Origin of the sequence: Kitasatospora sp. CMC57 (assembly GCF_045866025.2) — a bacterium.
Taxonomy (GTDB): Bacteria; Actinomycetota; Actinomycetes; order Streptomycetales; family Streptomycetaceae; genus Kitasatospora.
In genome coordinates this window covers 1,194,148-1,250,379 of record NZ_AP035881.2, presented here as the reverse complement: position 1 = coordinate 1,250,379, position 56,232 = coordinate 1,194,148, and the positions used below count along the sequence as shown (strand labels likewise).

The following is a 56,232-nucleotide window of genomic DNA, read 5'->3' as shown; positions in this document are numbered from 1 at the left end:
CTCCTCGGGGGTACGGGCGCCGAGGTCGAGGCCGATCGGGGAGCGCAGGCGCCCGATCTCGGTCTCGGTCAGACCGACCTCGCGGAGGCGGGCGTTGCGGTCGCGGTGGGTCTTGCGGGAGCCCATGGCACCGACGAAGGCGACCGGCAGCCGCAGTGCGCGTTCCAGCAGCGGGATGTCGAACTTGGCGTCGTGGGTCAGGACGCACAGGACGGTCCGGCCGTCGATCGCGGCGAGCTGGGAGTCCAGGTAACGGTGCGGCCAGTCGACCACGACCTCGTCCGCCTCGGGGAAGCGCCGCTCGGTGGCGAAGACCGGACGGGCGTCGCAGACGCTGACCCGGTAGCCGAGGAACTTGCCGATCCGCACCACCGCCGCCGCGAAGTCGATCGCGCCGAAGACCAGCATCCGGGGCGCGGGCACGTACGACTCGATGAAGAAGGTGACGGTGCCCTGGGCCTCATCGTCACAGGGGCGGCCGTCCAGGCCGAGCACCAGCTGCCCGGTGCGGCCCGCGTCCAGCATGGCCCGCGCCTCGGCGACGGCGGCGCGTTCCAGTGCGGCCGTGGTGGAGGGGGAGGGGGTGAGCGAGCCGTGGTGGGTGTCGGCGGTGACGGCGACGGTGGCGCCGAGCAGCGCGCCCGGGCCGGCCACGATCCGGGCCAGGGCGACCGGGGTGCCGGAGGCGATGTAGGTGATGCCCGCGTCGAGCGCGGCGTCGGCGCCGGGGACCATCGGCTGGACGAAGACGTCCAGCACGCCGCCGCAGGTGAGGCCGACCGCGAAGGCGTCCTCGTCGCTGTAGCCGAACCGCTCCAGGACAGGGGTGCCGGAGGCGATGGCGTCCCGGCAGAGCTCGTACACCGCGCCCTCGACGCAGCCGCCGGAGACCGAGCCGATCGCCTCGCCGGCCGCGTCCACCGCGAGCGCGGCACCCGGGTCGCGCGGCGCGCTGCCGGAGACGCCGACCACGGTGGCCACGGCGAAGGAGCGCCCGGAGGAGTGCCAGGCCAGCAGCTGCTCGGCGATGTCCTGCATGTCGGGGACTCCTCAACTGAAGCGAAGGGGAAGGACGGACAGCCGCCGTGCGAGGGCCGGGACCCCCGCACAGCGGCTCTGGTACTAGTGAACTCCCAGCCAGGCCTTGATCGGGGTGAGCGCGAAGTAGACCAGGAAGACACCGGTGAGGACCCACATCAGCGGACCGGGCTCACGCCACTTGCCGCGGCCCGCCTTGATCACGCAGTAGGTGATGACACCGGCCGCGACACCGGCGGTGATGCTGTAGGTGAACGGCATCAGGACGCAGGTGAGGAAGGCCGGGATGGCGACCTCGCGGTCGGCCCAGTCGATGTGCCTGGCCTGGCTCATCATCATGGAGCCGATCACCACCAGGGCGGCCGAGGCCACCTGGACCGGCACGATGCCGGCGAGCGGGGTGAAGAAGAGCATCAGCGTGAAGACGCCACCGGTGACCACGGAGGCCAGACCGGTCCTGGCACCCTCGCCGACGCCGGTCGCGGACTCGACGAAGACGGTCTGCCCGGAGGCACCCGCCACACCGCCGATGGCGCCGCCGGCACCGTCCACGAAGAGCGCCTTGCTCAGGCCGGGCATCCGGCCCTGCTTGTCGGCCAGACCGGCCTCGGTGCCGACGCCGATGATGGTGGCCATCGCGTCGAAGAAGCCGGCCAGCACCAGGGTGAAGACGGCGACCGAGGCGGAGATGGCGCCCATGCCCTGGCTGCCGAAGGCGCCGAACAGGTCGACGTGGCCGAACAGGCCGAAGTCGGGGCTGTCCACCGGGCCGCCGGTGGGCCACTTCGGCACCTGGAGGCCCCAGACCTTGTCGTCCAGACCGGCGGCCGCGTTCACGATGAAGGCGATCACGGTGCCGGCCGCGAGGCCGATCAGGATCGCGCCCCGGGTGTTGCGGACCAGCAGCACGAAGATGGTGAGCAGGGTGACCGCGAAGATCAGCACCGGCCAGCCGGAGAGTTCGCCGGTGGGGCCGAGCGAGAGCAGCGGGCCCTTGCCCTGGAAGACGAAGCCCGCCTTGTTCAGACCGATCAGGGCGATGAACAGGCCGATGCCTATGGTGATCGCATGCTTGATCGGCAGCGGGATGCCGTTCATGATCTTCTCGCGCAGGCCGGAGACGACCAGCAGCACGATGGCCGCGCCGTAGATCACGCAGAGGCCGAAGGCCTGTTCCCACGTGGTGTGCGGGACGACGATCGCCGAGATCGCGCCGGAGACCGAGAGCCCGGCGGCGGCGGCCAGCGGTACGTTGCCGACCACGCCGAGCAGGATCGTGGTCACGGCGGCGGCGAGCGCGGTGGCCGTGGTGAGCTGCGCGTGGTCCAGGTGCACCCCGTTCTTGTCGGCGCCGCCGAGCAGGATCGGGTTGAGCAGCAGGATGTAGGCCATCGCCATGAAGGTGGTGAGGCCACCGCGGAGCTCGTTGCCGAAGGTCGAGCCGCGCGCCGAGATCTTGAAGTAGGCGTCCAGCGCGTTCTTCGGCGGGTTCGCCTCGGACGGCGTGAGGGAGTCGTCCGTGGCGGGTCTGTCGTCAGTGGTGCCGGGCTCCGTGGAGATCCGGGTCATGTCCACTCCCAAGGTTCAAAGGGGGTTGGGGTGGGCGAGCCGACCTGATTTGCCGGTTGGAGGAGGCACAGGGGGACTGTTCGACTCACGAGGTACGCACTCAAGCGGTGCGGGGTGGTACGCACTGCTGCAGAACCCCGGCGTGGGAGAGGCGGCAGCGATGGTGCTTGATGGCGTGTCAACTGTTGTGCTGCTGTGCGGTGGTGCTGTGGTGCGCCCCGGGGCGGCGGGGAAGACGGTCGCCGCCCCGGGGAGGCTGGGTGGCTAGAGCGTCCCGGTGAGGTGCTCCGGCCGGACCGGGATCCGGTTCAGGGCGATCCCCGTGGCGGCCCGGATCGCGGCGACGATCGAGGGCGTGGCGGAGACGGTGGGGGCCTCGCCGACGCCGCGCAGTCCGTACGGGGCGTTCGGGTCGGGGAGTTCGAGGATCTCCACCGGGATCGGCGGGGTGTCCAGGATGGTGGGGATCAGGTAGTCGGTGAAGGAGGCGTTGCGCACCTTCCCGTCCTTGACCACGATCTCCTCCATCACGGCCAGGCCGAGCGCCTGGGTGACGCCGCCCTGGATCTGGCCGACCACGGAGAGCGGGTTGAGCGCCTTGCCGACGTCCTGGACGGCGGTCAGCTCGACCACCTTGACCAGGCCCAGGTCGACGTCCACGTCCACCACCGCGCGGTTGGCGCAGAAGGTGTACTGGACGTGGCCGAAGCCCTGCCCGGTCTCCTTGTCGAACGGGACGGTCGGGCGGTGATGGTGCTCGCGGGTGAGGTCGATGGCCTCGTCGCCGAGCAGGTCCACCATCGACACCAGCACGCCGCCGGTCTCGGAGACCACCTTGCCGCCGACCAGGTCGATGTCCTTGTGGGTCCAGCCGTAGCGTCGGCGGCCCTTGGTGATCAGCGCCTGCTTGACCGCCTCGGCGGCCAGCTTCACCGCACCACCGGTCATGTAGGTCTGCCGCGATGCGGAGGTCGAACCGGCCGACCCCACCTCGGTGTTGGCCGGGTGGATGGTGACCTGCTCGACCCCTAGCTCGGTCCTGGCGATCTGGGCGTGCACGGTGACGCCGCCCTGGCCGACCTCGGCCATCGCGGTGTGCACCATGGCGACCGGCTCGCCGCCGATGACCTCCAGGCGGACCCGGGCGGTGGAGTAGTCGTCGAAGCCCTCGGAGAAGCCCACGTTCTTGATGCCGACCGAGTACCCGACGCCGCGCACGATGCCCTCGCCGTGCGAGGTGTTGGACAGCGCGCCCGGGACCTGGCGGATGTCCAGGTTGTCCAGGTCGAGCGGCGGCGGCAGCGGCATGTCCTTGACCCGCTGGAGCAGCTCGGCGACCGGGGCCGGCGAGTCGATCCGCTGTCCGGTGGGCATGTGGTCGCCCTCGGCCATCGCGTTCAGCTGCCGCAGCTCGACCGGGTCCATGCCCAGTTCGGCCGCCAGCTTGTCCATCTGCGACTCGTAGCCGAAGGCCGCCTGCACCGCGCCGAAGCCGCGCATCGCGCCGCAGGACGGGTTGTTGCTGTAGAGCGCGATCGCGTGCATCCGCACGTTCGGGATCACGTACGGGCCGTGGCCCAGCGAGGCGGCGTTGCCGACCACGGCGGGGGAGGCGGAGGCGTACGCGCCGCCGTCCAGCACGATCCGGGCGTCGGCGTAGACCAGCTTGCCGTCGCGGGTGGCGCCGTGCTCGTAGTACATCTTGGCCGGGTGGCGGTGCACGTGGCCGAAGAAGGACTCGTCCCGGGCGTAGACGATCTTGACCGGCTTGCCGGTGTGCATCGCCAGCAGCGAGGCGTGGATCTGCATCGAGAGGTCCTCGCGGCCGCCGAAGGCACCGCCGACACCCGCCAGGGTGAGCCGGACCTTCTCCTCGGGCAGGCCCAGGACGGGCGCCATCTGCTCGCGGTCCACGTGCAGCCACTGCGTGGCCACGTAGAGGTCGATGCCGCCGTCCTCGGCGGGCACCGCGAGGCCGGACTCCGGGCCCAGGAAGGCCTGGTCCTGCATGCCGACCTCGTAGTGGCCGCTGACCACCACCTCGGCCAGCGCGCGGACCTCGTCGGTCACGCCGAGGCCGGAGACCAGCTTCTGCTCGTGGCAGATGTTGTCGTACCCGTGCGACTTGTACTCGTGCGGCTCGTGCACGTAGCCGTGGGTCTGCGGGTCGAGGCACTGCTCCTCGGTGACGATCGGGGTGAGCACCTCGTACTCGACCTTGATCTTCTTCACCGCGCGGCGGGCGGTCTCCGGGTGGTCGGCCGCGACCAGCGCGATCGCCTCACCGTGGTAGCGGACCTTGTCGATGGCCAGGGCCGGCTGGTCCTGGATCTCCAGGCCGTAGTACTTCGAGCCGGGGATGTCCTGGTGGGTCAGCACCGCGTAGACGCCGGGCACCTTGAGCGCCTCGGAGATGTCCACGCTCAGCAGGTTGGCCCGCGGGTGCGGCGAACGCAGCGCCATGCCCCAGAGCATGTCCTCGTGCCACATGTCGGAGGAGTACGCGAACTCGCCCCTGACCTTCAGGTTGCCGTCGGGGCGCAGCGGCGAGCCGCCGATGCCGTCGGGGCTCGACGTGCGGATGTTCTGCAGGTTCTTCTGGCCCTGGATGGTGCGAGTGCTCATTCGGAGGCCGCCTTCGCGCACTTGCGGGCGGAAGCCAGCCGCACCGCGTCCATGATCTTCTCGTAACCGGTGCAGCGGCACAGGTTGCCCGACAGCGCCTCGCGGATGTCGTTGTCGCTGGGCTGCGGCTCGCTGTCGAGCAGCGCGTCGGTCTGCACCAGCAGGCCGGGGGTGCAGAAACCGCACTGGACGGCGCCGGCGTCGATGAACGCCTGCTGGACCAGGCCCAGCTCGCCGTTCTCCTCGGCCAGGCCCTCGACGGTGCGGACCTCGCGGTCCTGCACCTGACCGGCCGCGACCAGACAGGAACAGACCGGGGTGCCGTCCAGGTAGACCGTGCAGGAGCCGCACTCGCCCTGCTCGCAGGCGTTCTTCGAGCCCGGCAGGCCGACCCGCTCGCGCAGGACGTAGAGCAGGCTCTCGCCCTCCCAGACGTCGTCGGCCTCGACCGGCTTGCCGTTGGCGGTGAATGTGACCCTCATGCCGCGCTCCTGATCTGCTTGCTGTAGTCGTTCCAGGTCCAGGTCAGCGTGCGGCGGGCCATCACGGCCAGCGAGTGCCGCCGGTAGTCGGCGGTGCCCCGGACGTCGTCGATCGGCGAGGCGGCGGCCTTCACCAGCTCGCCGAACCGCTGGATCACCTCGGCGCCCAGCAGGTCGCCCGACTCCCACAGGCCGCGCTCGGCGAGCACGCCCTGCAGGTACTCCTCGGCCTCCACGGCGCGGCGCGGCGTGGGGGCAGCCGAACCGATCCCGGTACCGACCGTCCCGTTCTTCGGGTGCAGCGCGAAGCCGAACGCGCAGACCGCGATGACCATCGCGTTCCGGGTGCCGATCTTCGAGAACTGCTGCGGCCCGTCCGCGACCGGGATGTGGACGGCGCGGATCAGCTCGTCCTGCTCCAGGCTGTTGCGCTTCACCCCGACGTAGAACTCGTCGATCGGGATCATCCGGGTGCCGCGCACCGAGGCCGCCTCGACGAAGACGTCTCGTCCGGCGGCGAGCAGCGCGGGGTGCGCGTCACCGGCGGGCGAGGCGCCGCCGAGGTTGCCGCCGACGCCACCGCGGTTGCGGATCTGCGGCGAACCGACGGTGTGCGAGGCGAGCGCGAGACCGGGGAGGGGCCCGGACAGCTCATCGATGATCCGGGTGTAGGGCACGGAGGCGCCGAGCCTGACGACGTCGCCGTCGTTCGACCACTCGGTCAACTCGGTGATGCGGTTCAGGTCGAGAATCGCGGATGGCCGGTGCACGTCGAAGTTCATCTCGACCATGACGTCCGTACCGCCCGAGATCGGCAGCGCGGTCGGGTACTCAGCCTTCGCCGCGAGCGCCTCGTCCCAGGTGGCGGGCCGAAGGAACTCCATGCGGGTCTCTCCTCAAGTCGATGCCGGCCGGACAGTGGGCACAGTGCCCGGTATTCGGTGTATCGGACCTTGCTACCGCCTCGTTGCCTCGGCGTTGAGTCCTGGTCACCGGGGTGTGTCCGGCGGCGTGTTGCCAGTGAACCGCCGACGGCTCTCCCGGAGGCAGTCACCGATGGCATGAAGCCTTCGCCTCGGTGTCGCCCGGCATCCTGTACGTTCCTCTAAGGCGGACAATTGCCCTGTCCAGCGAAGTACGCGCCCCAGTTACGACCGTAATCCGGCCGTGATTCGGAAGCTACGGGGCCGTGACCCGGTGCAGGGTTGATACGTAACACCGATGGCTCGGACTCGGGCACACTGTCCCCCCGAAACCCCCTGTTCAGACGAAGGAGCCCGCGGATGCGCGTCCGAGACCTGCTCGCCCCCGGGGCCCCGCGGCTGCGGCTGCTCGCCGCCGAGGACGAGCTCGACCGGCAGGTCAGCGGCGTGATGACGACCGACCTGCACGACCCGGGCCGCTACCTGCACGGCGGCGAACTGGTGCTCACCGGCATGCTCTGGCGGACCGGCCCCGAGGACTCCGAGCGCTTCGTGCGCACCATCGTGGCGGGCGGCGCGGTGGCGTTGGCGGCCGGTGAGGCCGAGGTCGGTCCGGTGCCCGAGGACCTGGTGGACGCCTGCCGCCGGCACCGGATGCCGCTGCTCGCGGTGCCCGACGACATCGCCTTCGGCACCGTCACCGAGTTCATCGGCAGACAGGTCTCGGCCGACCGGGCCGCCGACCTGGCCGCGCTGGTCGACCGGCACCGGCTGCTGGTGTCCGCCGCCGGTGGCGGCGGACTTGACGCCGTGTTGGAACTGCTCGGCGGCGACATCGACCTGGACTGCTGGGTGCTCGCGCCCACCGGCCGGGTGATCGCCGGACCCGCCGAACGGCTCTCCGCCGAGGACCGCGACCAGCTGGTCCGGGCCCACCTGGCGGCCCAGCGCCAGCGCCGCCGCCCCCCGCACCGGGCCCGGCTCGCCGGCGGCTCGTACTCGCTGCTGCCCGCCCCGGCCTCCACCGAGGCGGAGGCCTCGCTCGCCGACTGGGTGCTCGCGGTCGCCGGGGACGTCACCGAATGGACCGGCAAGCGCCAGCAGTTGGCCGACAACCTGGCCCGGCTGGCCGCCGCCGAACGCACCCGCAGGGACGAGGGCCGCCGACTGCGCCGCCGGCTGGCCGACGAGGTGCTGACGCTCCTTCAGCGCGACGCCGACCCGGCCGAGATCAGCCGCACGCTGTACGCCTCCTCGGCGATGGCTGCCCGGTACGAGGGTGACCCGGTGGGGCCCGTGGTGAACGAGGGGTCCTGGTTGGTGCTGAGCGCGGAAGGGACGGGACTGCCTGACGGTGCGGTACGTTCGATCCTGGAGGAAGCTCTCACCGACGCCTCCGACCGCGCCCTGGTCGCCGGAGCGGGCACCGGTGCCGTGGTGGTGCTGCCCGCACCCGGCACCGCCGTGCCCGCCGACGCCCTGCGTGACCTGCTCGCCCCGCTGGAGGCCGGGCTCGGCTCGGAGGGCCGGATCACCCTCGGCGTCTCCGCCCCCGCCGCCGAGGCGGGCGGTCTGCGCGGCGCTCTGGAGGAGGCCAGGCACGCCCGCCGGATCGCCGCCGCCCGGGTGGGCCGGATCTGCGTGGCCGGCCCGGAGGAGCTCGCCTCGCACGTGCTGCTGCTGGCCGCGGTGCCGGACGAGGTCCGCCGCGCCTTCCGCAGCCGCCTGCTCGACAAGGTGATCGCGTACGACATCGAGCACCAGGCCGACCTGGTCCGCACCCTGGAGGCGTTCCTCCGCTCGGACGGCTCCTGGACACGCTGCGCCGCCCAGCTGCACGTGCACGTCAACACGCTGCGCTACCGGATCGGCCGGATCGAGGAACTGACGGGCCGTGACCTGTCGCGGCTGGAGGACCGGGTGGACTTCTACCTGGCGCTCGAACTGGCCTGAGCCGGGCGGGAACGGCGACGGGCCCGCCGGGTGAACCGGCGGGCCCGTCCGTGACGGAGCGTCAGTGGTTGGCCGGGATGATCGTGGTCAGCCATTTGAAGACGTCGGGGACCATCGGCTTCCAGACGTCGCTGGAGTGGGCGCCGATGCTCTCCACGGCGTTGACGGTGGTGGGGGCCTTCGCGACCGCCTTGAGGGCGAGCGCGGCCTCGTAGCCGTCCCCCTTGTTGCCGCTGAGGTAGAAGGCGACCTTGGGGGGCTGGGCGGCGTTCTTCAGGATGTTGAGCGGGTTGGACTTGTCCCGCAGCACCGGGTCCTTCGCGGTCAGCGAGTCGGGCTCCTGGGCCGGGTCGTTGTAGCCGGAGAGGCTGATGCTGGCGCGGTAGCGGTTGGGGTGCTCGGCGCCGAGCTTGGTGGCGCAGTGGGCGCCGGCCGAGTACCCGGCGACCGCCCAGCGGTCGGCGGAGGGGTCGGCGCGGAAGTTGTCCAGCACCATCTGCGGGACGTCGCGGGAGAGCCAGGTGTCGGCGTTGACCTTGCCGGGGATGTCGGCGCAGCCGGTGTCCTGGCCCTTGCCGAGCAGGAAGGTGCGGGGTGAGACCAGGATGAACGGCGCCACCTGGCCGCTCTCCATCAGCGGCTTGAGCTGCTCGGACACCCGCAGGGTGCCGTACCAGGTGGAGGAGGAGCCGGGGTAGCCGGGGAGCAGCTCGACCACCGGGAACTTCTTGTCCTTGAACTCGGGCTTGTCGTACTGCGGCGGGGTCCAGACCAGCACCTCGCCGTCCACCCCGGAGAGGCGGCCCTTGAGGTCGGTGCGCTTGACGTCACCGGGCACCTTGGGGTCGTCCACGCTCTTGAAGGACTGGATCACCTTCGGCTCCGAGGGCTTGCCCTTGCCGTCGCCCGCCGGGTCGTCGGGGCTGACCTGCGGCACGGCCCGGACGTGGTCGCCGGTGCCGAGCAGGTCGGACCAGTTGCCGTAGATCAGGTTGGCGTTGTTCACCATCACGAAGACCATCGTCACGGCCGTCACCTGGCAGGCCAGGATCATCACCAGTCTCGCCAGCACCTGGGCCGGCTTCGGCCCGCGCACCCGCCCCCAGAGCAGCAGCGCCGCCGCGATGGAGACCGGCACGAGGATGATCGTGCAGATGAGGAAGGGGGTGCCAGTGAGTTGCATTCAGGTTCTCGTATCCGGATCGTCCGCCGCTCCGGACCCGCGTCGCCCCGGAAGCACTTCGATGAGATCAGACGATTTCGAACGGTGGATCAGTTGCTCCCGAACCTTGGGGAAAGCTGAGAGGAACATCACACATTTCGTGAGAAACGTCTGAACGGCCTGGTCCAGTGTGCCACCCGCATGGTCGTATCCGAAGAACGGGTACAGGCCACTCCCAGCGAGTCGGCCCGTTCGAACAGCCCCGTCCTGGAAACTGTCGGAGTGTCAGACCGCCGGTTCCACCCCGCCCTCCTGCCGCTCGTGCTCCTCCTGTTGGTCACCACGGCACTGTCCGGCTGCAGCAGCACCGGCGGCCGCCGCGCCGAACAGGCCCGCAGCCGGGCCGCCAACGCCGGCGGCGCGGTCGACACGCCGCGTTGGACGGTCGCGATGGTGACCCACGCGGGCGCGGGCGACGCGTTCTGGGACACCGTCCGGAAGGGCGCCGAGCAGGCCGCCGCCAAGGACAACATCACCTTCCTGTACTCGAACGACGCGCAGACCCAGAACCAGGTGCAGCTGATCCAGGCCGCGATCGACCAGCGGGTGGACGGGCTGCTGGTCTCGCTGGCCAAGGGCGAGGCGCTGACCGACGTCCTGGCCAAGGCGAAGGCGGCCGGCATCCCGCTGATCAGCATCAACTCGGGCCAGGAGTTCTCGGCTCGGTTCGGCGCGCTCACCCACATCGGCCAGGACGAGGGCACGGCGGGCCGGGCGGCCGGCACCGAGCTGGGCAGGCGCGGGCGGAAGTCGGTGCTCTGCGTGATCCACGAGCAGGGCAACGTCGGCCAGGAGCAGCGCTGCGGCGGCGCCAAGGGCGCCTTCAACGGCACCCTGCAGACCCTGTACGTGGACGGGGTGAACCTGCCCGACGCCCGGGCCGCGATCGCCGCCAAGCTCCAGGCCGACCCGGCGGTGGACACCGTCCTCACCCTCAGCGCCCCGCTGGCCGCGACCGGCCTGCAGTCGGTCCAGGACGCCCACCGGGCGGTCGAGCTGGACACCTTCGACCTCGGCACCCAGGTGGTGACCGGTCTCCAGGCGGGGACGGTCGGCTTCGCGGTGGACCAGCAGCCCTACCTCCAGGGATACGAGGGCGTGGACCTGCTCTGGCTCCGACGCTACAACCTGGACGTGCTGGGCGGCGGCGGCCCGGTGTTGACCGGCCCGCAGATCCTCACCAAGGACGACGCGGCCGCGCTGGCCACGTACGTCGCCCGGGGGACCCGATGAGCACCGACCTGCTGGTCTCCAGGCCGCCCGGCAGGCACCGGCGGGTCCGCCCCGAGCTGGGCGCGGCGCTGGCGGCCGTCGCAGTGCTGCTGTTCTTCTCGGTGGTGGCCGACAGCTTCCTGCGGGCCTCCTCGATCGGCACCGTGCTGTACGCCGCCTCGACCATCGGCATCATGGCGGTGCCGGTCTCGCTGCTGATGATCGGCGGCGAGTTCGACCTCTCGGCCGGCGTCCTGGTGACCACCGCCGCGCTCACCTCCTCGATGGTCAGCTACCAGCTGACCGCCGTCACCTGGGTCGGCGTGCTGGTCTCGCTGCTGGTGACGCTGGCGGTCGGCGGCTTCAACGGCTGGATGCTCGGCCGCACCCGGTTGCCCAGCTTCATCGTGACGCTCGGCACCTTCCTGATGCTGACCGGCGCCAACCTGGGCGTCACCAAATTGGTCTCCGGCACCGTCACTACCAAGCCGATCGGCGACATGCAGGGCTTCGGCTCCTGCCGCTGGCTGTTCGCCTCGGAACTGACGGTGGGTGGGATGACGGTGAAGGCCACCGTCTGGTGGTGGTTCGGCCTGGTGGCGGTGGCCTCCTGGGTGCTGCTGCGTACCCGGTACGGCAACTGGGTCTTCGCGGTCGGCGGCGACGCGGCGGCAGCCCGCGCGGTCGGCGTCCCGGTCGCCCGGACGAAGATCGGGCTGTACCTCGGAGTGGGCTTCTGCGCCTGGGTGCTGGGCCAGCACCTGCTGTTCTCCTTCGACACCGTGCAGTCCGGCGAGGGGGTCGGCAACGAGCTGATCTACATCGTGGCGGCGGTGATCGGCGGCTGTCTGATCACCGGCGGGTACGGATCGGTGCTGGGCGGGGCGCTGGGCGCGCTGATCTTCGGCATGGTCAGCAAGGGCATCGTGTACGCGCAGTGGAACCCGGACTGGTTCAAGTTCTTCCTGGGCGCGATGCTGCTGCTGGCCGCGCTGCTCAACTCCTGGGTCAAACGACGGGCGGAGCGGGGCCGGTGAACCTGTTGACACTGGAGGGCGTGGGCAAGACCTACGGCAGCGTGCGGGCGCTGGAGGGGGTCTCGCTGACGGTGCGCCAGGGCGAGATCTCCTGCGTGCTCGGCGACAACGGGGCGGGCAAGTCCACCCTGATCAAGATCATCGCTGGGCTGCACCGGCACGACGAGGGCCGGTACCTGATCGGGGATCAGGAGGTCAGGCTCGGCTCGCCCCGGCAGGCGATCGACCGGGGCATCGCCACGGTCTACCAGGACCTCGCGGTGGTCCCCCTGATGCCGGTGTGGCGGAACTTCTTCCTCGGTGCCGAACTGGGCAGCCGGTTCCGGCTCGACTCCGCCAGGATGCGGGCGGTCACCCGGGACGCGCTGGCCAGGATGGGCATCGAGCTGGCCGACGTGGACCAGCCGATCGGCACCCTCTCGGGCGGTCAGCGGCAGTGCGTGGCGATCGCCAGGGCGGTGCACTTCGGGGCCCGTGCGCTGGTGCTGGACGAGCCGACCGCCGCGCTCGGGGTCAAGCAGTCCGGGGTGGTGCTCAAGTACGTGGCGGCCGCCCGGGAGGAGGGCCTGGGCGTCGTACTGATCACCCACAACCCGCACCACGCCTACCTGGTGGGCGACCACTTCACCCTGCTCAAGCGCGGCCGGATGGCCGGTAGCCATCCGCGCGAGGAGATCACCCTGGAGCGGCTCACCACCGAGATGGCGGGCGGCTCGGAGCTGGCCGAGCTCTCGCACGAGCTCGGCCGCCCGGGCCCGGAGGCGGACCGGTGACCCCCGGCGCGCGAGGATGGATCCCGTACCTCCCCGACCCGCTGAAGGAGCACCCGTGAGCAGCCCGCAGCGCCCCGCCGTCCTGCCCACCCTGCTCGGCATCGGCCCCCGGGCCGAGCGTCGGCGCCGGGCGCTGCCCGCGAGCATCCTGCGGCTGCCGACGGTGGGGGTCGACATCGGTGGCACCAAGGTGGTGGCCGGGGTGGTGGACGGCGAGGGCAGGGTGCTGGAGCGGCTGCGCACCGACACCCCCGACAAGAGCAAGAGCCCGCGGGTGGTCGAGGACGTGATCGTCGACCTGGTGCTCCAGCTGGCGGACCGTCACGACGTGCACGCGGTCGGCGTCGGCGCGGCCGGCTGGGTGGACGCGGACCGGTCCCGGGTGCTGTTCGCCCCGCACCTGAACTGGCGGAACGAGCCGCTGCGGGACGCGCTGAGCGCCCGGTTGCGGTTCCCCGTGGTGGTGGAGAACGACGCCAACGCGGCGGCCTGGGCCGAGTGGCGGTTCGGTGCCGGGCGGGGCGAGGAGCACATGGTGATGCTCACCCTGGGCACCGGCATCGGCGGCGCCCAGGTCAGGGACGGCTACGTGGACCGGGGCCGGTACGGGCTGGCGGGGGAGTTCGGCCACATGCAGGTGGTGCCCGGCGGTCACCGCTGCCCGTGCGGGAACCGGGGCTGCTGGGAGCAGTACTCCTCCGGCAACGCGCTGGTCCGGGACGCCAGGGAGCTGGTGGCCGAGGAGTCCCCGGTGGTGCAGCCGCTGCTCGCCCTGGCGGGCGGCACGGCCGCGGGACTGACCGGCCCGCTGATCACCGAAGCGGCCCGGGGCGGCGATCCGGTGGCGACCGAGCTGCTGTACGAGGTGGGCACCTGGCTGGGCGTCGGCATCGCCAACCTGGCGGCGGCGCTCGACCCCGGGCGGTTCGTGATCGGCGGCGGCGTCTCGGAGTCGGGGGAGCTGCTGCTCGAACCGGCGCGGAGCGCCTTCAGGCGCACGCTGACCGGTCGCGGCTTCCGCCCCGAGGCGGAGATCGTGCACGCGGCGCTCGGCAACGACGCCGGTCTGGTCGGCGCGGCCGACCTGGCGAGGCAGGTGGCGCGGCGGTTCCGGACCATCAAGCGGCACCGCGTGGAGCGGGTGGCCGGCAGCGTTTCCTAACAAATACGTTTATAGACCTTCTGTGCGGCGGACGGTCGGGCTAGCATCCGCCTGTGGCAGCGACATCAAGGCTCCGGCAAGGCATCCCCCGCGTGAGCGCCGGGCGGTGGGCAGGGCTGTCGCTCTGTGCCGCCGCCGCGCTGGCCGACGGTCTGCTGCTCGGCGGCCGGTCCCTGCCCGGCGCCCTCGCCCTGCTCCTGCTGCCGGGCGCCGGGGCCCTGCTGCTGGCGGTCACCACCACGGCGAGGACCACGCTCCCGGTGACCCCCGTGCTCTCCGCCCTCCTCGCCTGCGCCCTGCTCGGCCTGGCCCTCACGGCCGGCGGCCCCGCCGCGTACGCGGCACTGGCCGCGGCCGTCCTGCTGACCGTCCTGTCGGCCGCCGCAGGCCACCGCCCCGCCCCGGCCGAACCGCTCGCGGCCGCCGACCGCGAGGACCTGCTCGACGCCTATCCGGCCGGGGCGGCCGCCTGACCGCCGACGCGGTCCGTCAGCGCAACGGGATCGAGACCCAGGACGGGTCGCTCGCCGGGGACGTGAAGGTGAGCGAGGACCAGGCCGGGTTGTGGGTGATGTAGAGCGGGTCGACGGTGTCCACCACCAGCGCGAGCCGGTGGCCGGCCGGGACGTCGTAGGCGGTGGCCTGGAGCGGGAAGTCGGCGGTGAGCGGGGCGGCGTGGTCGAGGAAGGTGTACGGGGCGTGGGTGATCAGCCTGCCGACCCCGAGGGCGTCCACGTCGTAGAGGTAGGCGACCAGGCTGCCGCGTGACGCGGACGGGGTGACGCCGAGGTGGACCCGGACGGTGCCGCGCAGCTGCTGGCGGGTCGGGTACGCCTCGGACTGCCAGACGGCCGCCACCGGGCGGGGCAGCAGCAGGACGGAGACCAGCGGCGGGAGCTTGAGGAACTGCTCGGCGAGGTTGCTGAGGAAGACCACCCCGCCGTCCGCCCCGGAGTCCAGGCCGGTGGCGACGGCGGTGCGCCAGCCGGTGCCGGCGCCGGCCGCCAGTGAGCCGGTGTTCAGCCAGTCGCGCCCGCCGAGGCCGAGCCTGCGGGTGGAGCCGGTGACGGCGGCCCAGCTGGCGTACTCCTCGTAGCCGTCCTGGAGTTGAGGCTTGAGGCGGACCGGCGCGGCCCGGTCGATGCCGTTGTCGGTGCCCTTGAGGTAGTGGTCCAGCCAGGCGTGGGTGGTGGACCAGACGTCGTTGGGCAGTCCGGCCAGCCCGGTGGCCTCGGCGGTGGCGTGGTCGCCGGGGCGCAGTTCCAGCCGCTTCGGGCCGGTCAACTTCTCGTAGAAGCCGGTCAGTTGGTTGGGCGGGAAGATCGAGTCGCCCCAGGCGTTGGCGAGCAGCACGGCGGCGCCGTTGGCGTTGATCCGGTCCAGGTGGGTCGCGGCGGAGCGCTCGGCGGCCCAGGCGCGCAGCTTGGCCTCGTTCTCGAAGTCGCTGCCGAAGAAGGCGGTCAGCTGCTCCTGGAGTTCGCTGCCCGGCCGCCCGGTGAGGTAGCCCGCCACGGCCAGCACCCCGGCGGACTGCAGGTGCTGGGTCTCGTCGCTGAACAGCGAGTCGGCCAGGTCGGCCCAGCCGCTGAGCGCGGCGACCACCTTGATCCGGGGGTCGAAGGCGGAGCCGAGCAGGCTGATCCCTGCCCCGTACGAGATCCCGGCGGCGCCGATCCGGTCCCGGTCGGCGCTGGTGTTGGCGAGGGCCCAGTCGATCACCCTGGACAGGTCGGCGACGTCGGGCGGCCCGGCCACCTCGATCCTTCCGCCCGAGCCCCAGAAGCCGCGCGGGGTGTAGCTGACCACCACGTACCCGGCGTCGGCGAACTGCTTGGCCTGGGCCAGGTACTCCAGGTCGTTGACGCCCCAGGAGGCCGGCAGCACCACCAGCGGGTGCCGGTCGGCGCCGTCGGCGGGCTCGAAGACGTTGCCCTTGAGGACGACGCCGTCCGAGCCGGGGATGTCGGTGAACCGCAGCCCGGCCTGGGCCGTCCGAGTGACCGTCAACGCCTGGGCGGCGGGCGCCTGGGCGAGCGGGGCGGTGGTGAGCAGGGCGATGGCCAGCGCGAGTGCGGCGGCGCGGTTGCGTACGGGCATGGGGGCTCCTGGCGCTGCGGGGTGGGGGTGCAGGACCTTGTGTCTGGACGGTAGCCAATAAGACCTACTGTCAGTAACTCGTTGGCAGGTACCGGACCGATAACGAAACTACTGACGGGTAGTGGCGCGAAGACGCGTTGTGGCCGCACCACCGGCTGTGAGAGAACGGGGAGTTGACGCCGTCCCAGGAGGACTCATGCGACTGTCCAGGCTCGCCCCCCTCACCCTCACCGGGGCGCTGATCTGCGCTCTGGCCACCCCCGCGCAGGCGCAGCACGGCCCGCCGCCCAAGGTGCCCGAGGCGGTCGGCTGGGGTGGTGCGGTGGCCAGCGTGGACGCCGACGCCACCGCGGCGGGGCTGGAGGTGCTGCGGCGCGGCGGCAACGCGGTGGACGCGGCCGTGGCCACCGCCGCCGCGCTCGGCGTCTCGGAGCCGTACTCGGCGGGCATCGGCGGTGGCGGCTACTTCGTCCACTACGACGCCCGCACCGGGCGGGTGGAGACGCTGGACGGCCGGGAGGTGGCCGGGCGGACGGCGGGCGAGACGCTGTTCCAGGAGAACGGCAAGCCGCTGGCCTTCGCCGACGCGGTGACCAGCGGGTTGAGCGTCGGGGTGCCCGGTTCGCCGGCCACCTGGGACCGGGCGCTGGAGCTCTGGGGGAGCCGGGGGCTGGACGAAGTCCTCAAGCCGGCCGTCAAGTTGGCGGAGCGCGGGTTCACCGTCGACCAGACGTTCGTGGACCAGACCGCGCTGAACGAGACCAGGTTCAGGGCCTTCCCCGACACCGGCAAGCTGTTCCTTCCCGGCGGCAAGCTCCCGGTGGTCGGCTCGACCTTCCGCAATCCCGAACTGGCCGCCACCTACCGGGAACTGGGCCGCAAGGGCGTCGACACGCTGTACCAGGGCGAGCTGGGCGCCGACATCGTACGGACCCTCCAGCACCCGCCGGTCGACCCGGCCTCCGGCTGGAACGCCCGGCCCGGCCAGGTGGACCGCAAGGACCTGGCCGACTACCGGGTGATCCGCCGTCAGCCCACCCACCTCGACTACCGGGGCTACGACATCTACGGGATGGCGCCGTCCTCCTCCGGCGGGACCACCGTCGGCGAGGCGCTCGGCATCCTGGAGCACAGCGACCTGGGCGCGGTGAGCCCCACCCAGTACCTGCACCGGTATCTGGACTCCAGCCGGATCGCGTTCGCCGACCGGGGCCGGTGGGTGGGTGACCCGGCGTTCTCCGAGGTACCGACCCGTCAGCTGCTCAGCGACGAGTTCACCGCCGCCCGGGCCTGCCTGATCGACCCGGCCAAGGCGCTGACCAGCCCGCTCGCCCCCGGCGACCCGTACCACCCCGCCGCCTGCGCCACCGGCGGCCAAGCCGTGCCGGAGACCCACGAGGGGCCGAGCACCACCCACCTGACGGTGGCCGACCGCTGGGGCAACGTGGTCGCGTACACCCTGACCCTGGAGCAGACCGGCGGCAGCGGCATCACCGTGCCGGGCCGGGGCTTCCTGCTCAACAACGAGCTGACCGACTTCTCCTTCGCGCCGGCCACCGCCGGGGTGCCCGACCCCAACCTGCCCGGCCCTGGCAAGCGGCCGCGCTCCTCGATCTCGCCGACCATCGTGCTCAAGGGCGGTAAGCCGGTGATCGCGGTCGGCACGCCGGGTGGTTCCACCATCATCACCACCGTGCTCCAGGTGCTGCTCGGCCGCCTCGACCGGGGGCTGACGCTGGAACAGGCGATCGCCGCGCCCCGGGCCTCCCAGCGCAACACCACCGCCAGCCAGGCCGAACCGGCCTTCCTGGCGGGCCCGGAGCGGGCCGGTCTGGAGGCGCTCGGCCACAGCTTCGTGCTCAACCCGGAGATCGGCGCCGCCACCGGCGTCGAGCGGCTGCCGGACGGACGCTGGGTCGCGGCCGCCGAGCCGGTCCGCCGGGGCGGCGGCTCGGCAGGGGTCGTGCACCCGGCCCGCTGAGTCCTGTCACTGCCGGGCGGTATGTTCGGAGGTGGGCACCCCCGGGGTGCCCACCTCGTCCGAAGCACCCATCGGGAAGGCCGCCCGCCGTGACCGTCCGCATCGCCACCTGGAACATCAACTCCGTCACCGCGCGGCTGCCCAAGCTGCTGGAGTGGCTGGAGTCGGCCAAGCCCGACGTGCTCTGCCTCCAGGAGCTCAAGTGCGCCTCGGATGCGTTCCCGTACGAGGCGGTCAAGGAGCTCGGCTACGACACCGCCGCCCACGGCGCCGGCCGGTGGAACGGCGTGGCGGTGCTCTCCAAGCTCGGTCTGGAGGATGTCGTCCGCGACCTGCCCGAGCAGCCCGGCTTCCTGGCCGACGGCGCGCTGATCCCCGACACCGAGCCCCGGGCGATCGCCGCCACCTGCGGCCCGGTCCGGGTCTGGTCGGTGTACGTGCCGAACGGCCGCGAGGTGGACCACGCGCACTACCAGTACAAGCTGGAGTGGCTGGAGGCGCTGCGCCGCGCGGTGCTGGAGGACGCGGCGGGCGACCGCCCGTTCGCGGTGCTCGGCGACTTCAACGTGGCCCCCACCGACGAGGACGTGCACAACCCCGCCCTGTTCGCCGGGCTGACCCACGTCACCCCCGCCGAGCGGGCCGCGCTGGCGGCCCTGCGCGAGGCCGGGCTGCAGGACGTGATGCCGCGCGCCCTCAAGTACGACCGCCCGTACACCTTCTGGGACTACCGCGGGCTCGGCTTCCCGAAGAACCTCGGCATGCGAATTGACCTCACCTACGCCAACAAGCCCTTCGCCGACGCGGTGACCGACAGTTACGTGGACCGCGAGGCCCGCAAGGGCAAGGGCACCTCCGACCACGCCCCGGTGGTCGTGGACCTGGAGCTCTGAGCCCGGCGCTCCGGGCCGGCGGTCCGAGCCGTGGTGCGCCCCCCCGGATGGGCCCGAAGGGTGGCCGTCCGGGGCGGCGCTGCCTAGCGTCACGGGTGACAGGGTGTAGCCGCTCGCATGCGGGGACGACGGAGTCCCCGCGCTGCACCCCGAGAACCTGGAGGTACGGCATGCGCGCTTCGCGTACAGCCACCACCCTGCTGGGCGTCGCCGCCCTGCTCGGGCTCGCGGCGCCCCTCGCGGCGGCCAAGAGCGTCGAGCCGGCCTGGGTGCACCCCGCCGAGGCGGGGCCCGGCCAGAGCGTGACGGTCAGCGTCACCTGCGACACCAGCTCGGTGAAGACGATCACCGCCAGTTCGCAGGCGTTCTCCACCGGAAGCGCGACCCTGACGGTCGGCCCCGACGGCAAGTACAGCGGCAAGGCGCTGCTCGCCTCGAAGGAGGAGTTCGCCGCCAAGGGGGGCCGGAACTCCAGCTGGGGCATCGACGGCAGCTGCCCGAACCACGACACCTTCAGCGGCGCGGTCGAGGTCAGGACCGCCTCGTACTCCGGCGCGGGTGCCGAGGCGGGTAAGCTGCCGACCGGCCCGATGAAGACCGGCCTGGGCGGGTCGCTCAGGACCGACCCGGCCGACCTGGCGGCCGGCAGTGCCCTGGTCGGTGCCGGGATCGGCGGCTTCTGGCTGCTCCGGCGCCGGACCACGCTCTGATCCGCCGTCAGTACCCCGGCGCCCGCCCGGCGGTCAGCGCCCCGCCGTCGCCAGCGGGGCGCTGACCGCCGTCTGCTCGGGCTCGGCGGCCCGGACGGTGCCATCGGCCAGCAGGTACTGCGCCGCGATGTACGTCGCCATGACCCAGACGCCGTGGCCGGGCAGTGCCTTCCAGTGGGCCAGATCGGTGGCGATCAGCGTGTCGGAGAGCAGGAACAGCGCCCCGCCCAGGCCGGTCCGCCAGCCGAGGCCGGCCGAGGTGACGGCGGTCGAGGAGAGCAGCAGGCTGTAGACCGCCACCGGGATCTTGAGGTCGCCGAGACCGGGCCAGAGCTGACTGATCATCACCCCCCAGGCCGCCGCGTAGGCCAGCGCGGTGAGCACCGTGCGGCGCCGGTCGCCGAGCGCTCCGAGCTTCACGAACATGGTCACGTAGCAGAGGTGCGCCGCCGCGAACGAGCCCATCCCGGCCAGGAACGCGGCCTCGCCACCGACCTGGAGCAGCACGTCCCCGCCGGTGCTGAACGCCAGCGCGGGCACGAGGAGTTGCGGTGCCTGCTCGGCCCGGGCCGCGACCCACCCCGCCAGCAGGGGCATCAGCGCTGGCTTGGTGGCGTACTGGAGCGCACTCGCGCCGGTGGCGATCGCCCCCAGGTGGGTGGCGGAGGTGATCGCGAAGGCGGAGAGCAGGCCACGGGCGGTGCGGAGTCGGCCGGTGATGGTCATGCGGTGGTGCCCTCCGGGCGGTCGGTCGGGCCCGGCTGCCAGCCGGGCCCGTTGACGAGGTGGCGGACCCGGTCCCGCCAGGTGGTGGCGGCGGCCAGGTCGCGGGCGATCGAGACGTACTCGTGGGTGGCCACCCGCAGCGGGTTGTGGGTGCTGAGGTTCTTGGTCAGTCCGTAGACCGGCTTGGTGGTCTCGGGGGTGAACGAGCCGAACAGACGGTCGAAGAGGATCAGGATGCCGCCGAAGTTGCGGTCCAGGTAGCCGCCCTGCGAGGCGTGGTGGACCCGGTGGTGCGAGGGCGTGTTGAGGACGAACTCCAGCGGGCGGGGCAGCCGGTCGATCCGCTCGGTGTGGATCCAGAACTGGTAGACCAGGTTGGCCGAGGAGCAGAACGCCAGCGCGGCGGGATGGACCCCCGCCAGGATCATCGGGACGTAGAACACCCAGGTGGTCGCGCTGGTCCAGGGCTGCCGCAGCGCGGTGGAGAGGTTGTAGTGCTTGCTGGAGTGGTGCACCACGTGGCAGGCCCAGAGGATCCGGATCACATGGTGGCCCCGGTGCGACCAGTAGTAGAAGAAGTCCTGCGCCAGCAGGATCAGCGGCACGGTCCACCAGAGCACCGGCACCCGGAGCGGCGTCAGCGCGTACAGCGCTGAGTAGATCGCCACGATCGGGATCTTCCAGGCGGCGTCGAAGGCCAGGCTGCCCAGGCCCATGCTCAGGCTGGTCGCGGTGTCCTTGACGGTGTACCCCTGTTCCTCCTCGTCCGGATGGAAGCGGTAGGAGACCACTTCCAGGACGGTGAGCAGCACGAAGGCGGGTATCGACCACAGCACGACGTTGGGCAGGTTCGGCATGCCCAGGACGATAGGTGACGGCGGGCGGCCTGCGGAAGGGGTTGTTACCGACGCGTAGGAGAGATCGGGCCGGATCGGCGCGCGGGTGCCACGAGCGGGCTCGGCCACCGTCTACTCTGGTGGGCGACATGGAGCGGTACGAGGACACGGTCGTGGCCGGGGAGGCACCGACGGTGGCAACGGGCGGACGCGCGACGGGGGCGGGGCGGCTCACCGCCGACGCGATCGCCGGAGTGCCCGCGCAGAGCTCCGGCCGGGGCGCCGCCGAGCTGCTGGCCGCCCGGCTGGCGGCCGCCGACCAGCAGACCGCCGACGAGCTGTTCACCGCCGCGTTCGGCCTCTACGGCGCCAGGCACCTGGGCGGCGCCCTGCCCGACGGCCCGCGGGCCGGGGCCGAGCTGAGCTGGTGGCACGGCCCGACGGTCCATCACCCGGCGGGCCTGCGGCCCCGCGAGGGCGGCCGCCGCAGCGGGGCACTGGCCCGGCGCGGCGCCCCCGAGGGCGGCGGCCGGCGCGGGCGGCACCGCAAGCCCGAGCACTCCCCGGGCAGCACCCCGCAGGAGATCGCGGTCGAGCGCCGCACCGCCGCCCGGCTGCTCGCCGCCCAGCCGCTGGTCGCCGCCGACGGTCCGCACGGCGCGGGCTTCCCCCTGATCGCCCGTCACGCCGGATGGCTGACCGAGCGGTTCGCCACCGTGCTCGGCTACCCGCTCACCGTCGGTGCCCGGCACGCCCGACTGCACAAGGCCCCGCTGCCCGGCCGGGCCCTGCCGCCGGTCGGCGACACGGCGTGGACGCCCGGCTCGTACGCCGCGCTGGTGCGCGCGCTGGCCGCCGTGGCCGAGCAGCGGCCGGCCGCGCTGGACGTACCGGGGGTCCGTCAGCAGCTGGTCGAGTGGCAGGTGCTGACGGCCGACGGGGTACCAGACCCGGAGCTGGCCCAAGCCCTCGCCCCGCTGGCCGTACCCACGCCCGCCGAGCCAGCGCTGGCGGTCCGGCGGCGGTTGGCCGAGACGCCGGTGGTGCTGCTGGACGAACTGACGCCGGAGCAGCGGAGTTGGCTGCAGGGCCGGCTGGAGCCCGAGGCCGAGCTGTTCGCCGAGTTCCTCGGTCTCGAGGCGGAGATCAGGGCCGAGGGCGTCGCACTGCTGGACCCGGCCGACGAGCTGACCGACCTGGCGCTCCCCGGTACCGGCACGGTGGCGCAGGCCGCGCTGCTGCTGGCCGCCCGGCTGGTCGAGGAGCTGCGCCCGCTCTCCGGCGAGGCCGCGCCCCCGGCGGTGCTGATCCCGGACGCCCTGATAGACGGCGCGCTCGGGGACGTCACCGACGAGTACGGCCTGCGGTCCGGCTGGCGCCGGGACTACCTGGCCGACCTGACCGCCTTCCGGCGGGACGCGCTGGACCTGCTGCACCGGATGCAGCTGATCGCCCCGGCCGGCCGGGCCTGGCTGCTCCGGGCCCCCGCCGCCCGCTACGCGCCGGAGGCGGAGCTCCCGCAACCGCCCGGCTCTGGGCGGCACTCCCGGCCGCTGGTGGCCGGCTGAGTTCTGGAACCTGTTCCAGTTGAGGTGGCGTACGCTGTGGCGCGTGATGGACGCCAGCGAAGTGCCTGAGACCGGGGAGACGGCCAGCTCCTTCGTCGACCTGCTCCGGATCGAGCAGCTGGACGAGAACCTGTTCCGTGGCCGCTGCCACGCCGGGGCCCCGATGCGCGCGTTCGGCGGCCAGGTCGCGGCCCAGGCCCTCACCGCCGCCGGCAGGACGGTGGAGCCCGAGCGGCAGGTGCACTCGCTGCACGGCTACTTCCTCCGCCCGGGGGACCCGAGGCACCCGATCGACTACCAGGTGGACCGGGCCAGGGACGGCTTCTCGTACGCCACCCGCCGGGTGACGGCGGTTCAGCACGACGAGGTGATCTTCACGCTCTCCGCCTCGTTCAAGTTCCCCGAGCCCACGCCGGGAGCCAGACAGTCGGCGATGCCCGTGGTGCCGGGGCCCGAGGAGCTGCCGGACCCGTTCCTGGCCTGGGCGGAGGCCGCGCCGAGCGACTACCGGCAGAGTGCCTTCCGCACCCTGGACCTGCGGTTCGTACCCGCCGACAGCCCCGGCCTGCCGCCCGCGCTGCCCGGCGCCCCGCAGCAGTTCGTCTGGCTGCGGACCGGCAGCCCGCTGCCCGGCGACGACCCGCTGCTCCAGGTCTGCGCGCTGACCTACCTGTCCGACCTGACCCTGGCCTCCACCACCGCGCTGACCGTCCAGCCGCACCGGATCCAGCGCACCGCACCGGCCCGGATCATGCTGGCCTCGCTGGACCACGCCATGTGGTTCCACCGCCCGTTCCGCGCCGACGAGTGGCTGCTGTTCGCCCAGCGCAGCCCGTCCGCCTCGGACGGCCGGGGGCTGGCGCACGGCGAGTTCTACGACCGGCAGGGCAACCTGGTGGCCTCGGCGGTCCAGGAGGCACTGGTCCGCGAGCGGCGCGTCTAGAGCCTGTTCAGGCGCCGTTCGCCCCGGCGACCGGGGCCCGTATCATGGTGCGGGTGACCAAGGTTGACCTGTCACCAAGGCCGGTGGAGGCGATGTCGCCCCGTCAGCTCGAACGCCGCAACAGCCTGATCTCGGCCGCCCTCGCGCTGGTGAACGAGGCCGGCGTGGAGAGACTCCAGATGAAGCACGTCTGCGAGCGCTCCGGAGTGGCCCTCGGCACCGCCTACCGGTACTTCTCCTCCAAGGACCACCTGCTCGCCGCCGCGATCACGGACTGGCACCGCCTGCTGCTCGCCGACCTGGTCGCCGAGCAGCGCGGCTCCCGTTACGGGCCGGCCGAGACCGACCGGGTGGTGCGGTTCGTCCGGCACGGCATGCGCGCCTACCAGCGGCAGCCCCAACTGGCCAGGCTGAGGGTGGCGGTGGCCGCCTCCACCGACCCGTTCGCCAGCGAGGCGCTGCAGTCACTGGCCCGGGCCGACCGGGCGGCGCTGGACGCGGTCGGCCCCCGGCTGCCCCCGGCCGCCGGAGAGCTGGTGCGGCACATCGTCGGCCACTCCTGGCAGGGCGAGCTGACCGCCTGGGTGACCGGCCGGACCACGCTCGACGACGCCCGCCGCCGACTGGAGGACGTCGTCCGGCTGGTCCTGGCGCCGTACGAAGCGGCCTGACCGTCCGTCAGGGGCACGGTCACCCGTCCGAGTGAACTGGGCCGAACAGGGCTGATCGTTCGCGCTCGGACCGGCCGCGCGGTGTCATCCTGGGCAGCCATGCCGGTACCGGTATCCGGACGCCCGGCCCCCGTCCAGACTTCACTCTGGCGTCGTCACCGTTTAACACCGCCCTGGAATGCTGACCATCATGAACGCTCAGTCCGCCCCGGCCGCTGTGGTTCCGGAAGCACCGCGCTTCCCGCTCCCCAGGCGGCACCGCCGCTTCATCGCCTGCGCCGCCGTGGCCGCGTCCGTCGCCCTCGGCACCCTCGGTGTGGGCGCCACGGTCGAGACCGTCCAGCAGGGCACCGTCGCCACCGCCAGCCGCTGATCCGGAAGGCACCGCCTAGGCTGACCCAGTGCTGCATCTGCGACTGATCGTTCCCACCGACCTCCGCGACACCGTCCTGACCAGTCTGGACGGCTGGGTCGGCGTCACCCACGTGGTGCTGCTGCCCGACGCCGCCCTCCGCCCGAGCGGGGACGTGGTGCTCTGCGACGTGGCCAGGGAGGCGGCCGACGAGGTGCTGGCGGGGCTGCGGAAGACCGGTCTGGCCGAGCGCGGGGCGATCGACGTCCAGCAGCTGGAGCTGACCATCTCCCAGGCGGCCGAACGGGCCGAGGAGTTGGCCCCGGGCGAGGGAGCGGACGCGTTGGTCTGGGAGGCGGTCTCCGAGATCACCCGCGAGGAGTCCACCCTCACCGTCGTGTACCTGGCGTTCCTCGCCGTGGCGACCATGCTGGCGGCCTGCGGTGCGGTGCTGGACAGCGCGATCCTGATCGTCGGCGCGATGGCCGTCGGTCCGGAGTTCGGTCCGCTGGCGGGCTTCTGCGTGGCGGTGGTGCAGCGCAGACCACGGCCCGCGCTGCGTTCGCTGACCGCGCTGCTGGTCGGCTTCGCCGTGGCGATGGCGCTGACCGCAGGGTTCTCGCTGCTGATGGACGCGCTGGGGCTGTTCAGCCAGGCCCAGTTCGAGGCGGCCAGACCGAACACCTCGTTCATCTGGCAGCCCAACGCGATGTCCTTCGTCGTGGCGTTCCTGGCCGGTGTGGCCGGCCTCCTCTCGCTCACCTCGGCCAAGGCCGGAGCGCTGGTCGGGGTGGCGATCTCGGTGACCACCGTGCCGGCCGCCGCCAACGCGGCGGTCGCCCTCGGGTACGGGGACTTCGCGCAGGCGGGCGGCTCGGCCGTCCAGTTGCTGCTGAACCTGCTCGGGATCGTGCTCGCCGGGATGCTCACCCTGCTGGTGCAGCACGGGGCCTGGCGGATCGTCCTGTTCAGACGGTGACGGTGCCGGTGCCGTCGGCACGCCTCAGACCGTGACGCCGCCGTCCTCGACCTGGTGGGTCGCGGGGGTGGTGGAGAGCTCGTCGGGGACCAGGAGTTCGGCGCCCCGGGGCATCGCGGCCACCGCCCGCCACCAGAGCTTGAGCGCGGGCGGGTCGGCCGGCTCGAAGGGCTTGCCGGGACGGGGCGCGACCAACTGGACGCCGAGCGCCCTCGCGGCGGCGACGGTCCGTTCGGCCGGCTCCTCCCACGGGTGCGGGGCCAGGTCGAAGGTGCACCAGTGGATCGGCAGCAACAGCTCGCCGCCGAGGTCGAGATGGGCCCGGACACCCTCCTCGGGGGTCATGTGCACCTCGGGCCAGAGGTCGCTGTAGGCGCCGATCTGCATCATCGTCACGTCGAACGGGCCCAACCGGCGGCCGATCTCGGCGAAGCCGGGGAAGTAGCCGGTGTCCCCGCTGTGGAAGAGCCGGTGCGAGCCACCCGCCACCACCCAGGAGGCCCAGAGCACCAGCGGGTTGGTCCGGGGACCGCGGTTGCAGTAGTGGCGGGCGGGGGTGGCGGTCAGGGTCAGCCCGGCGACCTCGGCCGACTCCCACCAGTCCAGCTCGGTGATCCGGTCGGCCGGGACGCCCCAGTGCTCCAGGTGCGCGCCGATCCCGAGCGGTACGGCGAAGGCGGCGCCGGAGGCGGCCAGTGCGCGCACGGTGGGCAGGTCGAGGTGGTCGTAGTGGTCGTGCGAGATCACCACCACGTCCACCGGGCCGAGCTCGGCGAGCGGGATCGGCATCGGGTGCAGCCGCTTGGGCCCGATCCAGCCGAACGGCGAACAGCGCTCACCCCAGATCGGGTCGAACAGCACCCGGCGGCCGTCCAGTTCGGCCAGGACGGTGGCGTGCCCGAGCCAGGTCATCCGCAGTCCGCCGGCGGGCGGTCCGGCCAGTTCGATCGGCAGCAGCCGGTGCAGCGGGACGGCGGCGGCGGGCTGCCTGCGGTGCCGGCCGGCGGCGAACTGCCGACGGGTCCGCTCCCACCTGGACTGCCCCCGGGCGAGCCGACGGGTCGGTACCGGATTCTGGAAGCCGCCGTCCGCGAAGTGCGGGGAGCCCAGGATCCGCGCCAGCCGGGCGCCGGTCGGTTCGGTCCCGAAGGGTTCGGTACGGACCTGGCGCCAGGCGTCGCGGGGGAGCTGCCGGAGCGGCGGCCGGCCGGCGGCGAGCTGTGCGGCGAGAGCGGCGACCCTGGACGTCCAGGCAGCGGAGCTGGGCACGGCGCCTCCATGAGCGGGGTTGGTCCGTTCCATCGGACATTACCGGCGAAATGCCGCACCGACCCGGTGGGGCGGGGACCGGCGCTCCGTTCGGCGTAACCTCCCGCTGACCAGCCGTCAGGCCGGCCGCCGGCCGCTGGGCGGACCAGCCGTCAGGCCGGGTAGAACCGGGTGATCGTCTCGGCCACGCAGTGCGGCTTCGGGCTGCCCTCGCTGGTGATCGTGTAGCGGACCACCGCCTGCACGCCCCCGGTGACCTGCTCGGCGGAGAGCAGCTCGGCGGTGGCCCGGATCGCGGTGCCGACCGGGACGGGGGCGGGGAAGCGGACCTTCTCTGAGCCGTAGTTGAGGGCCATCCTGATCCCCTCCACCGCGTAGCACTCCTTGGCCAGCACCGGGATCAGCGAGAGCGTCAGGTAGCCGTGCGCGATGGTGCCGCCGAACGGGCTCTCCTTGGCGCGGACGGGATCGACGTGGATCCACTGGTGGTCACCGGTCGCCTCCGCGAACAGGTCGACCCTGGCCTGGTCGATGGTGTGCCACTCACTGGTGCCGAGCTCGGTGCCGACCGCGGCGGTCAGGTCGGCGAGGGAGGCGTACGTCGTCACGGCTGCTCCTGGTGGGGGGTGCTGACGGGGCAACGGAGAGTATGCCTACTGACGGGTCACTTGTCAGCGCCCGGTCTCAGCGAGTGCGGTGCAGGGCCTGCCCGGCTGCCACCAGCCGACGCCCGCTGACCAGCTCGGGGGTGATCCGGGCGAACGTCCGTTCCTCGCCGCCGCCGCACCACGGCCGGGGGCCGCTGCGCAGCAGCCGCTGGCGGTCGGCCTCGTCCCGGACCAGCTCGGCCCGGCCGTGCACCAGGACACTCCAGCCGCTGCGGGTGATCGGGTCGAGCCGGTCGGCCTGGAAGGCGGCCACCGTGCCGTCCAGGGCGCGGCTCAGTGAACTGCCCGCGCGCAGACCGAGGACCAGCCGGTCGTCCGGGGTGAGTTCGAAGGCCACTGGGAGAACGGCGGGGAGCGCGTGCTCGGTGTACACCACGCGCCCGATGGGCACGGTGCGGAGCAGCTGCAGGCAGTCCGCCTCGCTCAGCGGCTCCACGCGGTCGTCTCGGTCCATCCCCCGATGGTGTCGCCCGGGCAACCGAACCACCAGGGTCCAAGGTCCCGGAGTGGTCGCTGACCTGCGTCAACACCTGCACCGGTGCCTGCGTCAATCCGGAGGAAAGGCCACGGGGCCGGAAGCGTACCGGTAGCTTGTCGGCGGAAGCGGCGATTAAGACCGACCGGCAAGTGGTGGGCGGGTAAGGAGCGGCGTTGGGGTGCGTGCCTCGGCGGTGCCGAGGAGGGAGCCCATGCGGAGCATCGGCGACCGACGAGAAGCCGTTGGGGTGCGTGCCCCGGCGTCGCGACGCCGCCCACCACTTGCCGGTCGGTCTGAGGGGGTGGGGACCGGTGAGCGGCGGCATCGAACTGGTGGTGATCGGCGCGGACGGCGGGCCGGAGCGGGCCCACGGGGGGTCGGCCCGGGCCGCCGCCGGGGCCGAGCTGCTGGCGGCCGGGCTGCCCGGCCGCTGCTTCGACGCGGGCGCCCGGGGGAGTCGGGTCACGCTGGTCCCGCCGGAGGCGGACGCCAACGCGATGCTCACCGCACTGCGGGCGGCCGCCCAGCGGCCCGCGCGCTGGCTGGTGGTCTGCCTGCTCGGCCAACTCGCGGCCGATCCGCGCGGCCGCCGGCTCGCCCTGGTCACGGCCGGTGCCACCCCGGAGAACGCGTACCGGCGCGGGCTGGCCTGGGACTGGGTGGTGAGCACCATGGTGCACGGCGACCAGGAGGAGACGCTGCTGCTGGTGGACGCGGTCGCCGACCGGGACGCCTGGGCCGCGCTGGAGCGCGGCGAGGAGGGTGCGGGCGAGCTGCTCAGCCACTCCCGGGTGCCGCTCTGGGGCCGGGTGGCCAGGTACGCCGGGCCGCGCCGTGGCAAGGAGTCCGTCCTGCCGGGCGGCGAGGGCTCGTTCAGCTGGGCGTTGGACCGAGTGCTGGAGCACGGTCTGCCCGGCGCCCCGGCGGCGGTCGCCCCGGTCGATCTCCAGCCGGCGCTGGAGCAGGAGCTCGGCTGGGCGGAGTCGGCGTACGGTGCGGGACAGGTGCGGTTGTTGACGCCGGGTGAACACGGGCGCCTGCTGCTGCGCAATCGGGCCGCCGTACGGGGCGCATTGGCCGGATTGTCGCTTTCTGAGGAACTGTTGGCAGTTCTGTGGCGCGAAAGTGCCCCAACCGATCCACCTTCCGCGTAAGGTCAGGGGGCCCGAGGTGTTGCCGGGGCGAGGCGGGTTGGCGAAGAATCAATGCCTCGTGAGCAGTGGTTCGGGCGGCGGATATCTGCTGCGGTCGACGCTCCGTTCGGAGTGGGCCGTGATGAGGTGGGGCTAATGCGGCAGCGCGTAATTACAGTGCGCCCCGGGGTGGTTGGGGCCGGTGGGCTGACACTGCTGCTGCTCACTTCCTGCGGCGCCGGTAACGGTGGCAGCACGACCGACCGGCTCCCGGACGTCACGGCCGCCCCAACTGTCCCAGCCGTCAACCCCGGTGGCTCCACGGCGGTCCAGGACGCTCCTACCGAAGGCGTCGAAGGAGCCGTCGGCCGGGTCGTCCTGAGGGCCTATCAGGGCTGGTGGGAGGCGCGGACGGCGGCCTTCGGCCAACCCGAACAGGACCCGTCGGCGGTGCGCTCCTTCGCCACCGACGAGGCGCTGAGCGGCACCCTGATCACGCGTCAGCAGCTACGCGACGCGAAGCTGGTGATGGTCGGAAACCCGCGTAACTCACCCGTGGTGACGTCGGTCCGGCTCACCGAGAATCCGCCGACCGCGACCGTCTCGGACTGTGTCGACGTGACCGACTGGCACCAGGCGGATGCCGTCACCAAGGCACTGCGCGATCCGGCGCAGCGCCTGACCCGGTACGTCGCCACGGCCACGCTCCGAAAAGCGGACTCGCGTTGGCTGATCGTGGACTTCAAACGCGAGGAGACCCGGTCGTGTTGAGAACTCCAGGAATCTTGGTTCGTGTCCTGCTGATGATCGGAATGCTGGCGGCGACGATCACCCCGGCCGCCGCCGACGAACCGGGCGGCACCGTGACTCCGTGCGCCACCCGGGACATCTGCATCAGCGTCCACGAACCCGGCAGCACCAGCAGCGGAAATCCCGGCGGCAAGGGCGAGACCGTCTCCGGGAAGTGCTACTGGCAGAACAAGGAAATCGCCTGCTGGGACGACGAGCTGGGCTGGTTCAGCGGCTCGACCGGCTGCTACTACCTGCTGACCAGCCCCAAGCCGCCCGCCGACAACCGGGCCTGGGGTGGCCGCGATCCCGCCACCGGCGAGATCTACCAGGTCAGTTGCCGGGACGGTTCGACCGAGGCGAGCGGCCCGCAGTTCTTCGCCGCGGCCCCGGCCGGGCCGCCGCCGAGCGACAACGTGGTGACCCTGCGCCGGGAGGCGCTGGCCAATCTGCACCTGGCCCCGCCGGCCATGCACGCCGCCCCGACGGGCGACGCGGTGGTCGGGGCGCCGCTCTGGCTCTGGTACGACCGGAGCCCGGCCAGCGTCGGCCCGCTGAGCGCCACGGCCAAGGGCAACGTGATCAGTGTGACCGCCACCGCCCAGGTCCGGCAGGTCAGTTGGGACATGGACGACGGTCACACGGTCAGCTGTGACGGAGCCGGTACGCCGTACCGGGCCGACCTGGGCCGGACCGAGTCGCCCGACTGCAGGTACGTCTACCGGAGCAGCTCGGCGCACCGCGCCGACGGGAAGCTCTACCTGGTGGCCACCGCGATCTGGCGGGTCACCGCCACCCGGAGCGACAACAACACCTCGATCAGCTTCGACTACCCCGTCCCGGCCGCGAGCCCGCTGCCGCTCCGGGTCGCCGAAGTCCAGCTGCTCAACTAGCAGGCCCCCGACCAGCGGACGCACCCAGCAGCACCGCCCCGGTACCCCGCACCCGTACGAAAGGCCGAAGCCCGGTGGAGCACCGAACCTTCCCCTCGCCGAGCCCCGGCACCACGACCGTCAGCTCCGGCCGTCCGGCCGCCGAGCCCGGCCCGACCGCCGGAGGCATCCCGCCGCGAACCCCGCCGCGCACGCTGCGGGCCCGGCGGCGACGTCCTGCGGTGCTGGCCATGGCGGTGGCCATGGTGGCGGCCGGCGGCCTCGGCGGGGCGGTGCTCTACAACAGCACCGGACAGCGGATCGCCGTGCTGGCACTGGCCCGTGACGTACCGAAGGGCCAGGCGATCAGCGCCGAGGACCTGGTGGTGGCGCGGATCGCCTCCGACCCCGTGCTGCGGCCGCTCGGCGCCCAGGAGCGGACCAAGGCGGTCGGGCTGCGCGCGACCGGGGACCTGCGCAGGGGAGCGCTGTTGGTGAAGGCCGACCTGACCGACGACCCGCTGGTCGAGGCCGGCCAGACCGTGGTCGGCGTCGCCACCAAGCGCACCCAACTCCCGGCCACCAAGCTGCAACCCGGGGACCGGGTGCTGGTGGTCTCCACCCCGGAGTCCGGCCAGAACGGCTCGACCGTGCGCACGCCGGAGACGATCGCGGTCCGGGTGGTGGCGGTCGGCAAGGCCGACACCGACGGCAGCGTCGTGGTGGACGTGGCCGTGGCGCCCGCCGACGGCACCCGGCTGGCCGCCTGGGTCGCCACCGGGAAGCTGCAGATCATCCTGGCGCCGCGCGCGGGCACCGGTGCCCCGGCACCGGCCCCGGCGCCGAGCGGGAGCGCCGCCTGATGGCCGTGATCGCGGTGGTCGGCGGCCCGGGCGCCCCCGGCGCCACCACCGGCGCGCTCGCCCTGCTGCTGGCGTGGCCGCTCCAGCCGGGCCGCCGGGTGCTGCTGGTGGAGTGCGACCCGGACGGCGGCGCGGTGCTGGCCGGTGCGCTGGAGGGACGGGTCGAGGCGGTCTTCGGGCTGCGCAACCTGGCCGTGGCGGACCGGCGCGGGCTGCTCGCCCAGACCCTCTGGGAGCAGCTGATCGACCTCTCCCCGGCCGGCACCGGCGACCGCCTGCTGCTGCCGGGTCTGACCGACCCGGCTCAGGCGCCCGGCCTGGCGTACACCTGGGAGCCGCTGCTGGAGGCGCTGCACGCGCTCGAACCGCAGGGCTACGACGTGATCCTCGACCTCGGCCGCTCCGGCGCGCAGGGGCCCGGCGCGGTGCTGGCCCGGCGGGCCGACGTGGTGGCGGTCGCGCTCCGCAGCACGCTGCGCGGGCTGAGCGCCACCAGGCCCCGGCTGGCGGCACTGCGCGAGGACCTGGAGCACGCGGGCACCGGCGCGGACGGGCTCGGCCTGCTGCTGGTCGCCGAGGGTCCGTACCCGGCGGCGGAGGTCTCCCGGCAGTTCGGGGTCCCGGTGCTCGGGGCGCTTCCGTACGTGCCGCGCACCGCCCGGCTGCTCTCCGACGGCGGGGACACCACCGACCGGCGGTTCATCCGCTCGGAGCTGATGCGGACCGCCCGGAGCACCGCCGACCAGATCCAGCTGCTGGTCAGGCGCCGCCGACAGCGGCTGGCACCCGTCGCCGCGCCGCCGCCGGTGGCCCAACCCGTCCCGGAGTCGCACCCGTTGTCGTACCCGCAGCAGCCGTACGCCCAGCAGCCGTACCCGCAGCACGCCTACCCGGCGCCGCAGCCCTACCCGACGCCGCCGGTGCCGCAGCCTGCCGCGCCCGCGCCGTTCCCCGGCCAGTCCGACCAGCCACAGCCACAGCCGCAGCCGCCGGTGTACGGGCAGGTGCTCCGTGCGCGGTAGCCCCCTGTACGACCCGATGCACAAGCCCGCGAACGCCGATCCGGCCGGGCTGCCCTGGACGGCCGCTCCGCCGGTGATACCGAGTGCGAGCCCGGTCGGCCAGTTCGCCACCGGGCCGGTCCACTCGGCGCCGAACGCGGCCGGTTCGGCTCCGGTGATCCAGCCGGTCGCGGTCAAGCCGGTGGTCGACCAGCAGGTGGCCCGGGAGCTCAAGCGGCAGGTCGCGGCCGAACTGCACCAGCAGCTCACCCGGTTGGCGGACGCCTCGGGCGCCGAGGCGGACGGCGCCACCCGGCGGCAGCGCGGCCGGGCGCTGATCGAGGAGGCGGTGGCCCGCTGGTCCGACGCGTACGCCCAGACCCACGGCATCCCGCCGACCAGGGAGCAGGACCGGGCACTCGCCGAAACCGTCTACGACCTGCTGTTCCGGGCCGGTCGACTGCAGCCCTACCTGGACGACCCGGACATCGAGAACATCCTGATCAACGGCTGCGACGACGTGTGGATCTCCAAGGTGCACCAACCGCTGCGCCAGGTCCCGCCGGTGGCCGAGAGCGACGGCGAACTGGTCGAGCTGCTCCAGGACCTGGCCCGCCAGCACGGCGGCGGCGAGCGGAGCCTGTCCACCGCCAGCCCGACCCTGGCGCTGCGCCTGGAGGGCGGCATGCGCCTCCAGGCGCTCACCGAGGTGACGCCCCGGCCGTACGTGGCGATCCGCCGGCACCGGGTCGCCTCGGCGACCCTCGCGGACCTGGTCCAACTCGGCACCGTGGACCCGACCCTGGCCGCCTTCCTGGCCGCGGCCATCCGGGCCAGGAAGAACGTGATGATCACCGGCACCCAGGGGGTCGGCAAGACCAGCCTGCTGCGCGCGATGGCCGCCGAGATCCCGCCGGACGAGCGGGTCGGCACCCTGGAGTCGGAGTTCGAACTCTGGCTGCACACCCTCGGTCACCTGCGCCAGGTGGTTCCGATGGAGGCCAGGGAGGGCAACGGCGAGCGGGTGGACGGGCGGCTCGCCGGCGAACTGACGATCGGTGAACTGATTCCGGCCGCCCTGCGGATGACGCTGTCCCGGATCATCGTCGGCGAGGTCCGCTCCGGCGAGGTGGTCCCGATGCTGCGGGTGATGACCAACGGCGAGGGCGGCTCGATGTGCACCCTGCACGCGCGCGGCCCGCACATGGTGGTCGACCGGATCGCCGAACTCTGCCTGGAGTACGGCTCGCACATGACCGACAGCCTGGCCTACCGGCTCACCGCCAACGCGATCGACCTGATCGTGCACGTGGCGATGGTGGACGAGACGGCCGTCGGCGGCGGTCGGCACCGCTTCGTCTCACACGTCCTGGAGGTGACCGGCCTCGGTGAGAGCGGCCGCCCGGCCACCAACACCGTCTTCGGCCCGCGCCCCGACCTGGGCGAGCCCCGGGCCGTGCCGCACACCCCGCCGAGCTGCCTGGACGACCTCCGCCGGGCGGGCTTCGACGCGGGGCTGCTCCAGTCCGCGTACGGGAGTTGGCCCGCCCCGCTGAACCTGCGGATCGGAGGGGTGCGCTGATGCTGCTCTTCGTCCTGTGCGGGCTGCTGGTGGCGGGCGGCCTGGTCGCGCTGGTGGCCGGGCTGTACGGGCGGGAACCGGTGGCGCCGGAGGCCGCCGGTGCCTGGTCCGCCCGGCTCGCCCCGACGGCCCGGCGCCGGCTGTCGGCGCAGCTCGTGGTGCTGGTGGTCGGCAGCGGCTGGCTGGTCCTGAGCGGCCGGCCGCCGGTCACCATCGGACTGCTCGCGCTGCTGGACTTCGGTCTGCCCTGGGTGTTCGGCGCCACCCGCGCCGACATGCACCGGATCGACCGTTTGGAGGCACTCGCCGAGTGGACCCAACGACTAGGCGACGTGTTGCTGTTGGGAGTCGGCCTGAACCAGGCGATCGTCACCAGCCGACGAACCGCGCCGCCCGCGCTGGAGGCCGAGATCGCCGAGCTGAGCGCCCGGTTGCAGTCCCGTTGGCGCCCGGAGGAGGCGCTGCGAGCCTTCGCCGACACGCTGGGCGACGCCACCGCCGACAAGGTGCTGGCCGCGCTGGTGCTGCGCGCGGGCGACAGCGGCCCGGGGCTGGCCCGTACGCTGGCCGACCTGGCCACCTCGGTCCGCGAGGAGGTCCGGCAGCGCCGGACCATCGAGGCGGACCGGGCCAAGCACCGCACCACCATTCGCTGGCTGCTGGTGATCATCATGCTGGTGCTGGTGGCCGGGTTCTTCAACGCCCGGTACTCCCAGCCGTACTCCACCCTGCTCGGACAACTGGTGCTCGGGGTGGTGCTGGTGCTGTTCGTGCTGGTGATCGCCTGGATGCGCAAGCTGGCCACCCAGCGTCCGCTGCCGCGCCTGCTGGAGCCGGACCGGCGGAGCAAGGCCCGCCCGGTGCGGGCCGCTCCGGCGGAGGACGGCGGTCAGGACGTGGCCTCCCTCGGCCACTTCGCGAAGGAGGGCGCATGATCTCGATCTGGGCCGTACTGGCCGGTGCCCTGCTGCTCGGCGGCCTGGCCGCGCTCGCCGCCGAACTGCGGCCCGCACCACCGGATCTGGGGCAGGCGCTGGACCGGCTGCACCGCACCCCGGCGGACCACGCCGAGCTGACCGACCCCGGGGTCAGCTGGGTGGACCGGATCGGTCAGAGCTCGCTCCGGCTGCCGGGAGCCCGGATCCCCCGGCAGCAGCTGTCCATGATCGGCCGGACCCCGGCCCGGTTCATGGCGCACAAACTGCTGTTCGCGCTGATCGGGCTGATGACGCCGGGCTACCTGGTGCTGATCTCCGTCCTGGTCGACTTCCAACTTCCCTGGGTGGTCCCGCTGCTGGCCGGTCCCGCACTGGCCCTGCTCGGCTGGCTGCTGCCGGACGGCATCGTCTCGGGCGAGGCCAAGGAGGCCCGGACGGAGTACCTGCACGGGATCGCCGCCTACCTCGAACTGGTCGCGCTGGAGCGGGCCGCCGACTGCGGGCCCGCCGAGGCGCTCCGACGGGCGGCGGCGGTCGGCCGGTCCACCGTGTTCCGCCGGATCAGGGACGCGCTGGAGCGGGCCGCCACCGACCGGCTGCCGCCCTGGGACGGGCTGGACGCGCTCGCCACCGAGCTCGGTCTGACGCCCCTTCAGGATGTCGCCGACATCATGCGGCTGTCCGGCAGTGACGGTGCCGCCGTGTACGACACCCTGCGGGCCAGGGCCAAGAGCCTTCGCGACGAACTGCTCGCCGAGGACCTGGCCAGGGCCAACACCGACAGCGAGCGGATGGTGGCGCCGGGCGCGGCGCTCACCCTGCTCATGACGGTGCTCATCGTCTTCCCCGCGCTGTACCAGATGTTCACCGTGATCTAGCCGTCCGCCCGTCCGTCCCTGCTGCCGACCTGGAGACCACACCATGGCCGCTCTGCGCACCTTCCTCACCGCACTGTTCCTGCCTGTGAAGCTCTGCCTGTTCATGTTCCACTACCGGGTCGGCCGGGCCCGGGCGGCCCGCGCCGCCGGCGACCGGGGTGCGATCAGCATCGAACTCGCGCTTGCCATCATCGTGTTGGTGGGGGTCGCGGTCGCGGTGCTCGCCGTGCTGGCGACGCTGGCGAAGAACGTCACATCCCGGGTCCCGGAGGATGCGGTGATCTCGCCCAAGTGAACCGTCGCCCGTCGCCGCACCGTCACCGCCCGGGAGGCCGGGAGCACCGCCTGGGGGACCGGGTGCACCACCGGGGGGACCGGGGCGCGCTTACCATCAGTCTCGCGCTGGTCTTCCCGGTGGTGCTCGGGCTGGTCTTCCTCGTGGTCCAGGCCGCGCTGCTCTGGTACGCGGGTCAGGCCGCGCAGACCGCTGCCCGCGAGGGGGCCGACGCGGGCCGGGTCCGGGGCGGCACCGCGGCGGCGGGGGAGGCCAGGGCCAGGGCGTTCCTGGACCGGGTCGGCGATCTCGCGGAGCCGGTCTCGGTGGTCTCGGAGGACGTCTCGCCCGGCACCTTCAGGATCGTCGTCGAGGTACGCCCGCTGACGGTGCTGCCCGGCTTCGACCGGTTCACGGTCACGCGCGAAGTGACTGCCCCCCGGGAGCAGTTCGTACCCCAGGTGGGTCAGCCGTGAGGCGCCGCGCGGGAGCCCGGATCGGGGCCGACGATCGGGGGAGCGCCGCACTGGAGGCCGCCATCGTCGCGCCGGTCCTGGTCGTCTTCGTACTGATCGCGATCGCGGCAGGGCGTATCCAGAGCACCGGTGGGGTAGTTGATGCGGCAGCCAGGTCGGCCGCCCGGGCGGCCTCGCTGGCCCGTACGCCGGAGGGGGCCCAGCAGGCGGCGGACCAGGCGGTGCGGGAGGCGGTCGGGGGACAGGAGGCGCGGTGTCGGGAACTCAGTACCCTACCGGTCGAGTACGGCACCCTGGACACGCCGACCGGACGACTCAACACGGTTACGGTGCGCGTCAGTTGCACCGTCCTGCTGAGCGACCTGCTGATGGACGCGGTGCCGGGCAGCAAGACCATGACGGCCAGTTTCACCTCGGTGCTCGACCACTACCGGGGCACCGAACCGGGGAAGGAGGCGAGGAACCCGTGAGGGTACGACGAACCGACGACGGCTCCATCGGCCTGTTCGTGGCCATCTGCGCCGCCGGGCTGGTGCTGATGATCGGGGTCGTGCTGGAGGCCGGCGGGCGGTTGCGGGCGATCGAGACCGCCGACGCCCGGGCCCAGGAGGCGGCCCGGGTGATCGGGCAGCAGCTGGACGAGGCGGCGCTGCTGCGCGGCGACGGCTTCCTGCTGGCCAGGGACGTGGCCGCCGCACGGGGGGCGGCCGACGCCTACCTGCAGCCGTACGGCCTGCACGCCGAGGTGGGGTTCGTGGGCGGCCGCACGGTCGTGGTCGACATCCGGGCCTCGTACCGGACCACCCTGCTGGGCGCGATCGCGGTGCGGTCGCTGGATGTGCACGGGCACGGCTCGGCCACTCTGGTGCACGGCGTCAAGGAAGCGGAGACTGCCTGAATGGGTGCGGGCAGGACTCTGGATGGGCGTCGGCGCGGCACGGCCGTGACGGCGCACGGTGTCACGGAAGCGGAGAAGGACTGATGGCCGCGCGACGAGCCAAGGAACAGCACCGGACCGGCACGAGCAGCAGCGCGAGCGGTACGCCCGGACGGCGACCGGTGCCGCTCCGGCCCGACCGCCGTCGCCGGACGGCCGGTTCGGTGTTCAGCGCACTCGGTGCGCTGGTGCTGCTGGCCCTCCTGCTGGTCGGCATGCCCGCACTGCTGGTGTACGGGACGACCGCCGTGGCCGGCATGGGCGGCCAGAGCACCGACGGTCTGGCCGAGTTGCTGACCACCCCGGACGACGGACGGCTCTTCCTCTGGGCGCTGGTCGCGATCGGCTGGGTGGCCTGGCTCTGCTTCGCCTTCTCGGTGCTGCTGGAGATCCCGGCCCAGCTGCGCGGCCGGGTGGCCCGCAGGCTGCCCGCCTTCGGCTGGAGCCAGCGGATCGCGGCCGGACTGGTCGGCTCGGTGCTGGCCCTGCTGCCGGTGGCCGGGTCCGCCTTCGCCGCGGTGCCCGATCGCCCGGTCGCGGTGGCCCCCGCGCAGGTGACCGCCGCTCCGCAGTACGCCGCGCTGCCCGCCGCCCCGGCGGCACCCGCACTCACCCCGGCGGCCGACCCGGCGCCCGGCTACACCGTACGGGACAGCCGTCCGGCGGACAGCCTCTGGTCGATCGCCGAACGCCAACTCGGTTCCGGCGAACGGTGGGTGGAGATCGCCAAGCTCAACGACGGCCGGGTGATGGACGATTCGGGCCGGACCTTCGACGCGGACCGGCCGATTCACCCCGGCTGGCAGCTCCTGATGCCGGGCGACGCCAAGGCTCAGACGGCGCCGGCCCCCGCGCCGGTGCCCGCCCCTGCGCCGCAGCCGCAGCACGCCTCGGTGACGGTCAAGGCGGGGGACTCCCTGTCGGCCATCGCGGAGCGGGAGTTGGGGGACGCGGAGGGGTGGCCGAAGCTGTTCGAGGCCAACAAGGGCGTGGCCGCGCCGGACGGCGAGCGGCTGACCGATCCGGACGTGGTGGTGCCGGGGATGGTGCTCGCCATCCCCGGTGCGCCTGCTCCCGCGCCTGCGCCCGCTCCCGAGCCCGCGCCGGCTCCCGCCCCCGCCCCTGCCCCCGAGCCTTCGGCGCCGGTCACCCCGGACCCGACGCCCGCACCCACCCCGGCCACCCAGGGTCCCGTGGTCCCGTCCCAGGCGCCGAGTGCAGCCGCCCAGACCCCCGCCCACACCCCCGCCAAGGCGGACGCGCCCAGCGACGACTACTCCGTGGCGCTGGCCGCCTCGACCGTCGGGGTGGTGCTGGCCGCCGTCCTGGTCGGCACGGTGGCCCGGCGGCGCGGTGACCAGCAGCGGGCCCGCAAGCCGCGGCACCGGATCGCGCTGGCCGCCCCGCCGGCGCTCGCCTTCGAGGCGGAGCTGAAGGTCCGTCAGGACGACGCAGGACTCGCGCTGCTGGACCGGTCCCTGCGCACCCTGGCCCGGAACACCGTCCGCGGCGGCAAGCGCCTGCCCACCCTGGTCGCGGCCCGGATCACCCCGGGCCGTACGGTCGAGCTGCACCTCGCCGCCCCGGCCGCGCCGATCGCGCCGTTCCGGGCCGCGCACGCCCCGAACGTCTGGTGGTGCCCGGAGGACTCGTCCGAGCTGCTCAGTGCGTCCCAGGCGGCGAAGAACAACGCCCCGTACCCGGCGCTGGTCACCCTCGGCAGCTCGCCGGACGGCTCGGTGGTGCTGGCCGATCTGGAGACGGTCCGGCTGATGCACCTGTCCGGCCACCCGGAGGACTCGCACGACGTACTGCGCACGCTGGCCGCCGAGTTGGCGTACAGCCCGCTCGCCGACCGGCTGAACCTGCACCTGGTCGGGCTGGCCGAGGACCTGCCGATCGCCGGGGCCGCGCTGGAGCGGGTGCACCGGCACGACTCGCTGGAGGGCGCGCTCGCCGCGCTCGGACCGCGGACCGCTCGGGCCCGTGCCACCCTGGTGGCCGCCGAGGCGGCCAGCCCCCGGGACGCCCGCAGCAGGGGCCAGGACGACGAGGCCTGGGTGCCGGAGATCGTGCTCTCCGCCCAGCCGCCGAGCGGCAGTCTGCCCACCGAACTGGGCCGGCTGCTGGACGGCACCCCGCGTACCTGCCTGGCGGTCATCACCCGCGCCCCCGAACGCGGGAGCGGCCCGGTCGCCCGCTGGACGCTGCCCAGCACCGGCAGCGCCACCATCCCGGGCCTGCACCTCACGGTGCAGCTGCAGCGGCTCAGCCAGGACCAGTACGCCAGCCTCGGCGACCTGCTCCGGTCCTCGGCCGACACCACCCAACTGCCCGCGCCCGACTGGACGCTGGACGGAGCGGAGCTCGAACCGTCCGAACTCCCGCTGCCGGTCCCGGTGCTGGCATCGGTCGGCGCACCGAGCGCTGCCGAGTCGGCCGCGATCGAGGCGGTGGCCCGGGCGATCGGCACCGGCAGCAGCCCGTTCGCGGGCATCAGCCCGGCCGCCACGCCCCGGCACACCGCCAACTCGATCGGTCTGCACGTCAAGTCGCCCGGCCCGGTGCCGCGCGTCCCGCCTGCCGTGACCCCGGTGGTGGCCGTTCCGCCGGTCGTTCCGGACGTCTCAGCGGTGGCCCCGCCCGTCGTTCCGAGTGACGTCGCCCCGGCCGCTGTCCCGCCCGTCGAGCCGCCGGTGGTGCCGACGCCCGATCCGGAGCCGGTCCCGACCCACGAGCCCGCCGCCCCGGTGGCCGACACCACCCCGTCCCGTCCGGTCCGGTCAGCCTTTCCCGCGCCGACTCCGGCCCCCCGTACCGACAGTGACGACCTGCTGGCCATACTGCGGTCGCCCGAGGCGCACTCGGCCCGCACCGCCCCCCGGATCCGTCTGCTCGGTCCGCCCGACGTGCTCGGCACCACCGGTCCGGTCAGCCCCGAGGGCCAGGCCCGGCTGACCGAACTGGCCGCCCTGCTCGCGCTCCGTCCAGGCGTCGACCAGTCCACCCTGGACCGCGCTATGCACCCCGGGGCCGCCCACCTCGACCCGCACCCGACCACCACCGAGCACACCGTCACCCCGTTGCCCACCCGACTGGCCGAACTGGCCGCCTGGCTGGGCGAGTCCACCGAGGGCCGGCCCTTCCTCCCGCTCGACGGCGGCGAGGGCCACAGCTTCGCCCCCACCGTGAGCTGCGACTGGGACGAGTTCCGCAGCCTCTACCGCCGCGGCATGCGCAGCACCAGCAGCACCGCCGACGCGGCCCTGGCCCACGCCCTCGCCCTGGTCCGCGGCGCCCCGTTCGCCGAGGCCCCCGGCTCCACGTACGGCTGGGCGGAGCCCGAACGCCAGGACATGATCGCCACCATCGTCGACACCGCCCACGAACTGGCCGCCCGCCGCCTCCAGTACGGCGACCACCGCACCGCCGAGGCCGCCATCTTCCGCGGCCTCGCCGTCGCCCCCGACATCGAACTCCTGCACCGCGACCTGTTCTACGCCTACGCCTCGGCCGGCGCCCGGGACCAACTCGTCCGCGCGGTCAACCGCCTGGACGCGCTCAGCCGCCGCACCGGCCGCGACCTCGACCCCGACACCGTGGCCCTGCTCCGCGACCTGCTCTCCGGCGGCTGACCGGCGGGCCGGACGAGGGATGGGTCGGCGGCGTTCAGGGCCCGAGCGCCGCCGCGACCGCCGCTTCGGCGTGCAGGCGGGTGGTGGCGAAGACCGGGACAGGGCTGTCGGCGGGGGAGACCAGCAGCTCGATCTCGGTGCAGCCGAGGACGATTCCCTCGGCGCCCCGCACGACCAACTCCGCGATGACGGACCGGTAGGCGGCGCGGGACTCCTCGCGGATGACGCCCAGACAGAGCTCCTCGTAGATGACCCGGTGCACCAGCGCCCGGCCCGGGGCGTCCGGAGTCAGGACCTCGAGACCGTGCGAGGCGAGCCGGTCGCGGTAGAACGACTGCTCCATGGTGAAGGCCGTCCCCAGCAGCCCGACCCGCCCCAGGCCCGCCGACCGGACCGCGAGCGCGGCGGCGTCGGCCAGGTGCAGCAGCGGGACGTCGACGGCGGCTGCGACCTGGTCGGCGACCTTGTGCATGGTGTTGGTGCAGATCAGCAGCAGCTCCGCCCCCGCCGCTTCCAACGACCGTGCGGCGTCTGCCAGTACGGACCCGGCCGCATCCCACTCGCCGGCCACCTGGAGCTGTTCGATCTCGGCGAAGTCCACCGACCAGAGCACGCACCGGGCTGAGTGCAGGCCACCCAGCCGCTCCCGGGTCAGCTCGTTCAGCAGCCGGTAGTACTCGGCGCTGGACTCCCAGCTCATCCCGCCGATCAGTCCGATGACCTTCATCGCCCACCTCCCACCCGCGCATCATCGCACCCGGCCGGAACCGTAATGCGCTTGCCGCCGCCCCTCCCGTTTCGGTAGACCCGACCCATGCTGCATGGAGAGCGAATCGGCCTGCGGGCCCGCCTTGAGTCCGATGTACCGGTACTGCACGAGAAGTTGTACGAGGACGTACTGACCCGATCGAGGGCGGACTCCCGCCCCTGGCGGCCGACCCCGGTCGGCTCCTCGCCGTACGCGGTGGGCGAGCCCGCCGACGACCACGCGGCCTTCACCGTGGTCGAGTCGGCGACCGGTGAGGTGGCCGGGGAAGCGATCGTCTGGGGGATCGACAGCCACAACCGCCTGGCCCACCTCGGACTCGCCGTGCTGCCCGCCTTCCGGGGGCGCGGCTACGGCGCCGAGTCGGTCCGGCTGATGTGCCGGTACGTGTTCACGGTGCGCGGTCTCCAGCGGGCCCAGGTGGAGACCTTGGCGGACAACGAGCCGATGATCCGGGCCGCCGAGAGCGCCGGGTTCGTCCGGGAGGGGCTGCTGCGGCGGGCCGCCTGGGTGCACGGTGAGTTCCTGGATGAGGCGGTCCTCGGGCTGCTGGCCGAGGACTGGGCGAAGACGGAGGCGTGACGGTGTGCCGCATCGCCAAGGGAAATCGGTTCGTCCGGGCACCGCGGTTCCGAATAGCCTCCCGGCGTGATCGAATTCCGCTACCCGCCCAAGCCCCGTCCCGGTGACCGAGTCGCCGTCCTCTCGCCCGCCGCCGGGCTGGCCGAGGTCCTGCCGCTGCCGCACGACCTCGGGGTGCGGAGGCTGACGGAGGCGTACGGGCTGAAGCCGGTGGAGTACCCGACCACCCGTCAGCTCGGGGCGAGCGCCCGGGCCAGGGCGGCCGACCTCCACGCCGCGTTCGCCGACCCGGAGATCAGGGCGGTGATCGCCAGTATCGGCGGCGACGACCAGATCACCGTGATCCCGCACCTGGACGCCGAGCTGATCCGGGCCAACCCGAAGCCGTTCTTCGGGTTCAGCGACAACACCCACCTGCTGAACTTCCTGCGCAACCTCGGCCTGGTCGGCTACCACGGCGCCTCCGTGATGACCCAGTTCGGGCGGCCGGGTGCCGAGCACCCGCTGACCGCCGAGTCGGCCCGGGCGGCGCTGTTCGGCTCCGGCGAGTACGAGCTGCGCCCCTCGGCCGAAACCAACGACGTGGAGCGTCGCTGGGAGGACCCGGCGACTTTCGAGAGCGAGCCCCTGATGGAGCCCGCCGACGGCTGGACCTGGCACAACGCCGACCGGGTGGTGGAGGGTCCGAGCTGGGGCGGCTGCCTGGAGTCGCTGGCCGACCTGGTGATGGCGGGGCGCGACCTCCGGCCGGTCGAGGAGTACGCCGGGCAGGTGCTGTTCCTGGAGACCTCGGAGCAGCTGCCCAGCAGCGCGGCGGTCCACCGCATCCTGCGTGCCTTCGGGGAGCGAGGGCTGCTCGCCCAGTTCCCCGCGCTGCTGATGGGCCGCGCCCGGGCCTGGTCCCACCACCACCCCAACGACGCCGGCGTCCGCGCCGCGTACCGGGCCGACCAGCGCGCGGCCGTACTCCGGGCGCTGGGCGAGTACGCCCCCGACATGATGGCGGTCTTCGACGTCGACCTGGGGCACACCGACCCGCAGCTGGTCATCCCGTACGGCGGCCTGGTCCGGGTGGACGGTCCGGCGCGAGCCGTCACCGTCACGTACTGAGCCGGTAACGGCTCGCCGGTGATCACCACCCGCTCTGGCTACGCCGACCGGGCGCGTCGTAAAGTGGCGAGATCGTGGTGGCGGGCACCGCGGCGGACGTCGCGGTGCGACGGGGTGGGGCGGTGACCTGCGGTGGCTGACGGGGCGGCGGGCGGCGGTTGGCCGGGCGCGATGGCAGACCGGGCCGATCCGGCCGCTCCGCGTGAGGTGTCGACCGGGTGGACCGGCATCATCCCCGCCGTACAGCTGCCCCGGCCTGCGACGCCGCAGACGGTCGGTGACGGCGCCCGGGGCCGGATCCTGGTGATCGAGGGCGGCTACGGGGCCGGCGGCCGCCGGCACTGGGGGCGCGGCGCGGGTTCGCAGGCGCAGGTGCTCTCCGCCATGCTGGCCGCCGTCTCGCCGGGGACCTTGCTGGCCGCCGAATCGGTCGACGCCGTGCACCTCCCGGGAGCCACCGACCCGCAGAGCGTGCTGGCTCACCTGCGCGCCGCCGCCCTGCACCCCGGCCCGCTGCTGATCCACCTCGGCGGCCACCTGGTCACCGACCGGCGCGGCGAGCACCTCTACCTGACGCTGCGTGACTCCAAGCCGGCCACCGTCCGGCAGGACGGGCTGCCCTGGCAGGCGCTCGCCGCCGAGCTCCAGCACCGGGGCGAGCTGCCCACACTGGTGATCGCCGACCTGAGTGCCGATCAGGCGGCCTGGCCGCTGGTGCAGAGCGCGATCTCCCCGCTCGCGGACGGCATCCCGCTGTGGGCGGTGGTCAGCCCCGACCCCGAGCAGATCGGCACCTTCTCCCGGGCGCTGATCGAGGTGCTGCACCGGGGCCGCCCTGGTGGTCCGGCCCTGCTGCCGCCCGAGCTGCTCCGCGACCAGGTGCACTCGGTGGTGCGGAACGACTCGATCATCCTGCACTCGCACCCCACCGACCGGCCGTTCTTCCGCAACACCTCCCGGCAGATCAACGAGGCGCTGCCCGGTGCCGCCTCCGGTCCGCGTCCGGCCGCCGTCCTGGTGCCGCCGAAGGGACAGGCCAGGCTGTCCAAGGCCCGCGCCGGGTCACCCAAGGTCCAGCTCGGCAAGCCCGCCGGGCCCGGGGTCTCGCTGCGCAAGCCCGGCGTGCCGCCGACGCCCCGGCGGGTCGGGCCGCCGGTCTCCCTGCTGAAGGCCGTCCCGGGTGCTCCCGGCCGCCCCCTGGTCAGCCTGGACAAGCCGGACCCGTCGGCGGTCTCCTTCGACAAGCCGATCCCGGCGGTCACCCCCACGCCCGCCCCGGTCGACTACCGGGAGGCGATCGGCCGGATCGTCCGCAGCGCGGAGGCGGGTGAGCACGACACTGCGGCCGAACTCGCCCTGGCCCTGGAGGAGTCCGCCGTCGCCGCGCACGGCCCGGTGGCCGCCGAGGTGCTCCAGGTCCGCCAGGTCCGCGCCCACATCGCCCGGCTGGCCGGCCGCCCGGCACAGGCCGCCGAGGTCTACCGCGAGGTGGCCCTCACCCTGCTCCGCTCCCGGGGAGTCGACGACCCGGAGACCCAGCAGGCCGCCACCAACGCCGAAGCCTGCTGGCGCGCCGTCACGGACCGCGCCGAGGCGCTCCGGATGGCCCCCGAGATCATCGAGCTCCGCGCCCACCTCCCGGGCCCCGACGGTCGCAAACTCCGCGCCGCCGAACGCCACTTGAAGCAGCTCGCGGCCGCCAACTGAGACCACACCGGGCGGGTACGGGACGAGCTCCCGTACCCGCCCGGAGCGTCAGCGGGCGCCGCCGTTGACGTAGAGGGTCTGGCCGCTGACGTACGAGGCGTCGTCGCTGACCAGGAAGGCGACCACCGAGGCGATCTCCTCGGGCTGCCCGGCCCGGCGGAGCGGGGTGCGTTCGGCGACCTGGGCCTGGTGCTCCTCGGGGGTGGCGCCGACGCGTTCGGCGGTGGCGGCGGTCATCGCGGTGGCGATGTAGCCGGGGGCGACCGCGTTGACGTTGATGTTGTAGGGGCCGAGCTCGATCGCAAGGGTGGCGGTCAGCCCCTGGATGCCGGCCTTGGCGGCGGCGTAGTTGGCCTGGCCGCGGTTGCCGAGGGCGGAGCGCGAGCTGAGCGAGACGATCTTGCCGTACTTCTGCTTCACCAGATACTTCTGCGCCACGTGGCTGCAGTTGTAGGCGCTGGTCAGGTTGACCGTGAGCACGGCGTCCCAGTCGCTCTTCGGCATCTTGAAGAACATGTTGTCCCGGGTGATCCCGGCGTTGTTCACCAGGATGTGGAGCGCCCCCAACTCCTCCACCAGCGAGGCGAACACGGCCTCCACCGCGTCGTAGTCGGCCACGTCGCAGCCGTACGCCCGCGCGGTGCCTCCCTTGGCGGTGATCGCGTCCACGGTGCCCTGCGCGCGCTCGGCGGTGAGGTCCACCACCGCGACGGTGGCGCCCTCCTCGGCGAGCCGCAGCGCGGTGGCCGCGCCGATGCCCTGCGCCGCTCCGGTGACGACGGCGACCTTGCCTGCGAAACGAGTCACAACAGCTCCCTAGACGTTCTCGACGAGTACGGCGGTGCCCTGCCCGACGCCGACGCACATGGTGGCCAGCCCGCGCCGGGCGCCGGTCCGGCGCATCCGGTGCAGCAGGGTGGTGAGGATCCGGGCGCCCGAGCCGCCCAGCGGGTGGCCGAGGGCGATCGCGCCCCCGGAGGGGTTGACCAGCTCCGGGTCGAAGCCCAACTCCCTTACGCAGGCGAGTGCCTGGGCCGCGAACGCCTCGTTGAACTCGGCCTCCTCGACGTCCCCGACCGCCCAGCCGGTCCTGGCCAGCACCTTGCGGGTGGCGGGCACCGGGCCGATGCCCATCACGTCCGGGTGCACGCCGGCCGAGGCGCCGGCCACGTAGCGGCCGAGCGGTTCGAGTCCGAGCTCGTGCAGGGCTTCCTCGCCGACCAGCAGCACCCCGGCGGCGCCGTCGTTCATCGGCGAGGCGTTGCCGGCCGTCACCGTGCCACCGGCCCGGAAGACCGGCTTGAGGGCGGCGAGGCGCTCCAGCGAGCTGTCCTCGCGGATGCTCTCGTCCTGGTCGACGGTCACCCCGTCGGCGCGCAGCACCGGCAGCAGTTCGGCGTCGAAATGCCCGTTCTTCCGTGCGGCGGCCGCCCGTTGGTGGCTGCGCAGCGCGAACTCGTCCTGGTCCGAGCGGCTGACGCCGTACCGGTCGGCCACCTCCTCGGCGGTCTCACCCATGCTGAGCACGCCGTGCAGCTCACGCATCCGGGGGTTGGTGATCCGCCAGCCGAGCCGGGTGTCGAAGGTCTCCAGCTTGTGCGGCAGCGCCTCGTCGGGGCGCGGCAGCACGAAGGGCGCGCGGCTCATCGACTCGCAGCCGCCCGCGACCACGATGTCGGCCTCGCCGGAGCCGATCGCCCGGGCGGCGCTGGTGACGGCCTCCAGGCCGGAGGCGCAGAGCCGGTTGACGGTGGCACCGGGGATGCTCTCCGGCAGGCCGGCCAGTAGCACGGCCATCCGGGCCGCGTTCCGGTTGTCCTCCCCGGCCTGGTTGGCGGCGCCCCAGTAGACGTCGTCGATCCTGGCCGGGTCCAACTGCGGTACGGAGTCGAGCAGTCCGCGTAGCACGGCGGCCGAGAGGTCGTCGGGCCGGACGGACGAGAGCGCGCCGCGCAGCCGCCCGATCGGGGTGCGGCGGGCGGCGGCGAAGTAGACGGGACGCACGTCGTTGGGCTCCTCGATTGACTAGAAGGCGTTGACGCCGGTCAGCGAACGCCCGATGAGCAGCTTGTGGATCTGGCTGGTGCCTTCGTACAGGGTCATCACCCGCGCGTCGCGCAGGTACTTGCCGACCGGGTACTCGTCGATGAAGCCGTACCCGCCGAAGACCTGGAGCGCGTTGTTGGCGGCCCGGACGGCGGCCTCGCTGGCGTACAGCTTGGCCACCGAGGACTCGGTGGCGAACGGCAGTCCGCGCTCGATGTGGTCGGCCACCCGCCAGGTGAGCAGCCGGGCGGCGTCCAGGTCGACCGCGATGTCGGAGATCAGCTCCTGTACCAACTGGTAGGAGGCGATGGACTTCCCGAACTGCTCGCGCTCCGCGGCGTAGCCGACGGCGGCGTCCAGGCAGGCCTGGGCGATGCCGACGCAGCCGGCCGCGACCGACATCCGGCCCTTGGCCAGCGCGGCCATCGCGACCGAGAAGCCCTTGCCCTCCTCGCCGAGCCGGGCACTGTCCGGCACCCGGACGGCGTCGAAGGTGAGCTCGGCGGTGGCCTGGCCGCGCAGGCCCAACTTGCCGTGGATCTCCCGGCGTTCGAAGCCGGGGGTGGCGGTCGGCACCAGGAAGGCGGTCACACCCTTGTGGCCGGGCCCGCCGGTGCGGGCGAAGACGAGGGCGACCTCGGCCCAGGTCCCGTTGGTGATGAACATCTTGGCGCCGGTGATCAGCCAGTCGTCGCCGTCCCGGACCGCCCTGGTGGTCAGGTTGGCGGCGTCCGACCCGGTGCCCGGCTCGGTCAGTGCGAAGCAGCCGAGCGCCTCGCCGGAGGTCAGCCGGGGCAGCCAGTACCGCTTCTGCTCCTCGCTGCCGTAGCTGTTGACCGACTTGGCCACCAGCCCGAGCGAGACCGAGACGATGCCGCGCACCGAGGAGTCGCCCCGGCCGAGCTCCTCCAGCACCAGGCAGTACGCCAGGTGGTCGCCGCCGCTGCCGCCGTACTCCTCCGGGATGGTCAGGCCGAGGAAGCCGAGCTTGCCCAGCTTGCCGATGATCGCCTGGTCCACCGACTCGGCGCGGTCCCAGTCGGCGGCGAACGGCGCGATCTCGCGGTCGGTGAAGTCGGCCGCGAGCTGCTTGACGGCGGCCTGCTCCTCGGAGAGCTCCAGGTCCATGGCGTCCTCGCTGGGTAGGCTGGGGTTCGGTTAAAACTAGCGGTGCAAGTTTTTCCGACTGTAGCCCGCCGCCGAGCCGCTGGGAAGAGCGGCCTGCGAGAATGCCGGGAACCCCACCCGACCGGAGGACGCGACCATGGCCCGCCCGCGCAGCCCGCTGCTCAGCCGTGAGCGGATCGTCGTGGCCGCCCTCGCCCTGGTGGACGCCGAAGGGCTGGCCGCGCTCTCCACCCGCCGCCTGGCCACCGAACTCTCGGTCAGCGGCCCCTCGCTGTACAACCACTTCGCCACCAAGGACGAGCTGCTCGACGCCGTGGTGGACAGCGTGATGGGGGAGGTCGACCTGTCGATGTTCCAGCCGCCGGCGCCCTGGCGCACCGCGCTGTGCGACTGGGCCCGCTCCTACCGGGCGGCGCTGGCCGCCCACCCCGCCGTCGTCCCGGTGCTGGCCCAGGGGCCAGGCCGCCGCCCGAACGCCCTGCGGCTCGCCGACGCGGTCTTCGGCTGCCTGGTCGCGGCGGGCTGGCCGCGCGGCCAGGCCACCCGGATCGGCGCCCTGATGCGGTACTTCGTCACCGGCTCGGCGCTCGGCTCCTTCGCGGCCGGCTTCCCCGAGGACGCCGCCGTGTACGCCGAGGAGTACCCGCACCTCGGCGAGGCCCACAAGCTTGCCGAGCACCGGCGGCGGATCGACGAGGGCGCGTTCGAGACCGGCCTGGAGGCCCTGCTCGACGGCCTGGAACTACGCTACGGACGCACCGTCGGAGGCCGGCCCGAGAGCTGATCAGACCGGTCGGCAGGCCAGCGCCGCGCGGATCTCCGACTCCGGATCGCCGTCGTGGTAGACCCGCTCGGTCGCCTCGATGCCGTCCAGGAACTCCTGGTAGCGGACGGCGTGGCCGAGGTGCGCCAGCGGCTCTGCCAGCTCCAGCGCCCTGGCCGGGTCGGAGCCCGGGGCATGGGTGGTCCAGGCGTCGATCCACAGCCGGCGGACCGTCGCCCACCGGTCCCCGGAGAGGAAGTCCTGCGGCCGCAGGCCGTCGACGGCGGGGTGCCCGTAGTAGCTGTCGGAGAAATCGATGATCACGTTGCGGGTGCCGTCGAAGCGCCAGTTGCCCGGGTGGAAGTCACCGTGCACCAGCGTCTCCGGCAGTCCGCAGGACGCCAACTCCTCAGCCAATAGCGGGAGATCGGCGAGCAGCCGCTCGGCAGCAGCCTGCTCGTCGGCGGTCAGGACGACCCGGGAGAGCAGGACGGCGAACCGCTCGGGCAGCGTGCCGGGCGTGCGGTCCGGCAGTCCGGCGCGCTGCCCGGCCAGTGCCGCCTGGGCGGCGACCAGCCGGGGGACCGCGTCCAGCATGGCGTCCTCGGGCAGCCCCCAGCAGTCCACCCCGGGCAGGTGGCCGAGCAGCACCCGGCCCTCGGTGGCGGCCACCACCGGTGGCACCAACTCCGGGTCGACAGCGGCGAACCGGGCGATCACCTCGGCCTCCGACAGGGCGAAGGCGGGTGTGGTCTTCAGCCAGACCGGCCCGTCGGTGGTCGGCAGCCGGTACAGACCGGAGAGGTTCCAGCTCTTCACCTGCTCGGCCGGACCGACCGCCCGTACCGCACCGGCCGCCCACGCCAGCGCGGACCGCAGCCCCTCCGGAGTGGCCCACGGGGCACGCAGCGGATCCTCGCCCACCGAGAGGCCGGAGTCGGTGAGTTCGACCTCTGGGAACCGCAGCGCCTCCGCGTGGTACGCGACCGAGCCGCCGTACCCGGTGTCGGCGCTGTCGTGCGTCAGCAGCCGCAGCACGTGCACCGGCACGCCCAGCCGGACCGTCAACTCCTCGGCCACCGGCCCGACGTCGTGCCACCGCGGCGTCCTCACCGGGAAGGGCCCGATCTCGCCGAGGCGCTCTCCCCGGTACGTCACCAACGCCGTCACGCTTCGCTCTGTCACCTGCGCAGCTTCGGGACAGTCACCCATTTCGGCAACCGAATTACTCGTACTCGGTGCCGCCCTCGCGGGTCAGGTACGCGCCGCTGACCACCTTGGCGATCGCCCGGCCGCCGGTCACCGGGCTGTACCGCTCCGCCACCGGTCGCACCACGACACCCTCGCGGAGGTGCAACTCCCGCCCGGAGAAGGTCTCCCGGCCGTCCGCCAGGGCGAGCACCGTCTCCAGGGCGAACGGGCCGCTCCACAGCCGGGGCACCAACGGCAGTTTCCCGGCGAGCAGTTCGGCCGCGCCCAGCCAGCGCAGCTGTCCATCGACCACCGCCGAGACGTCGAAGGCGGCGTAGCCGGGCAGATGTAGACGGCCAACTCACCGGACCGGTAAGCGCCCTTGACGACCACCGCACGGTAGAGGCCGACCTGGGCCAGCTCCAGCGCGTCGGCGTTCGGGTGCGTCAGGATGGTCAGCCGCTCGGCTGTGACCCGCAGTGTCGACATGGCGATTCCTCCCCGGATGGTGAACGGGGATCACTCTGTCCGGTGGACACTCCCGGCCGCGACCGGTTCCAGGGGGCCCGCGGTATGCGGGCCCCCTGGAACCGATGACGAGCAGCCGGGCTCAGACGCGGCCGGCTGCCCGCTGGCTGCGGCGGGAGAGGGAGTCGATGACCACCGCGGCCAGCAGGACGGCGCCGGTGATCATGAACTGGATGGCATTGCTGAGGCCCTGGATGTTCATCCCGGACTGGATGGACCCGATCACCAGCGCACCGAGCAGGGCCGACCAGGTGCTGCCGCGTCCGCCGAAGAGGCTGGTGCCGCCGATGACGGCGGCGGCGATCGAGTTCATCAGCAGGTTGCCGCCGCCGGAGGTCTGGCTGGCGGACTGGATCTGGGCCGCCAGGAACAGGCCGCCGACCGCGGCCATGGTGGAACAGATCATGAAGACCGAGATCCGGATCCAGGAGATGTTGATACCGGCCCGGCGGGCGCCCTCGATGTTCCCGCCGAGCGCGAAGATCTGCCGTCCGTAGCCGGTGCGGCGGAGCACGAAGTCGAGCACCACGATGAAGATCAGGAAGATCAGCAGGGCCAGCGGCAGGCCCTTGTACTGGTTCAGCGTGTACGCCGCCAGGAAGGCGAGCACCGCGAGCACGGCGGTGCGCAGTGCGATGTCGGTGACCGGCCGGAACGGCACCCCGGCCTTGCGGCGCCGCCCGGCGTCCATCACCGCGGCACCGAGGAACAGCAGGACGCTGGCGGCCGCGAGGCCGTACGCCGCGCCGGTCTGGCCGTAGATGGTGCTGTAGAGGCGGGACACGATGTCGTGGCCGGAGAGGTTGACGGTGCCGTTGGCGCCGAGAATCTGCAGCATCAGGCCGTTCCAGGCCAGGTTGCCGGCCAGGGTGACGACGAACGCGGGCACGCCGATCTTGGCGAAGAAGAAGCCGTGGATGAGGCCCACCAGCGCGCCGCCGGCCACCGCGGAGAGCAGCGCTACCCACTGGTTCACGCCGTGCGTCACGTTCATCACGGCGAAGATCGCGGCGCACAGGCCGCTGACCGAACCGACCGAGAGGTCGATCTCGCCGAGCAGCAGCACGAAGACCACGCCGATCGCGATCATGCCGGTGCCGACGATCTGCTGCGAGAGGTTGGAGAGGTTCTGCGCCGAGAGGAAGCTGCTGTTCAGGCTGCCGAAGACGGCCCAGATGATGATCAGCGCCAGCACCACGGGCAGCGAGCCCAGCTCGCCACTGCTGATCCTGCGCCGGAACTCGCCCAGGTAGCCCTTCACGCCCTCCTGACGGATGATCAGGCGGGGGTCGACGGCGGGGGTCGCCGAGGCCGCCACCGGGACAGGGGCGTTGACGCCGTCCTTGGACATCGTGTCCTCGGGGAGGGGGTTCCGTCGGGAACCGTTCCCCGGCTGCGGGGTGTTGTTGCCGTCCTCGCTCACTGCTCGCCCTCCGTACCACGGGCCTGACGGCGGGTCACAGCATTGTCCGTGGCGCCGGTGATGGCCGAGATGATCTGTTCCTGATTGGTGGTCCGACGGTCGAAGAACCCGTTGTTCCGGCCCAGCCGGAGCACCGCGATCCGGTCCGCCACGGCCATCACGTCCGCCATGTTGTGGCTGATCAGGATGACCCCGAGACCCTGGTCGCGGAGCCGTTCGACCAGGTCGAGGACCTGGGCGGTCTGTTCCACGCCCAGGGCGGCGGTGGGCTCGTCCAGGATGACGATCTTGGGCGAGCCGATCAGCGAGCGGGCGATGGCGACCACCTGCCGCTGACCACCGGAGAGCGAGGCGATCGGGATGCGTACGCTGGGGATCCGGATGGACAGGGTGTCCAGTAGGGTCCGGGACCGCTGCTCCATCCGGACCTCGTCCAGCACGCCGAACCGCTTGAGTTCGCGGCCGAGGAAGAGGTTGCCGACCACGTCCAGGTTGTCGCACAGCGCGAGGTCCTGGTACACGGTGGCGACGCCCAGGTGCTGGGCGTCCTGCGGCCGGTGGATGGTCACCGGCCTGCCCTCCCACTCGATGACGCCCTCGTCCGGCTGGTTGACCCCCGCCACCGCCTTGACCAGCGTCGACTTGCCGGCACCGTTGTCGCCGACCAGCGCGACCACCTCGCCCGCGTGGACCTCCAACTCGATGTCGGTGAGCGCCTGGACGGCACCGAACCGCTTGGAGATCCCGCGCAGCGCCAGTACGGGCGAACCTGCCACAGCAACCAACTTCCTTTCCCCGTACCGGATCCAGCTGTCTGACCTGAGCTACCTGACTGCGGGGACCGGCTACGTGAGACCGGCCGCAGCGCACGCCGAGGCGTAGTCGGGCGTGCAGATCTGGGCGACGGTGTAAAGGCCGTCGGCCACCACGGTGGTCTTGATGTTGTCCTTGGTCAGGACAATGGGCGTGATGAGGTTCGACGCCACCGAGTTGCCGCTGCCGTTGGTGGCCTTGGTCGGCGTGAGCGAGGGCTCCAGGTTCTTGCCCTGGGCGAACTGCACGGCCATGGCGCCGGCCGCGTCGGTCTCCGGCTTGAACGGCTTGTAGATCGACATCGTCTGGGTGCCGGCCAGGATCCGCTGCACCGCGTCCAGTTGGGCGTCCTGCCCGGTCAGCGGAACGCTCAGGCCCGCGGCCTTGAGGGCGGTGGCGATACCGGCGGCCATGCCGTCGTTGGCGGAGTAGACGCCCACCACGCTCGGTGCGCCGATCGCGGTGATCGCCGCGGCCGCCTCCTGGTTGGCGTTGTTCGGGTCCCAGTTCGGCGTGTCGTACTCCTTGCCGATGGTCAGCTTCCCGTCGATGGCGCTGTGCGCGCCCGCCTTGAACTGGCCGGCGTTCGGGTCGGTCGGCGAGCCGTTGATCATGATGATCTTCCCGCTGGACGCCTTCGGACCCACCGCGGCGACCAGCGCCTCGCCCTGGAGCTGGCCGACCTTGTTGTTGTCGAACGAGACGTACGCGTCGACCGGGCCCTGGGCGAGCCGGTCGTAGGCGATCACCTTGACGCCGGCGTCGTGCGCCTTCTGCACCGAGGACTGGATGGACTTGGAGTCCACCGCGTCCAGGATCAGCACCTTGTCGCCCTTGGTGAGCGCGGTGTCCACCTGGGTCTGCTGGGTCGTCGCGTTCTCGTTGGCGTTGTAGTAGTCGATCTGCGCGTCCGGCGCCAGCGACTTGATCTTCGCCTCGATCAGCGGTCGGTCGAACTGCTCGTACCGGGTGGTCTTGGTCTCCGGCAGCAGCAGGCCGATCTTGACCGGCCCGGCCGCCGCCCCCGACGAGGTGCCTGAGGACCCGGTGGACTGTTTGGCACTGCCGCAGGCGGCCATGCCGAGACCGATGGACACCGCAGCGGCCGCTACCGCGATACGACGAAGGCCGAGCTTCATAGGAAAACGCCTCTCAGTTCGAGCTCACCCCCGCCTCCGAGTCTGGGAAGGCGTGGCCGCCACCGCGAACGGAACTGCGCCGTACGAGCGGCGGTGGCACCCGCTCGGCGGACAGTCCGTCAGACTGACGCCGGGTCAGGGGTGATCGGGAGGACGTCTCCTTCCGCTCTCAGCGCGGCAGGAAGGCCGGGCGGAGGTCGGGCTCCACCGGGTCGTAGTAGCGGTGGTAGACGGGGGTGAGGCCGCCGGAGACGGGTGGGACGATCCAGCTCCAGTCGGTGGGCGTGCGGCGGCCGAGCCGTTCTTCCTGGGCGATGTGCCTGAGGAAGCGCTCGGACTCGGTGTGGTGGTCGGCCATCGTGACGCCCGCCTCCTGGAAGGAATGCAGGACGGCGATGTTCAGCTCGACCAGCGCGCGGTCGCGCCAGAGCGTGCGGTCCGAGGAGGTGTCCAGGCCCAGGCGCTCGGCCACCACCGGGAGCTGGTCGTAGCGGTCGGCGTCGGCCAGGTTCCTGGCGCCGATCTCGGTGCCCATGTACCAGCCGTTGAACGGGGCGGACGGGTACCGGACGCCGCCGATCTCCAGCGCCATGTCACTGATCGCGGGCACCGCGTACCAGCGCAGGCCGAGCTCGGCGAACCAGGCGTGCTCCGGGTGCCGGAGCGGGACCTCGAGCACCACGTCCTCGGGCAGCTCGTACCACTGCGGCTCGTCCCCGTCCCGCCGACGGACCATCAGCGGCAGGACCTCGAACCGCTCCTCGCCGCCCTTCCAGCCCAGCTCCCTGGCCCGGGCGGCCAGCGCGGCCCCGGCCGGGTCACCCACCCCGGACGGGTGCCCGGCGTAGCGCACCAGCTGCTGGTTGACGATCCGCGGGGCCGGGCGGCCCGGCCGGTCGGGGGCGAAGACGGTGATCACCGGGCGGATCCGGCCGCCGTTGGTGGCGGTGCGCAGGTGCTCGAAGCACTGCTCGGCGATCCCGTCGGGGGAGTCGACATGGCGCTGGTCGCGGACCACCAGGCTGCGCCAGTAGAGACGGCCGATGCAGCGGGCCGAGTTGCGCCAGGCCACCCGCGCGCCGAACGCCAGCTCCTCGGCGGTGTGCACGTACGTGCCGGTGCGCTCGATCTCGGCGAGCACCTGACGCACCCTCGGCGCCGGATCGCCCGCCCGGGGATGCTCCCGGTGGAACTGCCGGACGAAGGCGACCGCCTCACCGGCAAGTGAGCCCTCGCGAGGGCCAGGAGGCTCGGGCGGCGACGGCAGCACCGGGGCACCGGTGTACGGGCACCCCGCCGTCGGGGTGGTGACGGTGGTGAGCCGGCCGGACTTGCGGGTGCGGAGCAGGTTGAAGATCAAGGACACATCCCTCCCACCGACATGGGTACCTGAGGTGACCTCCCGGGCGCGCGGAGTGAGCCGATCCGGCCCGCTCCGGTGTGATCAGCGGCTAAAGTGCGCGCGAAAGGGCCCCACGCCGAAGCGTGAGG

Annotated in this window: 52 protein-coding genes and 1 pseudogene (1 of these 53 only partly in view); 31 read left to right on the top strand and 22 right to left on the bottom strand. The window is 72.8% G+C overall.

Going from position 1 to position 56,232, the window contains the following annotated elements; all coding sequences use genetic code 11:
- The 5 genes from ACKUU6_RS05730 to ACKUU6_RS05710 all read right to left on the bottom strand — a co-directional run.
- Positions 1-1,038: the 5' portion of an XdhC family protein gene (locus ACKUU6_RS05730; protein WP_407987352.1), read on the bottom strand. Its footprint begins 135 nt before the window's first position; 1,038 of the gene's 1,173 nt are visible here — the first part of the coding sequence; the start codon lies at positions 1,036-1,038; its stop codon lies off the left edge, out of view.
- Between the two features lie 84 nt (positions 1,039-1,122).
- Positions 1,123-2,607 carry an NCS2 family permease gene (locus ACKUU6_RS05725; RefSeq protein WP_407987351.1) on the bottom strand — a complete coding sequence of 495 codons (1,485 nt, stop codon included), beginning with the start codon at positions 2,605-2,607 and terminating at the stop codon, positions 1,123-1,125.
- Between the two features lie 264 nt (positions 2,608-2,871).
- Complete coding sequence (gene pucD / locus ACKUU6_RS05720) at positions 2,872-5,232, bottom strand: xanthine dehydrogenase subunit D (RefSeq protein ID WP_407987350.1); 2,361 nt, start codon at positions 5,230-5,232, stop codon at positions 2,872-2,874.
- Positions 5,229-5,714, bottom strand: a complete 486-nt coding sequence (locus ACKUU6_RS05715) for a (2Fe-2S)-binding protein (RefSeq protein WP_407987349.1) — start codon at positions 5,712-5,714, stop codon at positions 5,229-5,231. The genes pucD and ACKUU6_RS05715 overlap by 4 nt, the downstream gene beginning before the upstream one ends.
- Positions 5,711-6,598 carry an FAD binding domain-containing protein gene (locus ACKUU6_RS05710; RefSeq protein ID WP_403032303.1) on the bottom strand — a complete coding sequence of 296 codons (888 nt, stop codon included), beginning with the start codon at positions 6,596-6,598 and terminating at the stop codon, positions 5,711-5,713. The genes ACKUU6_RS05715 and ACKUU6_RS05710 overlap by 4 nt, the downstream gene beginning before the upstream one ends.
- Positions 6,599-6,997: 399 nt before the next feature.
- On the opposite strand from ACKUU6_RS05710, the gene ACKUU6_RS05705 reads away from it, so the two are divergent.
- On the top strand, positions 6,998-8,590 hold the full coding sequence (locus ACKUU6_RS05705; protein WP_407987348.1) for a PucR family transcriptional regulator: 1,593 nt from the start codon (positions 6,998-7,000) through the stop codon (positions 8,588-8,590).
- Positions 8,591-8,651: 61 nt separating this feature from the next.
- On the opposite strand, the gene ACKUU6_RS05700 is transcribed toward ACKUU6_RS05705, so the two are convergent.
- Complete coding sequence (locus ACKUU6_RS05700; protein WP_407987347.1) at positions 8,652-9,773, bottom strand: alpha/beta hydrolase; 1,122 nt, start codon at positions 9,771-9,773, stop codon at positions 8,652-8,654.
- Between the two features lie 291 nt (positions 9,774-10,064).
- Here ACKUU6_RS05700 and ACKUU6_RS05695 point away from each other — a divergent pair, with 291 nt between their 5' ends.
- From ACKUU6_RS05695 to ACKUU6_RS05675, 5 genes are all read left to right on the top strand, one after another.
- The gene (locus ACKUU6_RS05695) at positions 10,065-11,045 is read left to right on the top strand and encodes a substrate-binding domain-containing protein (protein WP_407992048.1); all 981 of its coding nucleotides are present in this window, start codon (positions 10,065-10,067) and stop codon (positions 11,043-11,045) included.
- Positions 11,042-12,061 carry an ABC transporter permease gene (locus tag ACKUU6_RS05690; RefSeq protein ID WP_407987346.1) on the top strand — a complete coding sequence of 340 codons (1,020 nt, stop codon included), beginning with the start codon at positions 11,042-11,044 and terminating at the stop codon, positions 12,059-12,061. Before ACKUU6_RS05695 ends, ACKUU6_RS05690 begins: the two co-directional genes overlap by 4 nt.
- Positions 12,058-12,834: an ATP-binding cassette domain-containing protein gene (locus ACKUU6_RS05685; RefSeq protein WP_407987345.1), complete on the top strand. Its 777-nt coding sequence runs from the start codon at positions 12,058-12,060 to the stop codon at positions 12,832-12,834. Before ACKUU6_RS05690 ends, ACKUU6_RS05685 begins: the two co-directional genes overlap by 4 nt.
- Before the next feature lie 16 nt (positions 12,835-12,850).
- The gene (locus ACKUU6_RS05680) at positions 12,851-13,996 is read left to right on the top strand and encodes an ROK family glucokinase (protein ID WP_407987344.1); all 1,146 of its coding nucleotides are present in this window, start codon (positions 12,851-12,853) and stop codon (positions 13,994-13,996) included.
- A gap of 92 nt (positions 13,997-14,088) precedes the next feature.
- Positions 14,089-14,469 (top strand): hypothetical protein, encoded by a 381-nt coding sequence (locus tag ACKUU6_RS05675; RefSeq protein WP_407987343.1) that lies wholly within the window; start codon positions 14,089-14,091, stop codon positions 14,467-14,469.
- Positions 14,470-14,485: 16 nt separating this feature from the next.
- Here the strand turns inward: ACKUU6_RS05675 and ACKUU6_RS05670 are convergent, their stop codons facing one another.
- Complete coding sequence (locus ACKUU6_RS05670) at positions 14,486-16,093, bottom strand: CocE/NonD family hydrolase (protein WP_407987342.1); 1,608 nt, start codon at positions 16,091-16,093, stop codon at positions 14,486-14,488.
- A 196-nt stretch (positions 16,094-16,289) separates the two neighbouring features.
- Here ACKUU6_RS05670 and ggt point away from each other — a divergent pair, with 196 nt between their 5' ends.
- From ggt to ACKUU6_RS05655, 3 genes are all read left to right on the top strand, one after another.
- Positions 16,290-18,074 carry a gamma-glutamyltransferase gene (gene ggt / locus ACKUU6_RS05665; RefSeq protein ID WP_407987341.1) on the top strand — a complete coding sequence of 595 codons (1,785 nt, stop codon included), beginning with the start codon at positions 16,290-16,292 and terminating at the stop codon, positions 18,072-18,074.
- Positions 18,075-18,163: 89 nt separating this feature from the next.
- The gene (locus ACKUU6_RS05660) at positions 18,164-18,967 is read left to right on the top strand and encodes an exodeoxyribonuclease III (protein ID WP_407987340.1); all 804 of its coding nucleotides are present in this window, start codon (positions 18,164-18,166) and stop codon (positions 18,965-18,967) included.
- A gap of 170 nt (positions 18,968-19,137) precedes the next feature.
- Positions 19,138-19,677 (top strand): hypothetical protein, encoded by a 540-nt coding sequence (locus tag ACKUU6_RS05655; protein ID WP_407987339.1) that lies wholly within the window; start codon positions 19,138-19,140, stop codon positions 19,675-19,677.
- A gap of 33 nt (positions 19,678-19,710) precedes the next feature.
- Here the strand turns inward: ACKUU6_RS05655 and ACKUU6_RS05650 are convergent, their stop codons facing one another.
- A complete protein-coding gene (locus ACKUU6_RS05650) occupies positions 19,711-20,403 on the bottom strand; it encodes a lysoplasmalogenase (RefSeq protein WP_407987338.1) in 693 nt (230 codons plus the stop codon).
- Positions 20,400-21,260, bottom strand: coding sequence for a sterol desaturase family protein (locus tag ACKUU6_RS05645; protein WP_407987337.1), 861 nt, complete (start codon positions 21,258-21,260; stop codon positions 20,400-20,402). Before ACKUU6_RS05645 ends, ACKUU6_RS05650 begins: the two co-directional genes overlap by 4 nt.
- 128 nt (positions 21,261-21,388) lie before the next feature.
- Here ACKUU6_RS05645 and ACKUU6_RS05640 point away from each other — a divergent pair, with 128 nt between their 5' ends.
- The 5 genes from ACKUU6_RS05640 (at position 21,389) to ACKUU6_RS05620 (ending at position 25,752) form a co-directional block, all read left to right on the top strand.
- A complete protein-coding gene (locus ACKUU6_RS05640; protein WP_407987336.1) occupies positions 21,389-22,807 on the top strand; it encodes a DUF2398 family protein in 1,419 nt (472 codons plus the stop codon).
- A 46-nt stretch (positions 22,808-22,853) separates the two neighbouring features.
- Positions 22,854-23,750 carry an acyl-CoA thioesterase gene (locus ACKUU6_RS05635; protein WP_407987335.1) on the top strand — a complete coding sequence of 299 codons (897 nt, stop codon included), beginning with the start codon at positions 22,854-22,856 and terminating at the stop codon, positions 23,748-23,750.
- Positions 23,751-23,803: 53 nt separating this feature from the next.
- Complete coding sequence (locus ACKUU6_RS05630) at positions 23,804-24,421, top strand: TetR/AcrR family transcriptional regulator (RefSeq protein ID WP_407987334.1); 618 nt, start codon at positions 23,804-23,806, stop codon at positions 24,419-24,421.
- 190 nt (positions 24,422-24,611) lie between these two features.
- On the top strand, positions 24,612-24,794 hold the full coding sequence (locus ACKUU6_RS05625) for a hypothetical protein (RefSeq protein ID WP_407987333.1): 183 nt from the start codon (positions 24,612-24,614) through the stop codon (positions 24,792-24,794).
- 28 nt (positions 24,795-24,822) lie between these two features.
- Positions 24,823-25,752 carry a DUF389 domain-containing protein gene (locus ACKUU6_RS05620; protein WP_407987332.1) on the top strand — a complete coding sequence of 310 codons (930 nt, stop codon included), beginning with the start codon at positions 24,823-24,825 and terminating at the stop codon, positions 25,750-25,752.
- A 24-nt stretch (positions 25,753-25,776) separates the two neighbouring features.
- Here ACKUU6_RS05620 and ACKUU6_RS05615 read toward each other — a convergent pair whose 3' ends face one another.
- The 3 genes from ACKUU6_RS05615 to ACKUU6_RS05605 form a co-directional block, all read right to left on the bottom strand.
- Complete coding sequence (locus ACKUU6_RS05615; RefSeq protein ID WP_407987331.1) at positions 25,777-27,021, bottom strand: MBL fold metallo-hydrolase; 1,245 nt, start codon at positions 27,019-27,021, stop codon at positions 25,777-25,779.
- A 152-nt stretch (positions 27,022-27,173) separates the two neighbouring features.
- A complete protein-coding gene (locus ACKUU6_RS05610; RefSeq protein WP_407987330.1) occupies positions 27,174-27,629 on the bottom strand; it encodes a MaoC family dehydratase in 456 nt (151 codons plus the stop codon).
- 76 nt (positions 27,630-27,705) lie between these two features.
- Positions 27,706-28,143, bottom strand: a complete 438-nt coding sequence (locus ACKUU6_RS05605; RefSeq protein ID WP_407987329.1) for a pyridoxamine 5'-phosphate oxidase family protein — start codon at positions 28,141-28,143, stop codon at positions 27,706-27,708.
- A 335-nt stretch (positions 28,144-28,478) separates the two neighbouring features.
- On the opposite strand from ACKUU6_RS05605, the gene ACKUU6_RS05600 reads away from it, so the two are divergent.
- The 13 genes from ACKUU6_RS05600 to ACKUU6_RS05540 all read left to right on the top strand — a co-directional run bounded on the left by ACKUU6_RS05600 (position 28,479) and on the right by ACKUU6_RS05540 (position 41,545).
- Positions 28,479-29,321, top strand: a complete 843-nt coding sequence (locus ACKUU6_RS05600; protein WP_407987328.1) for a hypothetical protein — start codon at positions 28,479-28,481, stop codon at positions 29,319-29,321.
- Between the two features lie 168 nt (positions 29,322-29,489).
- Positions 29,490-30,071, top strand: a complete 582-nt coding sequence (locus tag ACKUU6_RS05595) for a hypothetical protein (RefSeq protein ID WP_407987327.1) — start codon at positions 29,490-29,492, stop codon at positions 30,069-30,071.
- Positions 30,072-30,103: 32 nt separating this feature from the next.
- Positions 30,104-30,982 (top strand): hypothetical protein, encoded by an 879-nt coding sequence (locus tag ACKUU6_RS05590; RefSeq protein WP_407987326.1) that lies wholly within the window; start codon positions 30,104-30,106, stop codon positions 30,980-30,982.
- A gap of 74 nt (positions 30,983-31,056) precedes the next feature.
- Entirely contained in the window at positions 31,057-31,824 is a 768-nt protein-coding gene (locus tag ACKUU6_RS05585; protein WP_407987325.1) for a flagella basal body P-ring formation protein FlgA, read from the top strand.
- Positions 31,824-32,846, top strand: coding sequence for a hypothetical protein (locus tag ACKUU6_RS05580; protein ID WP_407987324.1), 1,023 nt, complete (start codon positions 31,824-31,826; stop codon positions 32,844-32,846). The genes ACKUU6_RS05585 and ACKUU6_RS05580 overlap by 1 nt, the downstream gene beginning before the upstream one ends.
- On the top strand, positions 32,836-34,407 hold the full coding sequence (locus ACKUU6_RS05575; protein WP_407987323.1) for a CpaF family protein: 1,572 nt from the start codon (positions 32,836-32,838) through the stop codon (positions 34,405-34,407). The genes ACKUU6_RS05580 and ACKUU6_RS05575 overlap by 11 nt, the downstream gene beginning before the upstream one ends.
- A complete protein-coding gene (locus ACKUU6_RS05570) occupies positions 34,407-35,342 on the top strand; it encodes a type II secretion system F family protein (protein ID WP_407987322.1) in 936 nt (311 codons plus the stop codon). The genes ACKUU6_RS05575 and ACKUU6_RS05570 overlap by 1 nt, the downstream gene beginning before the upstream one ends.
- The gene (locus ACKUU6_RS05565) at positions 35,339-36,223 is read left to right on the top strand and encodes a type II secretion system F family protein (RefSeq protein ID WP_407987321.1); all 885 of its coding nucleotides are present in this window, start codon (positions 35,339-35,341) and stop codon (positions 36,221-36,223) included. Before ACKUU6_RS05570 ends, ACKUU6_RS05565 begins: the two co-directional genes overlap by 4 nt.
- Positions 36,224-36,266: 43 nt before the next feature.
- A complete protein-coding gene (locus ACKUU6_RS05560; RefSeq protein ID WP_407987320.1) occupies positions 36,267-36,518 on the top strand; it encodes a hypothetical protein in 252 nt (83 codons plus the stop codon).
- On the top strand, positions 36,515-36,973 hold the full coding sequence (locus tag ACKUU6_RS05555) for a TadE/TadG family type IV pilus assembly protein (protein ID WP_407987319.1): 459 nt from the start codon (positions 36,515-36,517) through the stop codon (positions 36,971-36,973). The genes ACKUU6_RS05560 and ACKUU6_RS05555 overlap by 4 nt, the downstream gene beginning before the upstream one ends.
- The gene (locus tag ACKUU6_RS05550; RefSeq protein WP_407987318.1) at positions 36,970-37,443 is read left to right on the top strand and encodes a TadE/TadG family type IV pilus assembly protein; all 474 of its coding nucleotides are present in this window, start codon (positions 36,970-36,972) and stop codon (positions 37,441-37,443) included. The genes ACKUU6_RS05555 and ACKUU6_RS05550 overlap by 4 nt, the downstream gene beginning before the upstream one ends.
- A complete protein-coding gene (locus ACKUU6_RS05545; protein WP_407987317.1) occupies positions 37,440-37,871 on the top strand; it encodes a hypothetical protein in 432 nt (143 codons plus the stop codon). The genes ACKUU6_RS05550 and ACKUU6_RS05545 overlap by 4 nt, the downstream gene beginning before the upstream one ends.
- A gap of 83 nt (positions 37,872-37,954) precedes the next feature.
- A complete protein-coding gene (locus ACKUU6_RS05540; RefSeq protein WP_407987316.1) occupies positions 37,955-41,545 on the top strand; it encodes a BTAD domain-containing putative transcriptional regulator in 3,591 nt (1,196 codons plus the stop codon).
- Positions 41,546-41,579: 34 nt separating this feature from the next.
- On the opposite strand, the gene ACKUU6_RS05535 is transcribed toward ACKUU6_RS05540, so the two are convergent.
- Positions 41,580-42,272, bottom strand: coding sequence for an aspartate/glutamate racemase family protein (locus ACKUU6_RS05535; protein WP_407987315.1), 693 nt, complete (start codon positions 42,270-42,272; stop codon positions 41,580-41,582).
- A gap of 87 nt (positions 42,273-42,359) precedes the next feature.
- On the opposite strand from ACKUU6_RS05535, the gene ACKUU6_RS05530 reads away from it, so the two are divergent.
- From ACKUU6_RS05530 to ACKUU6_RS05520, 3 genes are all read left to right on the top strand, one after another.
- Positions 42,360-42,893: a GNAT family N-acetyltransferase gene (locus tag ACKUU6_RS05530; protein WP_407987314.1), complete on the top strand. Its 534-nt coding sequence runs from the start codon at positions 42,360-42,362 to the stop codon at positions 42,891-42,893.
- A gap of 66 nt (positions 42,894-42,959) precedes the next feature.
- Entirely contained in the window at positions 42,960-44,003 is a 1,044-nt protein-coding gene (locus tag ACKUU6_RS05525) for a S66 family peptidase (protein WP_407987313.1), read from the top strand.
- Between the two features lie 132 nt (positions 44,004-44,135).
- Positions 44,136-45,710 carry a hypothetical protein gene (locus ACKUU6_RS05520; protein WP_407987312.1) on the top strand — a complete coding sequence of 525 codons (1,575 nt, stop codon included), beginning with the start codon at positions 44,136-44,138 and terminating at the stop codon, positions 45,708-45,710.
- 48 nt (positions 45,711-45,758) lie between these two features.
- On the opposite strand, the gene fabG is transcribed toward ACKUU6_RS05520, so the two are convergent.
- Genes fabG through ACKUU6_RS05505 form a run of 3 tightly spaced genes read right to left on the bottom strand, consistent with a single transcriptional unit; the run spans position 45,759 to position 48,884 of the window.
- Positions 45,759-46,517, bottom strand: coding sequence for a 3-oxoacyl-ACP reductase FabG (gene fabG / locus ACKUU6_RS05515; protein ID WP_407987311.1), 759 nt, complete (start codon positions 46,515-46,517; stop codon positions 45,759-45,761).
- A gap of 9 nt (positions 46,518-46,526) precedes the next feature.
- Entirely contained in the window at positions 46,527-47,714 is a 1,188-nt protein-coding gene (locus ACKUU6_RS05510; protein WP_407987310.1) for a thiolase family protein, read from the bottom strand.
- A gap of 21 nt (positions 47,715-47,735) precedes the next feature.
- On the bottom strand, positions 47,736-48,884 hold the full coding sequence (locus ACKUU6_RS05505) for an acyl-CoA dehydrogenase family protein (RefSeq protein WP_407987309.1): 1,149 nt from the start codon (positions 48,882-48,884) through the stop codon (positions 47,736-47,738).
- 136 nt (positions 48,885-49,020) lie between these two features.
- On the opposite strand from ACKUU6_RS05505, the gene ACKUU6_RS05500 reads away from it, so the two are divergent.
- Entirely contained in the window at positions 49,021-49,668 is a 648-nt protein-coding gene (locus ACKUU6_RS05500) for a TetR/AcrR family transcriptional regulator (protein ID WP_407987308.1), read from the top strand.
- Here the strand turns inward: ACKUU6_RS05500 and ACKUU6_RS05495 are convergent, their stop codons facing one another.
- The 6 genes and pseudogenes from ACKUU6_RS05495 to ACKUU6_RS05470 form a co-directional block, all read right to left on the bottom strand.
- Positions 49,669-50,832: an aminoglycoside phosphotransferase family protein gene (locus ACKUU6_RS05495; protein WP_407987307.1), complete on the bottom strand. Its 1,164-nt coding sequence runs from the start codon at positions 50,830-50,832 to the stop codon at positions 49,669-49,671.
- Between the two features lie 40 nt (positions 50,833-50,872).
- A pseudogene (locus ACKUU6_RS05490) lies at positions 50,873-51,196 on the bottom strand (RNA ligase family protein); the annotation flags it as partial.
- Between the two features lie 252 nt (positions 51,197-51,448).
- A complete protein-coding gene (locus ACKUU6_RS05485) occupies positions 51,449-52,717 on the bottom strand; it encodes a sugar ABC transporter permease (protein WP_407992047.1) in 1,269 nt (422 codons plus the stop codon).
- 68 nt (positions 52,718-52,785) lie between these two features.
- Positions 52,786-53,565, bottom strand: a complete 780-nt coding sequence (locus ACKUU6_RS05480) for an ATP-binding cassette domain-containing protein (protein WP_407987306.1) — start codon at positions 53,563-53,565, stop codon at positions 52,786-52,788.
- Positions 53,566-53,634: 69 nt separating this feature from the next.
- Positions 53,635-54,741, bottom strand: a complete 1,107-nt coding sequence (locus tag ACKUU6_RS05475; RefSeq protein WP_407987305.1) for a sugar ABC transporter substrate-binding protein — start codon at positions 54,739-54,741, stop codon at positions 53,635-53,637.
- Positions 54,742-54,910: 169 nt separating this feature from the next.
- Positions 54,911-56,011, bottom strand: coding sequence for a nitric oxide synthase oxygenase (locus ACKUU6_RS05470; RefSeq protein ID WP_407992046.1), 1,101 nt, complete (start codon positions 56,009-56,011; stop codon positions 54,911-54,913).
- Positions 56,012-56,232 lie beyond the last annotated feature (221 nt).

What these genes read in the sequence shown, in the direction of transcription:
- ACKUU6_RS05725 (WP_407987351.1), bottom strand. Translation starts at nt 2,607, where the DNA reads ATGACCCGGATCTCCACGGAGCCCGGCACCACTGACGACAGACCCGCC.
- pucD (WP_407987350.1), bottom strand. Translation starts at nt 5,232, where the DNA reads ATGAGCACTCGCACCATCCAGGGCCAGAAGAACCTGCAGAACATCCGC.
- ACKUU6_RS05715 (WP_407987349.1), bottom strand. Translation starts at nt 5,714, where the DNA reads ATGAGGGTCACATTCACCGCCAACGGCAAGCCGGTCGAGGCCGACGAC.
- ACKUU6_RS05710 (WP_403032303.1), bottom strand. Translation starts at nt 6,598, where the DNA reads ATGGAGTTCCTTCGGCCCGCCACCTGGGACGAGGCGCTCGCGGCGAAG.
- ACKUU6_RS05705 (WP_407987348.1), top strand. Translation starts at nt 6,998, where the DNA reads ATGCGCGTCCGAGACCTGCTCGCCCCCGGGGCCCCGCGGCTGCGGCTG.
- ACKUU6_RS05700 (WP_407987347.1), bottom strand. Translation starts at nt 9,773, where the DNA reads ATGCAACTCACTGGCACCCCCTTCCTCATCTGCACGATCATCCTCGTG.
- ACKUU6_RS05690 (WP_407987346.1), top strand. Translation starts at nt 11,042, where the DNA reads ATGAGCACCGACCTGCTGGTCTCCAGGCCGCCCGGCAGGCACCGGCGG.
- ACKUU6_RS05680 (WP_407987344.1), top strand. Translation starts at nt 12,851, where the DNA reads ATGGATCCCGTACCTCCCCGACCCGCTGAAGGAGCACCCGTGAGCAGC.
- ACKUU6_RS05670 (WP_407987342.1), bottom strand. Translation starts at nt 16,093, where the DNA reads ATGCCCGTACGCAACCGCGCCGCCGCACTCGCGCTGGCCATCGCCCTG.
- ggt (WP_407987341.1), top strand. Translation starts at nt 16,290, where the DNA reads ATGCGACTGTCCAGGCTCGCCCCCCTCACCCTCACCGGGGCGCTGATC.
- ACKUU6_RS05655 (WP_407987339.1), top strand. Translation starts at nt 19,138, where the DNA reads ATGCGCGCTTCGCGTACAGCCACCACCCTGCTGGGCGTCGCCGCCCTG.
- ACKUU6_RS05650 (WP_407987338.1), bottom strand. Translation starts at nt 20,403, where the DNA reads ATGACCATCACCGGCCGACTCCGCACCGCCCGTGGCCTGCTCTCCGCC.
- ACKUU6_RS05645 (WP_407987337.1), bottom strand. Translation starts at nt 21,260, where the DNA reads ATGCCGAACCTGCCCAACGTCGTGCTGTGGTCGATACCCGCCTTCGTG.
- ACKUU6_RS05640 (WP_407987336.1), top strand. Translation starts at nt 21,389, where the DNA reads ATGGAGCGGTACGAGGACACGGTCGTGGCCGGGGAGGCACCGACGGTG.
- ACKUU6_RS05635 (WP_407987335.1), top strand. Translation starts at nt 22,854, where the DNA reads ATGGACGCCAGCGAAGTGCCTGAGACCGGGGAGACGGCCAGCTCCTTC.
- ACKUU6_RS05625 (WP_407987333.1), top strand. Translation starts at nt 24,612, where the DNA reads ATGAACGCTCAGTCCGCCCCGGCCGCTGTGGTTCCGGAAGCACCGCGC.
- ACKUU6_RS05605 (WP_407987329.1), bottom strand. Translation starts at nt 28,143, where the DNA reads ATGGACCGAGACGACCGCGTGGAGCCGCTGAGCGAGGCGGACTGCCTG.
- ACKUU6_RS05590 (WP_407987326.1), top strand. Translation starts at nt 30,104, where the DNA reads ATGATCGGAATGCTGGCGGCGACGATCACCCCGGCCGCCGCCGACGAA.
- ACKUU6_RS05580 (WP_407987324.1), top strand. Translation starts at nt 31,824, where the DNA reads ATGGCCGTGATCGCGGTGGTCGGCGGCCCGGGCGCCCCCGGCGCCACC.
- ACKUU6_RS05570 (WP_407987322.1), top strand. Translation starts at nt 34,407, where the DNA reads ATGCTGCTCTTCGTCCTGTGCGGGCTGCTGGTGGCGGGCGGCCTGGTC.
- ACKUU6_RS05565 (WP_407987321.1), top strand. Translation starts at nt 35,339, where the DNA reads ATGATCTCGATCTGGGCCGTACTGGCCGGTGCCCTGCTGCTCGGCGGC.
- ACKUU6_RS05560 (WP_407987320.1), top strand. Translation starts at nt 36,267, where the DNA reads ATGGCCGCTCTGCGCACCTTCCTCACCGCACTGTTCCTGCCTGTGAAG.
- ACKUU6_RS05540 (WP_407987316.1), top strand. Translation starts at nt 37,955, where the DNA reads ATGGCCGCGCGACGAGCCAAGGAACAGCACCGGACCGGCACGAGCAGC.
- ACKUU6_RS05535 (WP_407987315.1), bottom strand. Translation starts at nt 42,272, where the DNA reads ATGAAGGTCATCGGACTGATCGGCGGGATGAGCTGGGAGTCCAGCGCC.
- ACKUU6_RS05530 (WP_407987314.1), top strand. Translation starts at nt 42,360, where the DNA reads ATGCTGCATGGAGAGCGAATCGGCCTGCGGGCCCGCCTTGAGTCCGAT.
- ACKUU6_RS05505 (WP_407987309.1), bottom strand. Translation starts at nt 48,884, where the DNA reads ATGGACCTGGAGCTCTCCGAGGAGCAGGCCGCCGTCAAGCAGCTCGCG.
- ACKUU6_RS05500 (WP_407987308.1), top strand. Translation starts at nt 49,021, where the DNA reads ATGGCCCGCCCGCGCAGCCCGCTGCTCAGCCGTGAGCGGATCGTCGTG.
- ACKUU6_RS05485 (WP_407992047.1), bottom strand. Translation starts at nt 52,717, where the DNA reads ATGTCCAAGGACGGCGTCAACGCCCCTGTCCCGGTGGCGGCCTCGGCG.
- ACKUU6_RS05475 (WP_407987305.1), bottom strand. Translation starts at nt 54,741, where the DNA reads ATGAAGCTCGGCCTTCGTCGTATCGCGGTAGCGGCCGCTGCGGTGTCC.